The organism is Blastococcus sp. CT_GayMR16 (genome assembly GCF_004570875.1).
Taxonomy (GTDB): domain Bacteria; phylum Actinomycetota; class Actinomycetes; order Mycobacteriales; family Geodermatophilaceae; genus Blastococcus_B.
In genome coordinates this window covers 1-55,535 of the sequence record NZ_SPQK01000015.1, presented here as the reverse complement: position 1 = coordinate 55,535, position 55,535 = coordinate 1, and the positions used below count along the sequence as shown (strand labels likewise).

General features: G+C 72.8%; 54 protein-coding genes (1 of these 54 running past the window's edge). 31 read left to right on the top strand and 23 right to left on the bottom strand.

What is annotated here, in order from left to right; translation table 11 throughout:
- On the top strand, positions 1 to 553 hold the 3' portion of the coding sequence (locus tag E4P38_RS15785; RefSeq protein ID WP_135132903.1) for a DUF817 domain-containing protein. It extends 296 nt beyond the left edge of the window; 553 of the gene's 849 nt are visible here — the last part of the coding sequence; the start codon falls outside the window, past its left edge; it ends in the stop codon at positions 551 to 553.
- Between the two features lie 61 nt (positions 554 to 614).
- On the opposite strand, the gene E4P38_RS23885 is transcribed toward E4P38_RS15785, so the two are convergent.
- The 4 genes from E4P38_RS23885 to E4P38_RS15765 form a co-directional block, all read right to left on the bottom strand.
- Positions 615 to 2,705 carry a M14 family metallopeptidase gene (locus E4P38_RS23885; RefSeq protein WP_135132902.1) on the bottom strand — a complete coding sequence of 697 codons (2,091 nt, stop codon included), beginning with the start codon at positions 2,703 to 2,705 and terminating at the stop codon, positions 615 to 617.
- A 94-nt stretch (positions 2,706 to 2,799) separates the two neighbouring features.
- On the bottom strand, positions 2,800 to 4,146 hold the full coding sequence (locus E4P38_RS15775) for an adenylate/guanylate cyclase domain-containing protein (RefSeq protein WP_135132901.1): 1,347 nt from the start codon (positions 4,144 to 4,146) through the stop codon (positions 2,800 to 2,802).
- Between the two features lie 31 nt (positions 4,147 to 4,177).
- Entirely contained in the window at positions 4,178 to 5,008 is an 831-nt protein-coding gene (locus tag E4P38_RS15770) for an IclR family transcriptional regulator C-terminal domain-containing protein (protein ID WP_135132900.1), read from the bottom strand.
- A gap of 32 nt (positions 5,009 to 5,040) precedes the next feature.
- Positions 5,041 to 6,522, bottom strand: coding sequence for an amidohydrolase family protein (locus E4P38_RS15765; RefSeq protein ID WP_135132899.1), 1,482 nt, complete (start codon positions 6,520 to 6,522; stop codon positions 5,041 to 5,043).
- Between the two features lie 228 nt (positions 6,523 to 6,750).
- On the opposite strand from E4P38_RS15765, the gene E4P38_RS15760 reads away from it, so the two are divergent.
- From E4P38_RS15760 to E4P38_RS15745, 4 genes are read left to right on the top strand one after another with little or no spacing between them, the layout of a single operon-like run.
- Positions 6,751 to 7,947: a CoA transferase gene (locus tag E4P38_RS15760; protein ID WP_135132898.1), complete on the top strand. Its 1,197-nt coding sequence runs from the start codon at positions 6,751 to 6,753 to the stop codon at positions 7,945 to 7,947.
- Complete coding sequence (locus E4P38_RS15755) at positions 7,944 to 8,750, top strand: citryl-CoA lyase (protein ID WP_135132897.1); 807 nt, start codon at positions 7,944 to 7,946, stop codon at positions 8,748 to 8,750. The genes E4P38_RS15760 and E4P38_RS15755 overlap by 4 nt, the downstream gene beginning before the upstream one ends.
- An 11-nt stretch (positions 8,751 to 8,761) precedes the next feature.
- Positions 8,762 to 9,733, top strand: a complete 972-nt coding sequence (locus E4P38_RS15750) for a zinc-binding alcohol dehydrogenase family protein (protein ID WP_135132896.1) — start codon at positions 8,762 to 8,764, stop codon at positions 9,731 to 9,733.
- 57 nt (positions 9,734 to 9,790) lie between these two features.
- On the top strand, positions 9,791 to 10,654 hold the full coding sequence (locus tag E4P38_RS15745; protein WP_135132895.1) for a dioxygenase: 864 nt from the start codon (positions 9,791 to 9,793) through the stop codon (positions 10,652 to 10,654).
- Between the two features lie 16 nt (positions 10,655 to 10,670).
- Here the strand turns inward: E4P38_RS15745 and E4P38_RS15740 are convergent, their stop codons facing one another.
- On the bottom strand, positions 10,671 to 13,202 hold the full coding sequence (locus tag E4P38_RS15740) for an HAD-IC family P-type ATPase (RefSeq protein ID WP_135132894.1): 2,532 nt from the start codon (positions 13,200 to 13,202) through the stop codon (positions 10,671 to 10,673).
- Between the two features lie 173 nt (positions 13,203 to 13,375).
- Here E4P38_RS15740 and E4P38_RS22970 point away from each other — a divergent pair, with 173 nt between their 5' ends.
- Complete coding sequence (locus E4P38_RS22970) at positions 13,376 to 13,546, top strand: hypothetical protein (protein WP_167760590.1); 171 nt, start codon at positions 13,376 to 13,378, stop codon at positions 13,544 to 13,546.
- Between the two features lie 7 nt (positions 13,547 to 13,553).
- Here E4P38_RS22970 and E4P38_RS22965 read toward each other — a convergent pair whose 3' ends face one another.
- From E4P38_RS22965 to E4P38_RS23240, 5 genes are all read right to left on the bottom strand, one after another.
- Entirely contained in the window at positions 13,554 to 13,724 is a 171-nt protein-coding gene (locus E4P38_RS22965) for a hypothetical protein (RefSeq protein WP_167760589.1), read from the bottom strand.
- Positions 13,725 to 13,783: 59 nt separating this feature from the next.
- Entirely contained in the window at positions 13,784 to 14,296 is a 513-nt protein-coding gene (locus E4P38_RS15735; RefSeq protein WP_135132893.1) for a hemerythrin domain-containing protein, read from the bottom strand.
- A 29-nt stretch (positions 14,297 to 14,325) separates the two neighbouring features.
- On the bottom strand, positions 14,326 to 15,861 hold the full coding sequence (locus tag E4P38_RS15730; RefSeq protein WP_135132892.1) for an alpha/beta hydrolase: 1,536 nt from the start codon (positions 15,859 to 15,861) through the stop codon (positions 14,326 to 14,328).
- Positions 15,862 to 15,963: 102 nt separating this feature from the next.
- A complete protein-coding gene (locus tag E4P38_RS15725) occupies positions 15,964 to 16,296 on the bottom strand; it encodes an FCD domain-containing protein (protein ID WP_209309136.1) in 333 nt (110 codons plus the stop codon).
- On the bottom strand, positions 16,284 to 16,472 hold the full coding sequence (locus E4P38_RS23240) for a GntR family transcriptional regulator (RefSeq protein WP_209309135.1): 189 nt from the start codon (positions 16,470 to 16,472) through the stop codon (positions 16,284 to 16,286). The genes E4P38_RS15725 and E4P38_RS23240 overlap by 13 nt, the downstream gene beginning before the upstream one ends.
- A gap of 136 nt (positions 16,473 to 16,608) precedes the next feature.
- Here E4P38_RS23240 and mgrA point away from each other — a divergent pair, with 136 nt between their 5' ends.
- The gene (gene mgrA / locus E4P38_RS15720; protein WP_135132891.1) at positions 16,609 to 17,640 is read left to right on the top strand and encodes an L-glyceraldehyde 3-phosphate reductase; all 1,032 of its coding nucleotides are present in this window, start codon (positions 16,609 to 16,611) and stop codon (positions 17,638 to 17,640) included.
- A gap of 4 nt (positions 17,641 to 17,644) precedes the next feature.
- Here the strand turns inward: mgrA and E4P38_RS15715 are convergent, their stop codons facing one another.
- Positions 17,645 to 18,199, bottom strand: a complete 555-nt coding sequence (locus E4P38_RS15715; RefSeq protein WP_245161061.1) for a bifunctional adenosylcobinamide kinase/adenosylcobinamide-phosphate guanylyltransferase — start codon at positions 18,197 to 18,199, stop codon at positions 17,645 to 17,647.
- A gap of 71 nt (positions 18,200 to 18,270) precedes the next feature.
- Between E4P38_RS15715 and E4P38_RS15710 the strand changes: the two genes are divergently transcribed.
- From E4P38_RS15710 to E4P38_RS15700, 3 genes are all read left to right on the top strand, one after another.
- Positions 18,271 to 19,551 carry an alpha/beta fold hydrolase gene (locus E4P38_RS15710; RefSeq protein ID WP_135132890.1) on the top strand — a complete coding sequence of 427 codons (1,281 nt, stop codon included), beginning with the start codon at positions 18,271 to 18,273 and terminating at the stop codon, positions 19,549 to 19,551.
- A gap of 76 nt (positions 19,552 to 19,627) precedes the next feature.
- On the top strand, positions 19,628 to 20,512 hold the full coding sequence (locus E4P38_RS15705) for a lysophospholipid acyltransferase family protein (RefSeq protein ID WP_209309134.1): 885 nt from the start codon (positions 19,628 to 19,630) through the stop codon (positions 20,510 to 20,512).
- Complete coding sequence (locus E4P38_RS15700; protein WP_135132889.1) at positions 20,509 to 21,072, top strand: DUF4334 domain-containing protein; 564 nt, start codon at positions 20,509 to 20,511, stop codon at positions 21,070 to 21,072. The genes E4P38_RS15705 and E4P38_RS15700 overlap by 4 nt, the downstream gene beginning before the upstream one ends.
- Before the next feature lie 2 nt (positions 21,073 to 21,074).
- On the opposite strand, the gene E4P38_RS15695 is transcribed toward E4P38_RS15700, so the two are convergent.
- Genes E4P38_RS15695 through E4P38_RS15685 form a run of 3 tightly spaced genes read right to left on the bottom strand, consistent with a single transcriptional unit; the run spans position 21,075 to position 22,566 of the window.
- Positions 21,075 to 21,476 (bottom strand): arsenate reductase ArsC, encoded by a 402-nt coding sequence (locus tag E4P38_RS15695; RefSeq protein WP_135132888.1) that lies wholly within the window; start codon positions 21,474 to 21,476, stop codon positions 21,075 to 21,077.
- The gene (locus E4P38_RS15690) at positions 21,473 to 22,201 is read right to left on the bottom strand and encodes an aquaporin (RefSeq protein ID WP_209309133.1); all 729 of its coding nucleotides are present in this window, start codon (positions 22,199 to 22,201) and stop codon (positions 21,473 to 21,475) included. Before E4P38_RS15690 ends, E4P38_RS15695 begins: the two co-directional genes overlap by 4 nt.
- Positions 22,198 to 22,566 (bottom strand): metalloregulator ArsR/SmtB family transcription factor, encoded by a 369-nt coding sequence (locus E4P38_RS15685; RefSeq protein WP_135132887.1) that lies wholly within the window; start codon positions 22,564 to 22,566, stop codon positions 22,198 to 22,200. Before E4P38_RS15685 ends, E4P38_RS15690 begins: the two co-directional genes overlap by 4 nt.
- Before the next feature lie 105 nt (positions 22,567 to 22,671).
- Between E4P38_RS15685 and E4P38_RS15680 the strand changes: the two genes are divergently transcribed.
- From E4P38_RS15680 to E4P38_RS15670, 3 genes are all read left to right on the top strand, one after another.
- The gene (locus E4P38_RS15680; protein ID WP_135132886.1) at positions 22,672 to 23,154 is read left to right on the top strand and encodes an ArsI/CadI family heavy metal resistance metalloenzyme; all 483 of its coding nucleotides are present in this window, start codon (positions 22,672 to 22,674) and stop codon (positions 23,152 to 23,154) included.
- A 32-nt stretch (positions 23,155 to 23,186) separates the two neighbouring features.
- Positions 23,187 to 24,143 carry a hypothetical protein gene (locus E4P38_RS15675; RefSeq protein ID WP_135132885.1) on the top strand — a complete coding sequence of 319 codons (957 nt, stop codon included), beginning with the start codon at positions 23,187 to 23,189 and terminating at the stop codon, positions 24,141 to 24,143.
- 76 nt (positions 24,144 to 24,219) lie between these two features.
- Positions 24,220 to 24,570: a hypothetical protein gene (locus tag E4P38_RS15670; RefSeq protein ID WP_135132884.1), complete on the top strand. Its 351-nt coding sequence runs from the start codon at positions 24,220 to 24,222 to the stop codon at positions 24,568 to 24,570.
- Between the two features lie 18 nt (positions 24,571 to 24,588).
- On the opposite strand, the gene E4P38_RS15665 is transcribed toward E4P38_RS15670, so the two are convergent.
- Entirely contained in the window at positions 24,589 to 25,542 is a 954-nt protein-coding gene (locus E4P38_RS15665; protein WP_135132883.1) for a LysR family transcriptional regulator, read from the bottom strand.
- A gap of 117 nt (positions 25,543 to 25,659) precedes the next feature.
- Here E4P38_RS15665 and E4P38_RS15660 point away from each other — a divergent pair, with 117 nt between their 5' ends.
- The 7 genes from E4P38_RS15660 (at position 25,660) to E4P38_RS15630 (ending at position 32,725) form a co-directional block, all read left to right on the top strand.
- Entirely contained in the window at positions 25,660 to 26,547 is an 888-nt protein-coding gene (locus E4P38_RS15660) for a xanthine dehydrogenase family protein subunit M (RefSeq protein WP_135132882.1), read from the top strand.
- A 2-nt stretch (positions 26,548 to 26,549) separates the two neighbouring features.
- Entirely contained in the window at positions 26,550 to 27,050 is a 501-nt protein-coding gene (locus tag E4P38_RS15655) for a (2Fe-2S)-binding protein (protein ID WP_135132881.1), read from the top strand.
- The gene (locus E4P38_RS15650) at positions 27,047 to 29,449 is read left to right on the top strand and encodes an aerobic carbon-monoxide dehydrogenase large subunit (protein WP_135132880.1); all 2,403 of its coding nucleotides are present in this window, start codon (positions 27,047 to 27,049) and stop codon (positions 29,447 to 29,449) included. Before E4P38_RS15655 ends, E4P38_RS15650 begins: the two co-directional genes overlap by 4 nt.
- The gene (locus E4P38_RS15645) at positions 29,449 to 30,336 is read left to right on the top strand and encodes an XdhC family protein (protein WP_135132879.1); all 888 of its coding nucleotides are present in this window, start codon (positions 29,449 to 29,451) and stop codon (positions 30,334 to 30,336) included. The genes E4P38_RS15650 and E4P38_RS15645 overlap by 1 nt, the downstream gene beginning before the upstream one ends.
- Positions 30,320 to 31,255 (top strand): MoxR family ATPase, encoded by a 936-nt coding sequence (locus tag E4P38_RS15640; protein WP_135132878.1) that lies wholly within the window; start codon positions 30,320 to 30,322, stop codon positions 31,253 to 31,255. Before E4P38_RS15645 ends, E4P38_RS15640 begins: the two co-directional genes overlap by 17 nt.
- On the top strand, positions 31,248 to 32,435 hold the full coding sequence (locus E4P38_RS15635) for a VWA domain-containing protein (protein WP_209309132.1): 1,188 nt from the start codon (positions 31,248 to 31,250) through the stop codon (positions 32,433 to 32,435). The genes E4P38_RS15640 and E4P38_RS15635 overlap by 8 nt, the downstream gene beginning before the upstream one ends.
- A gap of 101 nt (positions 32,436 to 32,536) precedes the next feature.
- Positions 32,537 to 32,725 (top strand): hypothetical protein, encoded by a 189-nt coding sequence (locus E4P38_RS15630; RefSeq protein ID WP_135132876.1) that lies wholly within the window; start codon positions 32,537 to 32,539, stop codon positions 32,723 to 32,725.
- Here the strand turns inward: E4P38_RS15630 and E4P38_RS15625 are convergent.
- Positions 32,722 to 33,228 carry a DinB family protein gene (locus tag E4P38_RS15625; protein ID WP_135132875.1) on the bottom strand — a complete coding sequence of 169 codons (507 nt, stop codon included), beginning with the start codon at positions 33,226 to 33,228 and terminating at the stop codon, positions 32,722 to 32,724. The genes E4P38_RS15630 and E4P38_RS15625 overlap by 4 nt on opposite strands.
- A gap of 93 nt (positions 33,229 to 33,321) precedes the next feature.
- Here E4P38_RS15625 and E4P38_RS15620 point away from each other — a divergent pair, with 93 nt between their 5' ends.
- A complete protein-coding gene (locus E4P38_RS15620) occupies positions 33,322 to 34,290 on the top strand; it encodes a YafY family protein (protein WP_135132874.1) in 969 nt (322 codons plus the stop codon).
- Positions 34,291 to 34,299: 9 nt separating this feature from the next.
- On the opposite strand, the gene E4P38_RS15615 is transcribed toward E4P38_RS15620, so the two are convergent.
- The gene (locus E4P38_RS15615; protein WP_135132873.1) at positions 34,300 to 35,226 is read right to left on the bottom strand and encodes a sensor domain-containing diguanylate cyclase; all 927 of its coding nucleotides are present in this window, start codon (positions 35,224 to 35,226) and stop codon (positions 34,300 to 34,302) included.
- Positions 35,227 to 35,290: 64 nt separating this feature from the next.
- The gene (locus E4P38_RS15610) at positions 35,291 to 36,244 is read right to left on the bottom strand and encodes a trypsin-like peptidase domain-containing protein (RefSeq protein ID WP_135132872.1); all 954 of its coding nucleotides are present in this window, start codon (positions 36,242 to 36,244) and stop codon (positions 35,291 to 35,293) included.
- Between the two features lie 130 nt (positions 36,245 to 36,374).
- Here E4P38_RS15610 and E4P38_RS15605 point away from each other — a divergent pair, with 130 nt between their 5' ends.
- Positions 36,375 to 38,339, top strand: a complete 1,965-nt coding sequence (locus E4P38_RS15605; protein ID WP_135132871.1) for an alpha-amylase family protein — start codon at positions 36,375 to 36,377, stop codon at positions 38,337 to 38,339.
- A gap of 128 nt (positions 38,340 to 38,467) precedes the next feature.
- Positions 38,468 to 39,601, top strand: a complete 1,134-nt coding sequence (locus E4P38_RS15600) for a glutamate--cysteine ligase (protein ID WP_167760588.1) — start codon at positions 38,468 to 38,470, stop codon at positions 39,599 to 39,601.
- A gap of 13 nt (positions 39,602 to 39,614) precedes the next feature.
- Here E4P38_RS15600 and E4P38_RS15595 read toward each other — a convergent pair whose 3' ends face one another.
- The gene (locus E4P38_RS15595; protein ID WP_245161060.1) at positions 39,615 to 41,009 is read right to left on the bottom strand and encodes an NAD(P)/FAD-dependent oxidoreductase; all 1,395 of its coding nucleotides are present in this window, start codon (positions 41,007 to 41,009) and stop codon (positions 39,615 to 39,617) included.
- A gap of 141 nt (positions 41,010 to 41,150) precedes the next feature.
- On the bottom strand, positions 41,151 to 42,569 hold the full coding sequence (locus E4P38_RS15590; RefSeq protein WP_135132868.1) for an FGGY-family carbohydrate kinase: 1,419 nt from the start codon (positions 42,567 to 42,569) through the stop codon (positions 41,151 to 41,153).
- Positions 42,570 to 42,789: 220 nt separating this feature from the next.
- Here E4P38_RS15590 and E4P38_RS15585 point away from each other — a divergent pair, with 220 nt between their 5' ends.
- Positions 42,790 to 44,073, top strand: a complete 1,284-nt coding sequence (locus E4P38_RS15585) for an ROK family transcriptional regulator (protein WP_135132867.1) — start codon at positions 42,790 to 42,792, stop codon at positions 44,071 to 44,073.
- A gap of 71 nt (positions 44,074 to 44,144) precedes the next feature.
- Positions 44,145 to 45,305, top strand: a complete 1,161-nt coding sequence (gene xylA / locus E4P38_RS15580) for a xylose isomerase (RefSeq protein ID WP_135132866.1) — start codon at positions 44,145 to 44,147, stop codon at positions 45,303 to 45,305.
- 48 nt (positions 45,306 to 45,353) lie between these two features.
- Here xylA and E4P38_RS15575 read toward each other — a convergent pair whose 3' ends face one another.
- From E4P38_RS15575 to E4P38_RS15565, 3 genes are all read right to left on the bottom strand, one after another.
- Entirely contained in the window at positions 45,354 to 45,779 is a 426-nt protein-coding gene (locus tag E4P38_RS15575; RefSeq protein WP_135132865.1) for a hypothetical protein, read from the bottom strand.
- On the bottom strand, positions 45,779 to 46,258 hold the full coding sequence (locus tag E4P38_RS15570) for a cupredoxin domain-containing protein (protein WP_167760587.1): 480 nt from the start codon (positions 46,256 to 46,258) through the stop codon (positions 45,779 to 45,781). Before E4P38_RS15570 ends, E4P38_RS15575 begins: the two co-directional genes overlap by 1 nt.
- Before the next feature lie 85 nt (positions 46,259 to 46,343).
- A complete protein-coding gene (locus E4P38_RS15565; protein ID WP_135132863.1) occupies positions 46,344 to 46,886 on the bottom strand; it encodes a hypothetical protein in 543 nt (180 codons plus the stop codon).
- Positions 46,887 to 47,039: 153 nt separating this feature from the next.
- On the opposite strand from E4P38_RS15565, the gene E4P38_RS15560 reads away from it, so the two are divergent.
- The 6 genes from E4P38_RS15560 to E4P38_RS15535 all read left to right on the top strand — a co-directional run bounded on the left by E4P38_RS15560 (position 47,040) and on the right by E4P38_RS15535 (position 54,678).
- Positions 47,040 to 48,203: an ROK family transcriptional regulator gene (locus tag E4P38_RS15560; protein ID WP_135132862.1), complete on the top strand. Its 1,164-nt coding sequence runs from the start codon at positions 47,040 to 47,042 to the stop codon at positions 48,201 to 48,203.
- Positions 48,204 to 48,514: 311 nt separating this feature from the next.
- Positions 48,515 to 50,068 (top strand): sugar ABC transporter ATP-binding protein, encoded by a 1,554-nt coding sequence (locus E4P38_RS15555; protein WP_245161059.1) that lies wholly within the window; start codon positions 48,515 to 48,517, stop codon positions 50,066 to 50,068.
- Positions 50,065 to 51,228: an ABC transporter permease gene (locus tag E4P38_RS15550; protein WP_135132861.1), complete on the top strand. Its 1,164-nt coding sequence runs from the start codon at positions 50,065 to 50,067 to the stop codon at positions 51,226 to 51,228. The genes E4P38_RS15555 and E4P38_RS15550 overlap by 4 nt, the downstream gene beginning before the upstream one ends.
- A 133-nt stretch (positions 51,229 to 51,361) precedes the next feature.
- The gene (locus tag E4P38_RS15545; protein ID WP_135132860.1) at positions 51,362 to 52,417 is read left to right on the top strand and encodes a substrate-binding domain-containing protein; all 1,056 of its coding nucleotides are present in this window, start codon (positions 51,362 to 51,364) and stop codon (positions 52,415 to 52,417) included.
- A 68-nt stretch (positions 52,418 to 52,485) separates the two neighbouring features.
- Positions 52,486 to 53,661 carry a Gfo/Idh/MocA family oxidoreductase gene (locus E4P38_RS15540; RefSeq protein ID WP_135132859.1) on the top strand — a complete coding sequence of 392 codons (1,176 nt, stop codon included), beginning with the start codon at positions 52,486 to 52,488 and terminating at the stop codon, positions 53,659 to 53,661.
- A gap of 9 nt (positions 53,662 to 53,670) precedes the next feature.
- Positions 53,671 to 54,678, top strand: coding sequence for a sugar phosphate isomerase/epimerase family protein (locus E4P38_RS15535; RefSeq protein WP_135132858.1), 1,008 nt, complete (start codon positions 53,671 to 53,673; stop codon positions 54,676 to 54,678).
- The last annotated feature ends 857 nt before the right edge of the window (positions 54,679 to 55,535 follow it).

The following is a 55,535-nucleotide window of genomic DNA, read 5'->3' as shown; positions in this document are numbered from 1 at the left end:
GCCGCTCTACAGCGGCTTCATGTACGCCGCGGTGGGCAGCTACGTCTGCCAGGCGTGGCGTCGGTTCCACCTGCGGATCACCGGCTACCGGGCCCGCACGACAGCCTTCGTGGCCGGCCTCATCTATCTGAACTTCTTCACGTCGCACGTGACGTGGGATGTGCGGCTGCTGCTCGCGCTCGTCCTGCTCTTCGTGACCAGGCGCGCCTGGGTGCACTTCACCGTCGGCCGGCACCGGTACGCGATGCCGCTGGCCCTGTCGTTCGTCCTCATCGGCTTCTTCCTCTGGGCCGCGGAGAACGCCGCGACCTTCCTGCGCGCCTGGCAGTACCCCTCGCAGGAGTCGGTGTGGACCCTCGTCCACGCAGCCAAGCTCGGGTCGTGGTCGCTGCTCGTCGTGGTGAGCATCGTGCTGGTCGCGGCGGTCAAGGCCTACGAAGGAAAGCTCTACGGGAGCGCGGCGGAGAGAACCGTCCTGAGGGCGTACGAGGCGCCGCCCGAGCTGGTGTCGCACTCGCCGGAGCGATCCCAGCGGGTCCCCGCGGCGAGCTGATCTACCGAGCGGGCGGGACGACGGAGCTGTCGCCCCGCCCTCCCGCCCGGCCGTCCGCGACTCAGGGGCGTCCGCAGGCGGTGAGGTCGACCTGGAGCTGCTGCCCGCGGTCGACGACGACCGGCACGGTCTGGGCCACCGCGCCGTCGCGCTCGCAGGTCAGCGTCCAGTTCTCCACCAGCCCGGGCACCGTCGAGGTGTCGGCGTCGAACAGCTCGGCGGTCAGCGTCCAGCTCGGCGTCACCGAGGCAAAGTTGATCACCCGCAGCACGTAGGTGCCCAGCGCCGGGTCCTGCAGCAGCACCCGCTCCTTCTCGTTGACCGAGTTCCCCGAGCTGCCGACCTGCGTCAGCGAGCCGTCGGCGTTCGTGCGATAGACCTCGAGGTCCAGGTCGTCAGCAGTCGGCCAGTCCAGGTTGATCTCGAGCAGGTCGACGTCCTGGTCGACGGTGAACTCCTGGTCGGTGGACTGGAGCGGTGCCGTCGTCCCGGTCCACGACTCCTCCGCCACCGGGTCGCCGGACACCGTCTCGACCTGCCGGTCCATCACCACCGGGCGGGTGGAGGGGTTGACGTGCCAGGTGTACCGGCCGTCCGGTCCGACGGTCATCGCCGTGTCGAGGCTGTCCTGGATCGAGCCGTCCCAGGTCGGGGTGGCGAACGTCTTCCGCAGCCGCAGGGTCGCTCCGGCCGGGGCCTCGCCGGTGAGCACCGAGTGCGTCGCCGGGTCGACGGCGTTCTCGAGCGCGATCAGGAACGCCTCCCGGTTGCCCTTGCCGCTGTACTCCCCGGCACCCAGGTACTCGTCCACCACCTTCGGGAACGGCGGGTGGAACTCGTCCGGGCCGATCTCGAACGTGTACCCGAAACCGCCCGTCGCGTTGTACGACCAGTCCTCGACCGAGCCGGTGGTGTCGTAGAGTTCCCACGCGTGCTGGCTCGTGTAGCCGTTCTGCGCAGCCATCTCGTCACCGAGCGCTTTCAGCGCCGCCTCGTCGTGGGGGTCACCCAGCGGGATGCCCTCGCTGCCGGGCACCAGGTCCGGTGCCGCGCCGTTCGGGCGGAGCACCAGGTTGGAGAACGTGTGGTTGGTGATCAGCGTCGTCACCTGACGGCCGCTGATCAGCTCCCGGATGTTCTGCGTCTCGGGCTCGGAGAACGCCGCGGCGCCGCGGTACGTGGGGTCGGCGAAGACGTCCGAAGCCCCGGGACCGCCCCAGTAGCCGCCGTAGTTGCGGTTCAGGTCGACGCCGATCCCGTAACCGCCGGGGCTGGTGGCCGCGAGGGCGCAGGTTCCGTCGGGGGTGTCCTGCCCGTCGACGACGCGGCAGTTCTTGCGCATGTACGCGTTGCCGGGCGTGCCCAGGATGGTCGCTGTGCCGCCCCCGTCGGCCGCACGCAGATCGATCAACTCGCCGTCGGTGCGGGACTTGTCGAAACCGTCGACGTTCAGCACCGGCACCACGATCACCCGCGAGCGGTTCACGAGGTCGGTGATCCGGGGGTCGCTGCCGTAGTTCTCGACGAGGTCGATCGCGAACTCCATCGCGTGCTCCCCGGAGGGCCACTCGCGCGCGTGGTGCACGCCGAGCATGAGGAACACCGGCAGCCCCTGCTCGGGTCCGGTCACGTTCTGCCCGATCTCGATGCCGTTGATCTGCTTGCCGTCCAGCGACGGGTGCGGCAGGGAGAACGAGGTGACCAGGTCGGGGTGGGATGCGGCGAGCGCCGCCATGTCGGCGTCGTAGTCGTCCAGCGTGCGGTACGCGTCCCGCCCGGACGGCAGGGGCGAGGTGGCCGTCGTCGCCGCGTAGGCCGCGTTCACCTGATTGTTCTCGGCCTCGCGGACCAGCAGGTCGGGGATGCGGACGTCGTAGCTCAGCCCTGCGGTGGCGAGCGCAGCCACGTCGTCGAGGGTGTGCAGCACGACCTCGACGTAGTCCTGGCCGGCGTGCTCGGTGAGGTCGAGACCCAGGGTCTGCAGCAGCTCCCGGTCGGCGCTCGTGGGGGTGTCGACCGTGACCAGCTGTGGCCGGAAGCTCTCGGGGTCCGCCGCGGCGGGCGCGATGAGGCCGGTCGTGGTGAAGCCGACCAGTACGGCGGTGGCGAGCCCGCACAAGGCGGTACGCCCGCGAACGGAGCTGTGCATCATGGGCCTCTCCTGTCGGAGCAGGGGATGGTGCGTCTGCTCCGAGAACGAGCCCGCGGCCCAGAGGTCACGCCCCGGGGTGCCAGACAGCATCCGACTACGGCGCGGCGAGGTCAGCCGCGAACAGCTCCCACTCGTCGGGGACGCCCTTGAGCCGGTGGCTCCCGCGCGGACTGAATCGGAAGCCAGAGCCTGCGACGAGGTCCCTGACCGTGCGCGAACAGAGGATCTCTGCGGTGCCGGCGCGGGCCAGCACGCGGGCGGCGATGTGCACGGCGATCCCGCGGATGTGGTCGTCGACCAGTTCGACCTCGCCGGTGTGCAGCCCCACCCGGATCTGCAGCCCCTGCTCCGCGAGTTCCGCCCGCATGGCCGCCGCCGCCCGGATCGCCCGCGCCGGGCCGTCGAAGGTCGCCAGGAAGCCGTCGCCCGTCGTCTCCACCTCGCGCCCCCGGAACCGCGCCAGGTTCGACCGGACCACCGTGTTGTGCTCTTCCAGCAGACGACGCCAGCGCCGGTCGCCCAGCTCCGCCGCCCGCGCCGTGGAGCCGACGATGTCGGTGAACAGCACGGTGAGCACCACGCGGTCGGGCTCGGCCGCCGGCATGCTGCCGGTCAGGAACTCCTGCGTCAGCGCCACCACGGTGTCCTGATCACCGAAGAACGGGAAGTGGTCATCGCCCGGCAGTTCCCGGAAGGTCGCCGCGGCGAGTCGCTCGGCCATGTATCTGCTCGCCCGGACATCGGCCATGCGGTCACTGCTCCGGTGCAGCACCAGCGTGGGCGCCCGGACGGCGCCGAGCACGCCCCGGATGTCCACCGGGCCCATCGCCGTGATCTCGTCCAGCGACTCGGGATTGCTGGCGGCCGAGTGCCGGTAGGTCGTCCACCACCGGCGCGTGGCGGCGTCGGTCACATCCGTCGGAGCGAGGTCGTACAGGAGCTGCCCGGGGTTCAGCGCCCCCGCCTCGACGGCGTCGATGAGCTGAGCCCGCTCCTCAGGAGTCGCGCCCCAGGGGTAGTCGTCGTCGCGCAGGGTCGCCGGGTGCGCAGCGAAGGTCACCACCGCCGACGTCAGCTCCGGATGGGTGGCGGCGAACAGCAGGGCCAGCCGCCCACCCAGGTGGCAGCCGAAGAAGGCGGTGCGCTCGGAGCCGACGGCCGTCATGACGGCGCGGACGTCGTCCATCCAGTCCTCGAAGGCGTGGCCGGTCGGGCCGCGGTCGGACATCCCGTTGCCGGTCCGGTCGAAGAGGATCAGTCGCGAGAAGGACGCGAGCCGGTGCAGGAAATCGGCGAACGCGGGGTTCTCCCACATCAGCGCGAGATGGCTCGGCCACCCGAAGAGGAAGACCAGATCCAGCGGACCCTCGCCGAGGACCTGGTAGGCCAGCGTCGTCCCGTTCGCGTTGCGAGTGAAGGAGACGGGCGGACCGAACCGCATGCGCGGCACCCTAGGGCAGATCGCCTCCGTTTCAGGCGGTCGCGGACCCGTGCGTGGAACGCCGGGCGACCTCGACGTGCGGGCGGCTCTGCCACAGCGCCCACTCCGCGCCGATGTCGCCGGCCGTCCGCAGCAGTAGCGGCAGGTACTCCTGCAGCAGCCGTTCGGTCGCCGTCTCGGCGGCGTGCACGGTCACGTTCATCGCGGCCTGCACCACCCCGTGGCGGTCGCGGACCGGAACCGCGACGGAGCGCACGCCGGGCGCCAGCTCCTCGTCGGCCAGTGCCCAGCCGCGCGCCCGGATCTCGGTCAGCTCGTCCCGGAGCAGGTCGGGGGACCGGCCGATGTACGGCGGCAGTCCCGCCCGGCTCGGCTCGGCGAGCGTCGACTCGAGCTCGGTAGGGGAGAGGGCGGCCAGCAGCACCTTGCCCTGGGACGTCTGGGCGGCCGGGAAACGCGTGCCGATGTCGACCCGCAGCGCGATCAGCTTGGGCACGGAGACCCGGGCGACGTAGACGATGTCGGCGCCGTCCAGCTGCGCCATCGACGACGACTCGCCCGTGCTGGCGACCAGGGCCTCCAGGTGCGGCCGGGCGATGTCCCAGAGCCCGAGCGCCCCCACGTAGGCCATGCCGAGGGTGAGCACTTTCGGGGTCAGCACGAACGAGGTGCCGCAGGACCGGACGAAGCCCAGTTCCTCCAGCGTCAGGAGCAGCCGTCGGGCGGTCGGGCGGGCAAGCCCGGCCGCCGTGGCGACCTCGGACAGGGACATCTCGCGGTGGCCGGCGTCGAAGCAGGCGAGCACGTCGAGACCCCGCGCGAGCGCCTCGACGAAGTCCGGCCCGGTGCCGCGTCCCGCCATGTCCGTCTTCCTCTCTCTCGCCGTCCCTCCCGTCAGCGGCCGAGCACCCGTTCCTCGCCGCCGGCGCGCTTGGACTCGTCCACGTAGTCGGTGTACTGGTACGGGTTGTCGAGGATCGCTGCCTCGGCCGCAGGCATGTCGGGGAACATGCCCTGCTGCCACGTCTCCTCGCCGCACGCGCCCTTCAGGTAGTCGATCGTCGACTCGATCTCCCGGCGGACCGGCGCGAGGTCGATGCCGACCAGCTTTCCGTCGTGCTTCACGACCCGGCCGTTGACGAGCACCGTGTGCACGTCTCCGCGCTGGGCCTGGAAGGCGACGTGCCCGAAGGGGTTGAGCAGGGGGAACGACACGGGGGAGTTGTCGTTCTTGATCAGGACGACGTCGGCCTTCTTGCCCTCCTGCAGGCTGCCGAGGTCGTCGCGGCCGAGGGCGTGCGCGCCCCCGCGTGTGGTCCACTCGACCACCTTCTGGGCGCGCAGCCGCAGATGGGTGATGGTGTCGCCGGCCAGATGAGCGGTGAGGTGCTCGGACATCCGGTCGGCGTTGAGGGTCGCCCGCATCGCGGAGAACATGTCGCCGCTCCACCACACGCTGGTGTCCATCGACAGCGACACCGGGATGCCGTACTCCAGCACCTGCTCGGTCGGCGCGTGTCCCTGGCCGGCGCTGCACTCCGACTCGGTGGCCACCGAGATCGAGCCGCCCGTGGCGGCGATGCGCTGGTAGCTGTCCCGGGTCAAGGTGGAGGCGTGCACGTAGACCGTCTCCGGGTTCATGAACCCGTGCTCGTGCATCAGGCGGATGCCGTCGTCGTTGGTGGCGCCCCAGACACCGGCGTGCGTCGTCACCGGGATCCCGAGGTCCCGGGCCACCTCGAACGCCGCCTTCTCGGGAAAGGTCGGGTCGCCGGTGACGTCGAAGGCCATCTGCACGCCCATCATGTCGTCGGACGCGTCGCGCAGGCGCTCGAGCAGCGATCGGACGGCGGGATCGGCGCTCCACTCCCACGGGCCGGCCTGGATGTTGCCGTAGGCCATCACGAACCGGCCGGGCACCGAGCGCAACGCGTCGAGCGCCGCTTCCCCGTGGTCGATGGTGTGCAGGTTGTGCGACCAGTCGACCGTCGTCGTCACACCGGCGTCGAGCGACTCGATGGCCGCGAGCCGGTTGCCCGCCGCGATGTCCTCGGGACGGAACTTCTTGCCGTGCTCGAGGTAGTACCAGACGAAGTACTGGGTGAGCGTCCAGTCGGCGCCGTAGCCGCGCATCGCGGTCTGCCACATGTGCCGGTGGGTGTCGATCATCCCGGGCATGACGATGCCGCCGCGGGCGTCGATCTCCTGCGTGCCCTCCGGCACGTCCAGGCCGGCCCCGACGCCGGCGATGCGGTCGCCCACCACCAGGACGTCGGCGTCGGTCAGGACCGTGCCGGCGTCGTCCATGGTCAGCACCGTGCCGCCGCGCAGCACCACGGGTCGGCCGGGCTCGGGAGCGGGCTCGGAGTGGGTCATCGTCTCCTCCTCGGACGTGCGCGACTCCCGCCGGACGACTGTCCGCACAGCGGTCAACAGGTGCGTGCGCGGCCACCCTCGTGCTGTCCGTCTGCGCTGTCAAGGGCGCACGCGCGCACCATCTGTCACGTGGAAGCGCAGGTTGACACCGCGCTACGGTGCTGAAGAGACTGCCGATCGGCGAGGCGGACGGATGTCCGTCCCCGACCACAAGGAGCGGTGCGAGCGATGAGTTCAGGACCGGACAGGCCCGGCGGAGGCGTGACCCGCGGGCCGCTGGCCGGCATCCTGGTCGCGGACTTCTCCCGAATCCTCGCCGGGCCGTACAGCACGATGCTGCTCGCCGACCTCGGCGCCGAGGTGGTCAAGGTCGAGGGGCCCGGGGGCGACGACACCCGCACGTGGCAACCGCCGGTCCGGGAGGGGGTCGCGACCTACTACCTCGGCGTCAACCGGAACAAGCGATCGGTCGCCCTCGACCTCAAGGACACCGCGGACGCCGACCTCGCCCGCGAGCTGGCCCGCCGCGCCGACGTCGTCGTCGAGAACTTCAAGCCCGGTGGGCTGGCCCGCTTCGGCCTGGACTACGACAGCGTGGCCGCGGTCAACCCCGGCGTCGTCTACGCCTCGATCAGCGGCTTCGGCAGCGGGCCCGGGGGTGCCGCCCTGCCCGGCTACGACCTGATCGTGCAGGCCATCTCGGGGTTCATGAGCCTGACCGGCGATGCCGACGGCGAGCCCTACCGGGCAGGGGTCGCACTGTTCGACGTGATGGCGGGGCTGCACGCCACGATCGGCGTGCTCGCCGCCCTCAACCACCGGCACGAGACGGGTACGGGGCAGCACGTCGAGGTCAATCTGCTGAGCTCGGCCCTGTCGGGACTGGTCAACCAGACCAGCGCGTTCGTCGCCGGCGGGGTCGTTCCCTTCCGGATGGGCAACAGCCATCCGAGCCTCTTCCCCTACGAGCCGCTGCCGTGCGCCGACGGCGAGCTGATCATCACGGCCGGCAACGACGGCCAGTTCCGCCGGCTCTGCGAGGTGCTGGGCGTCCCCGACCTGGCCGCGGACCCCCGCTTCCTGCGCAACGAGAACCGCACCGCCAACCGGGACGAGCTCCGCCCGCTCCTCGTCGAGCGGCTGCGCACCCGGTCGAAGATGGACTGGTTCCGCGACATCATCGGCGCGGGGGTGCCGTGCGGGCCGATCAACACGATCGACCAGGGCGTGGCCTTCGCCGAGGAGATCGGCCTGGACCCGGTCGTGACCGTCGGGGAGGGCGCGGCCGCCGTCCCCTCGGTGCGCAACCCGATCACCTTCTCGGCCACCGAGGCCGCGTACCGGCTGCCGCCGCCGACCCTCGACGAGCACGGCGCCGAGATCAGGACATGGCTGACCGACGGCCGGGAGGAGCGCACCGCATGAGCGCCGACGGCACGCCACTGTCCTTCCCCACCTCCCTCGGCACGTCGAGCTCCGACGAGATCCGGCTGCTGGGCCAGGACCTCACTGCCGACCTCATGGGCAAGGTCGGATTCGGCGAACTCGCCTTCTGGCTGGTCGCCCTCCGCCGTCCCACCCCGTCGGAGACCCGGGTCTTCGAGGCCGTGCTCGTCGCCCTCGCCGACCACGGGTTCACCCCCACGGCCATCGCGGCGCGCCTCACCTACCTCTCGGCGCCGGACTCGCTGCAGGGCGCGCTCGCGGCCGGACTGCTCGGCGGCGGGTCGCGCTTCCTCGGCGTCACCGAGGACTGCGGGATGTTCCTGCACGCGGTGCTCGCCGGTGTCGACGGTCCCCATCCGACGGACGACCAGGGGTGGGACGCGCTCGCCCTGGAGGCCGTCCGATCGGCCCGGGCAGCCGGTCGCCTCGTTCCGGGTCTCGGACACCCCGTGCACAAGGACGGCGACCCGCGGACGCCGGTCCTGATCGGCATCGCCGAGGAGGAGGGCCTGCGCGGACCGCACCTGCGGCTGTTCGAGGCGGTCGGGCGCATGCACGAGCAGGTGCTCGGCCGCCGGCTCCCGCTCAACGGTGCCGGGGTGTGCGGTGCGGCGCTGGCCGACCTCGGTCTGCCGGTGGAGCTGCTGCGCGGGTTCGCGCTGCTCGCCCGCGCCGCCGGGCTCCTGGGCCAGATCGCCGAGGAACGCCGCCGGCCGATCGGCATGGCTGCCTACCTGGCCGTCGACCGCAACGCCGTCTACGTCGACCCAGAGACGGACTGAGGGAGGCCCGCGTGCGCGCAGCGGTCCTGCACACCCCGGGGGAGGCGCCCGCCTACGGGTCGCACCCGGATCCCGTGCCGGCGCCCGGGTTCACGCTCGTGGCGGTGACCGCGGCCCCGATCGTGCCGCTGGACCTGCTCTGCGCCTCGGGGAGTTCCTACTTCGGGCGACCGGCCACCCCGTACGTGCCCGGCGTGCAGGGGGTCGGGGTCGTCGAGCGGTCCGACGTCCTGTCCCCTGGGACGCGGGTCTGGTTCGCCAGCTCCGCGGGGATGGCCCCCGGCGACGGCGGCCTCGCCGAACGGTGCCTCGTCCCGGACGCGGACGTCGTCCCGATCGCGGCCGACGTCCCGGATCCGGCGCTCGCCGCCCTGGGGCTCTCCGCCGTCGCTGCGTGGATGGCCTTGACCTGGCGCGGGCGGCTGCAGCCCGGGGAGCGGGTGCTCGTCCTCGGCGGCGGGGGAGCGGTCGGGCAGTCGGCGGTGGGGGCGGCGAAGCTGCTGGGCGCCGGCCGAGTCGTCGCCGGGTGCCGGTCGGAGGAGGGGCAGGAGCGAGCGCGACGAGCGGGTGCAGACGCTGTGGTGCCGCTGGCGGGCGACGCGGAGGCGCTGGCGACCCGCTTCGCCGACGCGAGCGGCGGAGCGGTCGACGTCGTGATCGACCCGGTGTTCGGCACGGCGGCGACCGCGGCCTCCCGGGTGCTGGCCGACGGGGGCCGTCTGGTCAACCTCGGCGGCGCGTCCGGCGACGTCGCGGAGTTCTCCTCCGCCCTCCTGCGCAGCCGCTCGGCCGAGGTCCTCGGCTACACCAACAATGCACTCACCGGTGAGCAGCGGCGGTCCGCCGTGACCGCCGTGGCGGAGAACGCCGCCGCCGGGCGACTGGGCGTGGCGCACGAACCGGTGCTGCTGGCCGAGGTCGCGCACGCCTGGCGACGGCAGGCATCCGGGGACGCGGGTGTCCGGCTGGTGCTGACGCCCTGAGCTCTTGCAGTACGCGGACGGCGACCGCCGCACGCACGGACCGGTAGGAGGACCTCCATGCATCTCGTCACCGAGGACAACATCACCGACCTCGCCGTCGCGCGCTGGGCCACCGCCAGGGATGCGCGCACGGCCGAGGTGATGACCGCGCTGGTCCGGCACCTGCACGACTTCGCCCGCGAGGTGCGGCTGACCGAGGCCGAGTGGATGGCCGGGATCCGGTGGCTGACGCGGACCGGGCAGATCAGCGACGAGAAGCGCGAGGAGTTCATCCTCACCTCCGACGTCCTCGGCCTGTCGATGCTGGTGGTCCAGATGAACCACCGGCTCGACCCGGCCGCGACTCCGGCGACGGTGCTCGGCCCGTTCCACATCGAGGGCTCGCCGGAACTCGACTTCGGCGCGGACATGTCCGACGGGCTGCCCGGTACGCCGTTCTACCTGCACGGCACGGTCCGCGATCTCGAGGGCAACCCGGTCGCGGGCGCCGTGCTCGACGTCTGGCAGGCCGACACCGAGGGCGCCTACGAGTCGCAGGTCCCCGACATCGACGAGGCGCGCCTGCGGGCCAAGTACGCGACCCGGGAGGACGGCAGCTACTGCGTGCGCACCATCGCGCCGCTGGGCTACACGATCCCGATGGACGGCCCGGTCGGCGACCTCATCTCGCAGACCGAGATCAGCCATTTCCGCCCGGCGCACATCCACTTCCTCATCAACGTGCCGGGCTTCGAGCCCCTCATCACCCACCTGTTCCAGGAGGGTGCGGACTACCTCGACAGCGACGTGGTCTTCGGGACGAAGCAGGAGCTCGTCGTGGCGTTCGAGCCGCGCCGGCCCGGGGCCACGCCGGACGGCGGGACGTCCGAGGTGCCGTGGTCGGAGGCCCACTACGACTTCGTGCTCCAGCGCCAGGGATGACCCGGCGCGAACGCCGCTACGGCAGGTTCGCCAGCCCGAGGGCGCGGTCCAGCAGCCGCGACCGGTAGGCCGCGCTCAGCACGGCGAACCACACCACGAGCGCGGGCAGCACGGTGCGGAACACCGGGTCCGCGGCCGTGGTGAGCCCGAAGTAGTCGGTGACCGCGGGGATGAACAGGCCGGCGGAGAAGACCGCCACGAGCACGGCGACGAGCACCGTGGGGCGTCGGTCGCCGTCCGGTCGCGTCCACGACGCGAAGAACCGGGTCGGCGGTTTCAGGAACAGGATGAGCAGGAACGCCGCGTAGGAGACGAAGGTCGACAGCGCGGTCTGGGCCCCGATCGTGGCGGCTGCCTCGGCGAAGCCGACGTCGCCGGAGGAGATCCCGGTGTAGCGCTCGAAGTCGCTCACCACGAAGTCGGGGACGACGGAGGAGCTGAAGCCGTCCAGCAGAGTCGTGTAGTGGTAGGCGTACACCGCCACCCCACCCGCGGCCGTGATCACCGCGGCCGGGACGACGAACTTCCCGAGGTTGGCCAGCAGGTGCGGGTCGGGCGCCGTCGGGCGGGCCCATGTCGTCAGGAACAGCGTCGGGACGCCGACGGTGAGCAGGGTCAGGCCGACGTTCGCCGGTGAGTACGGAAAGCCCAGGCCGAGCATGGTCACGGCCAGGATCACCAGGCCCTGCGTGCCGACGCGGGCGAGGAAGACCTGCATCGACGTGCCGATCCCGTTGATGATCCGGCGTCCCTCGTGCTGGGCGGGCAGCAGCGCGCCCAGGGAGTCGCCGGTCAGGACGATGTCGGCGACGTCCCGCGTGACGGCGCTGCCGCTCTTCATCGCCACGCCGACCTGCGCCCGCTTGAGCGCGCGGGCGTCGTTGACGCCGTCGCCGATCATGGCGACGTAGCGGCCCTGCCGGCGCAGGGAGTCGACCAGTTGCTCCTTCTGCTCGGGGGCGATCCGGCCGAACACCGTCGTCCGGGCGACCACCGCGTCCAGCTCGGGCTCGGACAGGCGGGTGAGATCCGGGCCGGCCACCGGCTCGCCGCCGTCGATCCCTGCCTGGGCGACGAGGGCGGCGACGGTCCGGGGATCGTCGCCCGAGATGACCTTCAGCGCGATGCCGTCGGCGGTCAGCCGGGCGAAGGTCGCGGGGACGTCGGGGCGCAGCTCGTCGGCGAGGGCGAGGACGGCGACCGGGTCGAGCGCGGGCAGCCGCGCGCGGCCGGCGGGATCGCGCAGCGGGGCGTGGGGATCGACGGCGCGCGCGACGACGAGCACCCGGAGGCCTTGGGAGGCCCGCTCGGTCACGGTCCCCGTCAGAGGTGATCCCGAGAGGGAGGGCGCGAGCGCGTCGGGCGCCCCGAGGACGTACACGCCGTCGTCCGTGCGCAGCGCGCTCCAACGCAGCGACGACGAGAACGGGATCTCGTCCCTGACCTGCCACGCCTCGCCCGGGAGGGCGGCGGCGAGCGCCGACGTGGTCAGGTTGGCGGCGGCCGCGCTCCGGGCCAGGGAGCCGACCAGGTGCTCGGCGGCTCCGGCGTCCAGGGCCCCGACCGACTGCAGCTCGGCCAGCGACAGGCGGCCGGTGGTGAGCGTGCCGGTCTTGTCGGTGCAGAGGACGTCGACGTTGCTGACCGACTCCACGGCGTTGACGCGCTGCACGAGGGCGCCGTCCCCTGCGCTCTTCGCGGCGCCCATCGTGTAGGCCACGGTGACGAGGAAGAACAGACCGTAGGGCACGAGGCCGGACAACACGGCGGTGGTCTGCACGACCCGGACCAGCGTGAATCCCTCCAGGGCGGCCTGCAGGAGGATCGTCGCGCTCATCAGCGCCACGAGCACCATCACCAGGCGGACGACGAACTCGATGCGGCGCTGCAGGGGCGTGACGTCGGTCGTGGCCCGGCGGGCGTCGGCGGTCAGCCGGCTGGCATAGCTGGCCGCGCCGACGTCCCGGGCGAGCTGGTGCCCCTCCCCGCCGACGCTGAAGCTGCCGGAGAGCAGATCGTCGCCGGGCAACTTCCGCAACGGCTCGGACTCGCCGGTCAGCAGCGACTCGTCGACCTCGACCAGGCCGCCGTCCAGGAGCGGGCCGTCGACCACGACCTGGTCGCCGGGACGCAGGTGCAGCACGTCGCCGCGGACGACCTCCTCGGGCGTCACCGCGATGTCGCCGCCGTCGCGCACCACGGTGACCTGGCCCCGGCTGAGCAGCTGCAGGCGGTCCAGCTTCCGCTTGGCCCGGATCTCCTGGACGGCGCTGATGGCGGCGTTGACCAGGCCGAGGCCGACGCTGGTGAAGGCGTCGTTGTAGCGGCCCAGCGCGAGCAGCGCCGCGCCGATCACGAACAGGATGATGTTGAAGAAGGAGAAGACGTTGGTGCGCAGGATCCGCGCATAGCTCCGGGACGACGCGCTGCCGGCGACGTTGGCCTCACCGCGCTTCCGGCGGGCGTCCGCCTCCCGCTGGGACAAGCCGGCCGGCGCGGTGGTGGGCACCGTGCTCCGGGTCGGGCCGGTCTCCTCCTGCACGTCCATCCGCGCTCGCCCTCTGTGCGTCGGTCCCAGGACGTCAGGACCTCCCGCGACCTCTGGAGTCTGCCCGGCGGGAAGGAGAGACGCTCGACGGTGGCCTGATCTCACAGCAGTCGCACAGCCGCGCCGAGGAGCCCCCACTGGACGGGACGGCGCGTGCCCGCCAGGCTGCGCGCGTGAGCGAGAACCCGTATGCGATCCCGGTCGAGGACCTCGTGGCGAGCGCCAGGGTCGACGTCGTCGACCAGGTCGAGGAGCAGGCGCAGCCGCGGCCGGTCGCTCTCGACAGGTCGAACCCGGTCACTCCCTACGCCGACGGCATGAGCGGCGACGCGGACGGCGACTGACCGCCGCTCACCAGCCGCGGGGGAGGGCCTTGTTGTTCCGCTTGTTCCAGCCGATCGCCGCAGTGGCCACGAAGAAGATCAGTCCCACGACGGCGAGCCAGAACAGGCCCTTGATGACGGCGCCCAGGACGGTGATCACGAGCCAGACGGCGAGCAGTAGTCCGAGGAAGCGGAGCACGGGGTCCTCCCGACGTCGACGGTGGTTCCTCGCTCCAGCGTAGGCCCTGGTCGGCGCGCTCAGCTGTGCTCGGCGACGTAGGTCTCCGGGTCCTCGTCCTCCGGCGTGATCCCCCGGGAGGCGTGCTGGTTCTCGTAGACGATGAACTCGACGGCGATCTCGTGCCGGGTCTGCAGGTCCGCGTGCTGCCGGAAGTCGACGAGGTCCTCGCGCTCCTCCTCGGCCATGTGGTCGCTGTTGGCCTCGTCGCAGTCGCGGACCGCCGTCCACCAGGACTCGGAGCCGACCTCGTGCTTCGCCGCCTCGGCGATGGCGTCCCGGATCTCGTTGTGGTCCTTGATCGCGTCCTCGGTCTCGCTCTCCGCGCTCTCGGCGTCACCCCCGCCGGTGCCGACCTTCAGCAGCCGCGGGTAGAAGAACAGCTCCTCGGCCTTCGCGTGCACCTCCAGCAGGACGGTCAGCCGCTCCCACACCGCGGCGAGCCCGGCCGGGTGGTCGGCGAGCTCGTCGAGCAGCGCGAACGTCCGCCGCTGCTCATGGTGCTGGGTGAGGATCAGCTCGGTGATGTCCACCCGCGGCGGCTACCCCTCGCCACGGTCGGCTAGTCACAGCCGACGCCGGCGATGTCGTCGTCCACCTGGCGGCCGGACGCCGTCGCGATGTCGTAGCCGGAGCAGAAGTAGAAGGACAGGCGCTCGGCGCGGTCCAGAGCCACCGACTGCCAGGTCCCGGTCGAGTCCGGCTCGAGGTAGTCGAACGACGTCGCCAGCAGCGCGCCGTCGGCCGCCGGGTCGTGCTGCAGGTACTTCCCGAGCCAGGCCTGCGTGTAGTGGCTGGCCACGGCCTGCCCGTACCGCGACGCCGGCAGCACGTAGGCGATGTCGGTGTACTCCAGGTGCGTGGACGCCCGGGGGACGATCACCATCGAGTCGACGCCGGCCGCCGTCCAGCCGTCGTAGCCGGTGGCGAGCTCACGCCGCGGGTCCGGTGCCTGGTCCGGCGAGCCGACCCCCGAGGGGTCGAAGAGTCCGGAGTTGGCGAAGTAGGGCGCGACGGTGAAGCCGTACTCCGACTGCACGCCGAGCGCCGGCACCGTCGGGACGAGCGGCCCCTGCGCCTCGAAGGGCTCCGAACCGCGGATGGACGCCTCCGTCGAGAGCTTGTCGAGGGCGACGACCGCCTGCACCCGCTCGTCGACGCCCTGCACGTAGGAGACCGCGAGCGCGCCGAGGGAGTGGCCCACCAGCGCGAGCCGCGTCGTCCGGCCGGGGGTCGCCGTCGCGGTGTCGGGTGAGCGGTCGAACTGCTCCCACAGCGGGTTGAACGCGTCGACGTCGGCACTCCCCGCGCCGGGGTTGCCGTACGGCGCGGACGGCGTCGACAGGAAGAAGTCGATCGCGTCCTCGGTGCCGTAGACGAAGTTGGCCGTCTGCTGGGACGGGACGCCGGGGCACGCGGTCTCCTCGCCGGCGAGCGGCGCGGCGGCGAGGTCGCAGTAGGGGAGGTCCTCGACGTCCCCCTGGTGCGGGAACGTCTCGGTCCTGCCCTGCCCCTGGACGTCGTAGGTCAGGACGACGTAGCCGCGCTCGGCGAGGTCCTGCGCCAGCCACCAGTACATGCGCTCGCTGCCCTGCACCGAGCCGGTCGTGATCACCACGCCGGGGAATGGGCCCTCGAGGACCTCGCCGGTGTACGGGTCACGGGCGCCGGGGAGCGGCGCGAAGACGTCGCCCTGCACCAGCGCGCCGTAGCGGTCGGGAAAGGAGACCGGGGTCATCTGCCCTCGACTACCGGCCCAGTCCGCGCGGTAGGGGTTGCCGCTGTTCCAGCCCGGCACGGCCATCGCGGGGGTGAGGGCCGGGCGGTTCGGCCGGGCCGCCTGCGCGAGCAGGTCGGCGGCGAAGACCGGGCCGATGTGCCCGGCGCTGGCCACCCCGTACTGCGGCGACAGCTGCCCGTCCGGTGCCGTCTGCCGGCCGTAGGCGTCCGCGATGTTCTGCGCGTCCCGGGCCAGGTACTCCGGCGATCCGGGGGTGGGATCCCCCGGGGCGGCAGCGGCGCCGGACCCCCCGGCGACGACCACGGCGCAGGTGAGGCCCGCTGCGACGGCGGCACGGACGAGGCGGGGACGGCGCATGCTGGCTCCTTGCTCGGCGGCGGGCAGGGCGGGTCTGCCTTCTCAACGAGCCGGCGTGGAAGGGGTTACCCCCGTTCACATCTACCTTCGGGACGGGGCCGCTCAGGCGTCGGTCTGGCTCAGGCCGATGATCACGCTGCGCAGGTGAGCGCGGACCGCCTCCTCGGCGGCGGCCGGATCGCGGCGGCACACCGCCCCGATGATGGCCAGGTCCCCGCGGAGCGATACCTGAGGGCGGCCGGCGCGCAGTGCGACCCGCTGTTGGTGCCGGGCGCTCTGGCCCTCCAGGCGGTCCAGGAGTTCGGTGGCGACCGGCTGCTGGGACAGCTCGAGGATGGTCCGGTGCAGGTCCCGGCTCCGCGAGGAGTACGTGAGGGGCTCGCCGTCGGCCACCGCCGCCTGCAGCTTCCCCCCGAGGTCGTTCAGGGGATCCACTCGGTCGACAGTTCGATGAGTGCAGCCCGGACGGCGGCCCGGGTGACGCCGTAGGACTCGGCGAGCTCCGCCTCCACCAGGCGCTGGCCGGGGGAGAGATCTCCCTGCATGAGGGCCTTCCGCAGGGCATCGACCCCGACCTGCGTCCCGGCCGCCCCCTCGAGCGCAGTCGTCACGTGCCGGTTCTGGCACGGCTCCTGACCGACTTCGGCGCAGATATCGTTGACGATTCCGCGGGCAGCGGGGCGATGCCATCGACTGTGGGGGCTGGCCCCCGTGCGGTGGAGGTTGCCGACCAGGAACGATGCACGTATGAACTACCGCGCAGCCGACTCCCGCTACGACTCGATGACCTACCGGAGGACCGGGAACAGCGGCCTGGACCTGCCGGCGATCAGCCTGGGGCTGTGGCAGAACTTCGGGGACGACGTGCCCTTCGACCGGCAGCGGGCGATCCTGCGCCGTGCTTTCGACCGGGGCGTCACCCACTTCGATCTGGCGAACAACTACGGCCCGCCCTACGGCTCCGCGGAGACCAACTTCGGCCGGCACTTCGCTGACGACTTCGCCCCCTACCGCGACGAGCTCGTCCTCTCCACGAAGGCCGGCTACGACATGTGGCCGGGCCCGTACGGCCAGGGCGGCGGCTCGCGCAAGTACCTGCTGTCGAGCCTCGACCAGTCGCTCACGCGGATGCGGCTGGACCACGTCGACATCTTCTACTCCCACCGGCCCGACCCGACCACGCCGCTCGAGGAGACGATGGGCGCGCTGGACACCGCCGTCCGGTCGGGCAAGGCGCTCTACGCCGGCATCTCCTCCTACTCACCCCAGGAGACGAGACGGGCGGCAGCCATCCTCGCCGACCTCGGGACGCCGCTGCTGATCCACCAGCCCTCGTACTCGATGCTGAACCGCTGGATCGAGACCGAGGGCCTGCTCGACGTCCTCGAGGACGTCGGCGCCGGCTGCATCGCGTTCTCACCGCTCGCCCAGGGGATGCTCACGAGCAAGTACCTCGACGGCATCCCCGAGGGCTCCCGGGCGACCCGGGGCGGGTCGCTGTCGACCGACCTGCTCACCGACGAGGCGCTCGGGCACATCCGCGCGCTGAACGAGATCGCGCAGCAGCGGGGGCAGTCGCTGGCGCAGATGGCGCTGGCCTGGGCGCTGCGGGACCGGCGGGTGACCACCGTGCTCGTCGGCGCCAGCAGCGTCGACCAGCTCGACCAGAACCTCGACGCCCTCGACGGCCTCGCCTTCGCCGACGACGAGCTCGCCGCGATCGACCGGCACGCGGTCGACAGCGGGATCGACCTCTGGGCGGGCCCCCGGACGGCCTGAGCTCTCAGCGCAGGCGCTGCGGCAACCCGGCGGTGATCAGCCAGACCCGGGACGAGGCTTCCGCCACGCGGGCGTTGAGCACGCCGAGCTCGTCCCGGAACCGCCGGCCGGACGGCGTGGCCGGCACGACCCCCGAGCCGACCTCGTTGCTCACCGCGACCACACGGCGGCGCGTTCCCGCCCAGGCGGACACGAGTGCGTCCACGGCCTCGGCGAGCCGGGTGTCGGCGTCGGGCGCCTCGGACCAGATCCCGCAGTCGTCCATGACCCGCGCCAGCCAGGTCGTCAGGCAGTCGAGGAGCACCGGGGGCCCCGGCCGGGCGAGGACAGCCGGGACGTCGACGGTCTCGATGGTGGCCCAGGACGCCGGCCTGCGGCTCCGGTGCAGCGTCACGCGGTCGGTCCACTCGCGGTCGCTCCCGTCGGGCACCAGCCCGCAGGCCACGTAGTCGACCGCGCGTTCGCGGGCGAGGAGCTGCTCGGCGAAGGAGGACTTGCCCGAGCGCGCGCCGCCCAGCACGAGGGCCTGCCGGGGCCGGCGCAGGTCTCCGATCGCCACCCGGCCAGCATGGCTGTCCGCGGTGCGGCAGTCTGGAGGCGGGTCCGGAACGGCAACGTGGGGGGAAGTTCATGCGCTCGGACGAGGTCACCGGTATCTCCCAGCTCGCCCGCACGACTCTGCGGGGCGGCACCTCACGCGTCCACGAGCTGCACCAGGGCATCGCCGACCGCGCCTTCCGCGCTGTCGGGCCGGCCGCCCGGCCCGTCCAGGTCGTGCACGACGCGATCTCCGAGCTGGGCTACTCGGGTTTGCGGGTGGCGCTCGGCGTGGGCGCGCGAGCCGTCGGGGAAGTGGCCTCCCTGCGGGCCAGCGGCCGCGACCTCGACACCGACCGCGCCGGCCGGGTCGCGCTGGCGATCCTCAACGGGGCGCACGGCGACCTGCTCGTGCGCGAGGCCCCCGCCCTCGCGCTGGACATGACCGTGCGGGTGGGCGGCCGGGCGGTGCCGGCGGAGACGCGTGCGCTCGAGGAGGCGTTCCCCGGGGCGACCGGCCGGCTCGCCGTCTTCCTGCACGGCCTGACCGAGAGCGAGGACTCCTGGGGGTACGGCGCCGAGAAGCACCACGGCGACCGGGCGGTCACCTACGGCAGCCAGCTGCAGCGCGACCTCGGGCTGACCCCGGTCTACCTGCGCTACAACACCGGCCTGCACATCTCCGAGAACGGCCGCTCCCTCGACGCGCTGCTGACCGCGCTCGTCGGCGCGTGGCCCGTCCCGGTCCAGGACGTCGTCCTCGTCGGGCACTCCATGGGCGGCCTGGTCGCCCGGAGCGCCCTGCACCAGGCCGGCGGCGGGACGGCGGAGGCGCGCGGCTGGACCCACCTCGTCCGCGACACCGTCACCCTCGGCTCCCCGCACCTCGGGGCGCCGCTCGAGCGTGGCGTCCACCGGCTCACCGCACAGCTGGCCCGGCTGCCGGAGACCCGGCCGCTGGCCCGGCTGCTGACCCTGCGGAGCGTCGGGATCAAGGACCTCCGCCGCGGCACCCTCGTCGACGCCGACTGGACCGACCGCGATCTGGACGCGCTCACCCCCGGCGCGCACACCCATGTGCCGCTGCACGACGGCGCGCGGCACTTCGTCGTCCTGGCCACGTTGAGCCGCAATCCGGAGGGCCGGGTAGCGGATCTGCTGGGCGACCTGCTCGTGCCGCCGCGCAGCGCGAGCGGCGACAGCGGGGACGACGACCGGCTGGCCTTCCCGCCCGACCACGTGCACCGGGTCGGCGGGATGCACCACTTCGACCTGCTCAACCACCCGCGGATCTACGAGCGGATCCGGCAGTGGCTCGAGCAGCGGCCGGAGGGGCCGCGGCCGGGCGCGCCCGAGGTGCCGACGGAGCCCTGAGCAGGCATCCTGTCGCGGACCGCGTGACCACCAGGGCGCTCGGCCGTTGTTCCTTCGACGACGAGGGAGACAGAACGTGGGCAATTCTGCTGACGCCACGCAGGACCAGAACATCCTCCAGCGGCTGATCGGCTGGCGGGTCGGGGCGGCCATGGAGCCGCACCCGCCGAACGACACGCTGATGAAGGTGCAGCAGCCGTTCTACGACCTGCTCAACAAGTTCTACTTCCGGCTCGAGGTCGACGGGTGGGAGCGGGTTCCCGACGAGACCTCGCTGGTCATCGGCGTCCACTCCGGTGGGGCGCTGACGATGGACGCGTGGACGCTGGTGAACGCCTGGCACGTGCACTTCGAGGGCAAGCGGCACCTGCACGGCACCGCGCACGACGTCCTGTTGGCCACCCCCGGCCTCGGCGACTACTTCCGGGCCGTCGGCGTCATCGCCGCCAACCGGAAGAGCGTGGGCGCGGCGCTGGCGCAGGGCGAGGACGTCGTCGTGTGGCCGGGCGGCGAGGTGGACTCGATGCGCAGCTGGACCAAACGGGACGTCGCCACGCTCGGTGGGCGCACCGGGTTCGTGAAGCAGGCCATCCGGTCCGGCGTCCCGATCCTGCCCGTGGCCACGGTGGGCGGGCACGACACCGTGTTCGTGCTGAACGAGGGCAAGTGGCTGGCCAACGCCCTGGACAAGGTCCTCGGCCTGAAGGAGACCCTGCGCGGGTCGAACCTGCCGATCATCGCGGGCTTCCCCTTCCCGATCGCGGTCGAGATCCTGCCGGCCCACGTGCCGCTGCCGGCGAAGATCCGGACCGAGCTGCTGGACCCGATCGAGGTCGACTCCGATCCTGACCGCGTGAACGACAAGGCCTACGTGCAGAAGATCTACGACCAGGTGGAAGCGGAGATCCAGGCCGGCATGGACCGGCTGGCGGCCAAGCGGAAGCTGCCGGTCCTGGGATGACGACCACCGACGACGTGCGAGCGGCGGACTGGCTCGATACCCACCGCGACGGTGCCCGGCCGGAGGAGGCGCTGGCGTACTTCGACTCGCTCCCCGTCGTCGAGCCGAAGGAGATGCTCGGCCGGTGGCGGGGCAGCGGGCTCCCGACCGGTTCGCCGCTCGACGGGCTGCTGGAGGCCTACGGCTGGTACGGCAAGGAGTTCCTGGACGACGAGTCGGTGCACCCGCTGCTGTTCACCGACCGGTCGGGGCGGCCCCGGCCGGTCGACCCGTCGCCGCTCCCGATCGGCCTGCTCCGCGACTACGCCGGGTTCCTGCAGATCTGGCCGCTGCGCGTGGCGTTCACCCGCATCCGGCCGCTGCTCTACACCGGCAAGCCGAAGGCCCGCCTCCGCGAGGTGACCCACCGCGGGGTCGTCACGGCGGCCCTGGTCTACGACGCGCTGCCGATCATCGACGTCTTCCGGCGGGTCAGCGACGACGTCCGGCTCGGGGCCATGGACATGCGCGGCCTGCCGTCGCCCTTCCTGTTCGTGCTGCGCCGGGACGACTCGGGCTGAGCTCAGACCCCCAGCTCGGCGAGCAGGCCGCGGATGCGCTTCTCGATCTCGTCGCGGATCGGGCGGACTGACGCCACGCCCTTCCCGGCCGGGTCCTCGAGGTCCCAGTCGAGGTAGCGCTTGCCCGGGAAGATCGGGCAGGCGTCGCCGCAGCCCATCGTGATGACCACGTCGGACGCCTCGACCGCGTCGGTCGTGAGCACCTTCGGCCGCTGGTCGGAGATGTCGACGCCGACCTCGGCCATCGCGGCGACCGCCGCGGGGTTGACCTGGTCGCCGGGGACCGAGCCGGCCGACCGGACCTCGACCGCGTCGCCGGCCAGGTGCCGCAGCCAGCCGGCGGCCATCTGCGAGCGGCCGGCGTTGTGCACGCACACGAACAGGACGCTGGGCTTCTGGGTCATGGGGTCTCCCTCGTTTCGTGCGGGACGACGACGGCATCGGCGACGGCGCCGACCGTGGGGTAGAGCACGGCCACGACGGCGACCCCGGCCGCGCCGCCGACGAGCTGCATCAGCAGGAACATCGGGACCGACGCCGGGGCGATGCCCGCGAAGGTGTCGGACAGGGTGCGGGCGAGGTCGATCATCGGGTTGGCGAAGCTCGTCGACGACGACCACCAGTAGGCCGCGGCGATGTACGCGCCGACGGCGAACGGGGCCGCCGCGGCCCGACCCGCACGGACCAGCGCGAAGATCAGCACGACCAGGCCGAACGTCGCGACCGCTTCCGACAGCCACAGTCCGCCGGCCGAGCGGTCCGTCGTGGCGACCGACACCGCGGGCAGGTCGAACATCAGGTTGGCCACGACAGCGCCGACCACCCCGCCGACCAGCTGCGCCGGGAGGTAGACCGCGACCTGCCGGTTGGTCACCCCGCCGAAGAACCGGTCGGCCAGGGTGACCACCGGGTTGAAGTGCCCGCCGGACACGGGCCCGAAGGCGAGGATCAGCGCGACCAGGCCTGCTCCGGTGACGAGTGCGTTCTCCAGCAGCTGGAGGCCGACGTCGTTCGGTGAGAGCCGCTGGGCGGCGATGCCCGAGCCGATGACCACCGTGACCAGGCCGGCGGAGCCGAGGAACTCCGCCAGCGCCTGCCGGGCCGTGCGGGTCAGGCGCAGACCGCTCACGCCGGGACGAGGGCGGCGGTGTCGAACAGGTTGGCCACCGCGCCCAGGGCGCCCGGTCGGACCGCGTAGTAGACCCACACGCCGCGCTTGTCGCGGTCGAGCAGGCCGGCCGAGTGCAGCACCTTGAGGTGGTGGCTGATCGTGGCCTGGGTGAGGTCGAAGGCGTCGTTGAGGTCGCAGACGCAGGCCTCCCCGCCCTGGCTCGCGGCGATGAGACTGACCAGCCGCAGGCGGACCGGGTCGGCCAGCGCCTTCAGCAGCGGCGCCACCTGCTCGGCCTGCGCGGCCGACATGGGGGTGCCGGTCAGCGGGGTGCAGCAGGCCAGCCCGGGCTCGCTCATCGTCGTCTCCTCGACCGTGGACATCGTCGTCCATCATAACGATGCTCATCGTATTGACAAGCATCAATGTCCAGTGGTGATATGTCGGCAGACATCGACGAGCGTCGATGTGCTCTCCGAGGAGGAATCATGTCCCGTGTCCAGCTGGCCCTCCGCGTCGCCGATCTCGACGCCGCAGTCGCCTTCTACTCCCGCCTCTTCGACGCGGTCCCGGCCAAGCGCCGGCCGGGCTACGCGAACTTCGCCATCACCGAGCCGCCCCTGAAGCTGGTCCTGCTCGAGGGCGAGGCCGGCGAGCCCACCCGCATGGACCACCTCGGGGTCGAGGTCGCCTCCACCGACGAGGTCACGGCGGCGACCGGCCGGCTGGCCGAGGCCGGCCTCACCACGCGGGTGGAGGACAACACCACCTGCTGCTACGCCGTCCAGGACAAGGTGTGGGTCACCGGTCCCGGCGGGGAGCCGTGGGAGGTCTACACCGTGACCGGCGATGCGCGCGCCGACCTCGAGGGGCGCACGGAGGTCGAGCTGTCGGCCGTGTCCGGCGACGGCACGTGCTGCGCGTCCGAGGGGTCCGACACCGACGCCCGTCTCGCCACCTCCTGCTGCTGACGGAGCCTCGCCACGCATGGCAGGGTCGCGGCGTGGAACTCGACGAGGTGGCCGACGAGCTCTACGCCGTCCCGCCGGAGGACTTCATCGACCTGCGGAAGACGCGCCAGGACGAGGCGAAGGCCGAGGGCGACAAGACGCTGGCCAAGGACATCGGTGCGCTGCCCAAGCCGTCGGCCGCGGCCTGGGCCAGCAACCTCCTGGCCCGCGAGCAGCGGGCGGAGATCGAGGGCCTGGTCGAGCTCGGGAACCTGCTCCGCGAGGCGCAGGAGAACCTCGCCGGGGACCAGATGAAGGCTCTCGACGTTCAGCGGCGGCAGCTGATCGCCGCGCTGACCCGGCAGGCGCGCGCGCTGGCCCACGAACGGGGCCATCCGATCAGCACCTCGGTCGCGACCCAGGTCGAGGAGACCCTGCGGGCGGCCATGGCGGACCCGGAGGCGGGGGAGGCGCTGCTGACCGGCCGGCTCACGTCGCCGATGTCCTACACCGGCATGGGGACGACGGTCTCGCGGCCGGACCTGCGCCTGGTCCGCCCCCCGTCGGTCGAGCGCACTCCGCCACCGCGTACAGCCAAGCCCGCGGCTGACCGCTCGCTTTCCTCGGCCGACGAGCGCAAGCGGGCCCGGGAGCAGGAGCGGGAGGAGGCCCGCCGCGCGGCCGAGGACCGGCGCCGGCGGGAGCTGGCCGATGCCCGCAGGGCCGCCGAGGAGGCCACGGCACAGGCCGAGGAGGCGCAGGCGGCGGCCGACGACGAGCGTCAGCGGATCGAGGAGCTCGAGGCGAGACGTAGGTCCCTGGAGGCGCGGGTCGCCGAGCTCGCCGACCAGCTCTCCTCCGCCGAGGGCGAGGCCGCCGAGGTGGCGGGGCAGCTGAAGCGGGCCGACCGCCGGCGCAAGAGCGCCGAGCACGAGGCCGCCGAAGCGGTGGTCGCCCGGGAGCGGGCCCGCGCCCGGGTCGAGGAGCTCGCCGGCGACGAGGAGGGCTGAGGCCCGGCCCCTCTTGCCCGGTCGCCGAGCGGGGTCGACACTCCGGGCACCCTGCCCGACGACGTGGAGGACCGCCGTGAGCGCACCCCAGGAACCCGGTACGGAAGGCACCTCCGCAGACCACTCGCGCAGCGGCGAGGACATCGCCGAGGCGATCGAGGTCGCCGAGCGGGGCAGCTCGGTGCAGGAGGTGCACGACCGCGGCACGGAGAACAAGACGGGGGAGGCGCCGGTCGAGCAGAGCGCGGGAGACCCGGAGATGACCGAGGGGCAGGTCGTCCTCGGTGAGGGCGAGCCCGGGCGGCACCGCTCCGTCGGGCTCGACCCGGAGGCGGGCAGCTCGGGCGCGGCGCAGTCGGCGCCCGGGGCCCGGGTCTCCGACCGCGTGGCCGCGGGGGAGCCGCCGCCGCCGGATCCGTCCAGCTAGCCCCTGCGGCGGGGCCGTTCAGCTCCACAGCTCCACCCGCACGGTCGGCCGGGCCCGGTCCTGACGGCCCGGGCGGGACAGCAGCGCGCTGGTGGCGTCCGGTGTCGTGAGGAAGCGCTGCAGAGCCCGGGCCGCGCTGGTCGCCCGTCCCTCCCCCGGGATCGTGGCCCACCAGAGGCCGGTGACCGGCGTCCCCTCGACGGGCAGCCGGACGAGCGTGCCGTTCCGGAGGTCGACGGCGACGGCGTGACCCAGGGCGAGCAGCAGCCCCGAGCCCGACCGGACGACGGCCAGGGCGGCGGCCTCGCTCTCGTGCTCCTCGACGTCGGGCAGGAGTCCGGCGCGGTCGGCCCAGCGTTCTTCCTCGCTGCCCGCCTCGATGCCTCCCGGGCCGGTCAGCCACGGAGAGCGGGCGAGGTCGGCGGCCCCGAGCCGGGCCCGGCCGCTCAGCGGGTGACCGGGCGCGGCGACGACGATCCGCTCGTACCGCAGGAACGGCACCGACTCGGTCAGGGAGCCCGGTGCCGGTGCCGGGCGGACGCCCAGCACGATGTCGGCGACGTCCTCGGCCAGCGCCGTCGCCGCGCAGTCGGTCGACCCCACGGTGAGGTCGACCGCGGTCCGGTTCACCCGCCGGGTGAACGCCGCCACCACCGCGCCGGCGACGTGCTCGGCGCACGCCGCCGTCGCCAGCACCCGCAGGTGGCCTGCTGTCGACGCCTGGCCCACCTCACGGCGGGTCCGGTCGGCGAGCCGGACGAGTTCGCGGGCACGGGTGGCCAGTGCGCGGCCACCGGGGGTGAGCGAGATGCCCGTGCCGGTCCGCCGGAAGAGCGGGTCGTCGAGATCGGCGCGCAGGGCCGCGACCGCCGCCGACACCGCCGGCTCGCTGACGCCCAGAGCGTTCGCCGCCGCCCGCAGCGAGCCGAGTTCGGCCACCAGCGCGAAGGTCCGGAGCTGGGCGAACGTCATGATCGGCCACCCTCATAAGCGATCGGTTATGACGATGTTGACAGTGACCTGGGTCACGGACAAGCTCCGCAACCACCAGGGCTCCAACGACGGGGTCCTCGGGAAGGGGGTTCCCCCGTGCAGGTTCCGGCCCCGTTCGACTACGTGCGCGCGACCAGCGTCGACAACGTCCTCGAACTCCTCGAACGACACGGCCCCGAGTCCCGGGTCATCGCCGGCGGGCACAGCCTGCTGCCGATGATGAAGCTGCGGCTGGCCCGGCCCGAGTGGCTGATCGACATCAACGACCTCACCGAGCTGCGGCACATCACCGTGGACGGCGACTGGCTGCGGGTCGGGGCGCTGACCCGGCACGCCGACCTGCTGGCCTCCGAGGTCGTCGGGCGGCTGTTCCCGATGGTCCACGACGCGGAGAAGGTGATCGCCGACCCGGTGGTGCGCAACCGCGGCACGATCGGCGGGTCGCTCGGGCAGGCCGACCCGGCGGAGGACCTCACCACGGTGTGCGACGTCCTCCGCGCCCAGGTGTTCATCACCGCGCGCGGGGGTGAGCGGACCGTCGACATCCACCAGTTCCACCGCGGTCCCTACGAGACCGCCTGCGAGCAGCACGAACTGCTGACCGAGATCCGCTTCCCCATCGGCGTCCGGCAGGGCAGTGCCTACGAGAAGGTCGAGCGGCGGGTCGGCGACTGGGCGGTCGGCGCCGCCGGCGCCGCACTCTGGATGGCCGAGGACGGCACCATCGCCGACGCCACGATCGGCCTCACCGCCCTCGGGCTCGAGGGACTGGCCGTCGACGCCGCCGCCGTACTGGTCGGCCAGCGCCCCAGCGAGGACCTCTTCGCCGAGGCCGCCGACCTGGCCCGCGCCGCCAGCTCACCGATCGAGGACCAGCGGGGCCCGGTGGACTACAAGCGCCACCTCGCGTCCGAGCTCACGGTGCGTGCGTTGACCAAGGCGCTCGACCGCGCCGCCCACTCGACCGCCGTCCAGGGAGGCTGACCATGCAGGTCACGATGACCGTCAACGGGACCGAGGTCACCCGCGACGTCGAACCGCGGCGGCTCCTCGTGCACTACCTGCGCGAGGACCTGGGCCTGACCGGCACGCACTGGGGCTGCGACACCAGCAACTGCGGAGTCTGCGTGGTGCTGGTCGACGGGGAGCCGGTCAAGTCCTGCACCCAGCTCGCTGCCATGACCGCCGGGCACGAGGTGCGGACGGTCGAGGGCCTGGCCGAGGGCGCGACGCTGGACCCGGTGCAGCAGGGCTTCATGGAGGAGCACGGGCTCCAGTGCGGCTTCTGCACCCCCGGGATGATGCTGACCGCCCGCGCCCTGCTCGACCGCGAACCCGATCCGGACGAGGACGTCATCCGGGAGGCCATCTCCGGCCAGATCTGCCGCTGCACCGGCTACGCCACGATCGTCCGCTCGATCCGGTGGGCCGCGGAACACCCGGCGACCACCTCCGATGACGCCGCCGCACAGGAGGTGCCGGCATGACCGCCGTCGAGGACCGCCCCGCGCGCGAGGCCAACCCCGCCGCCGGTGCGGCGGACCGGCCGATCGGCTTCGGCCGGATCCAGCGCAAGGAGGACCCGCGGTTCGTCCGGGGGAAGGGCAACTACCTCGACGACATCGTGCTGCCGGGGATGCTGCACGGCGCGATCCTGCGCTCGCCGCTGGCGCACGCCCGCCTCGTGTCGATCGACACCACCGAGGCGCTCGCCCATCCGAAGGTGCGCGCGGTCATCACCGGCAAGGACCTCGAGGGGCTCAACCTCGCCTGGGCACCGACCCTGTCGGCCGACGTCCAGGCCGTGCTGGCCACCGACAAGGTGCGGTTCCAGGGGCAGGAGGTCGCGTTCGTCGTCGCCGAGGACCGCTACTCCGCCCGCGACGCCCTCGAGCTGATCGACGTCGAGTACGAGGACCTGCCCGTCGTCATCGACGCGCGCCGGGCGCTGGACCCCGGTACCGCCGTCATCCGCGACGACATCGAGGGCCGCACCGACAACCACATCTTCGACTGGGAGGCCGGTGACGCCGCCGCGACCGACGCGGTGTTCGCCGCCGCCGACGTCGTCGTCAGCGAGGAGGTGATCTATCCCCGCGTGCACCCGGCACCCATGGAGACCTGCGGCGCGGTCGCCGACTACGAGCCGATCGACGGGAAGCTCACCCTCTACGAGACCACCCAGGCGCCGCACGCGCACCGCACGCTCTTCGCGATGGTCGCCGGCATCCCCGAGCACAAGATCCGCGTCGTCTCGCCCGACATCGGCGGCGGCTTCGGCAACAAGGTCGGGATCTACCCCGGCTACATCCTCGCGGTCGTCGGCTCGATCGTGACCGGACACCCGGTCAAGTGGGTGGAGGACCGGTCGGAGAACCTGATGTCGACCTCGTTCGCCCGCGACTACATCATGAAGGGCGAGGTCGCGGCCACGAAGGACGGCCGCATCCTCGCCGTCCGGACGGACGTGCTCGCCGACCACGGCGCGTTCAACGCCACCGCACAGCCGACGAAGTACCCGGCCGGCTTCTTCTCCATCTTCACGGGCAGCTACGACCTGCAGGCCGCGCACTGCAAGGTCACCGGCGTCTACACGAACAAGGCCCCGGGTGGGGTCGCCTACGCCTGCTCGTTCCGGGTGACCGAGGCGGTGTACCTCGTCGAGCGGATGGTCGACGTCCTCGCGCGCAAGCTGGAGATGGACCCGGCCGAGCTGCGGCTGAAGAACTTCATCCGCCCCGAGCAGTTCCCCTACGCCAACAAGACCGGCTGGGAGTACGACTCCGGCGACTACGAGCCCACCATGCGGCTGGCCATGGAGATCGCCGGCTACGACGACCTGCGCCGCGAGCAGGTCCAGAAGCGGGCCCGGGGCGAGCTCATGGGCATCGGGCTGGCCTTCTTCACCGAGACCGTGGGCGCCGGCCCGCGCAAGCACATGGACATCGTCGGTCTCGGCATGGCCGACGGCGCCGAGGTGCGCGTGCACCCGACCGGCAAGGCCGTCGTACGGCTGTCGGTGCAGAGCCAGGGGCAGGGCCACGAGACGACGTTCGCGCAGATCCTGGCCGAGGAACTGGGCATCCCGCCCGAGGACATCGACGTCGTCCACGGCGACACCGACAACACACCGTTCGGGCTGGGCACCTACGGCAGCCGGTCCACGCCGGTCAGCGGTGGCGCGGTCGCCCTGGCCGCCCGGAAGGTGAAGGACAAGGCCCGCGCGATCGCCGCCGCGATGCTCGAGACGCGTCCCGAGGACCTCGAGTGGGAGAAGGGCCGCTGGTTCGTGACGGGCGACCCGAGCGTCGGGAAGACGATCCAGGAGATCGCGCTCGGCGCGCACGGCACGGTCGCGCTGCCGGAGGGGATCGACGGCAATCTCGACGCGGAGGTCACCTACGACCCGCCGAACCTGACGTTCCCCTACGGCGCCTACATCTGCGTCGTCGACATCGACAAGGGCACCGGCAAGGTGAAGGTCCGCCGGTTCGTCGCCGTCGACGACTGCGGCACCCGGATCAACCCGATGATCATCGAGGGGCAGATCCACGGCGGCCTGACCGACGGCGTCGGCATGGCGCTGATGGAGTTCATCGGCTTCGACGAGCAGGGCAACTGCCTCGGCGGGTCGTTCATGGACTACCTGATCCCCACCTCCATGGAGGTGCCGGACTGGGAGACCGGGCACACGGTCACCCCCTCGCCGCACCACCCGATTGGCGCGAAGGGGATCGGGGAGTCCGCCACCGTCGGGTCGCCGCCGGCCGTGGTGAACGCCGTCGTCGACGCCCTGGCGCCCTTCGGTGTGACCCACATGGACATGCCCTGCACGCCGGCGCGGGTGTGGGAGGCCATGCAGGGCCGGGCCACCCCCCCGATCTAATGTCCGTCACCGACACCGCGGCGGCGCTGACCCGCAGCCGGGAGCCCTTCGTGCAGGCGACCGTCGTCCGGGCGCAGAAGCCCACCAGCGCGCACGCCGGTGACACCGCGCTGGTCCGCGCGGACGGGTCCATCGACGGCTTCGTCGGCGGCACCTGCGCGGAGGCGTCGGTGCGCGAGTACGGGCTGATGACGCTGTCGACCAACGAGCCGCTGCTGCTGCGGATCGTCCCCGGCGACGTGGCGGGCGAGAGCGAGGAGGGGACGGTCACCGTCGCCAACCCCTGCCTGTCCGGTGGTGCGGTGGAGATCTTCCTCGAGCCGCGGGTGCCCGCGCCGCGGATGCTCGTCGTGGGGGACAGCCCGGTCGCCGAGGCCCTCGTCGACCTCGGCATCCCGCTGGGCTTCGCCGTCGAACTGGTCGTCGGTGAGGTGGCCGAGCCCGCCGCCGACGACGCCGCGCTCGTCGTCGCCTCGCACGGGCGCGGGGAGGAGCCGGCGCTGACCGCCGCGCTCCGGCTCGGGGTGCCTTACGTCGGCTTGATCGCCAGCCGGATCCGCGGGGCCGCCGTGCTGGCCGCGCTGGACGTCACCGACGAGCAGCGCAGCCGCGTGCACAGCCCGGCCGGGCTGGACATCGGCGCGCGGACCGCGGCGGAGATCGCCCTGTCGGTGCTGACCGAGCTGGTCGCCGAGCGCCGGGCCGCGGAGCGGCACGCTCCCGCCCCGGTACCGGCGAGCGCGACCGACCCCGTGTGCGGCATGACGGTCGCGGCGGTCGACAGCTCACCGCACGTCACCATCGACGGGACGACGACGTGGTTCTGCTGCGCCGGCTGCCGGACCGCCTTCGTCGAGGACCCGGCCCGGTATGCCCCTGCCCCCTGAGGTGGTCACCGCGGCGGCCCGCGCGGGCGCCGGCGAGGAGGTGCAGGCCCGCATCCCGGACGTCGCCACGCTGGCCGGCGCACTGGACGGGGTCGACTACCTCGCCGACCCCGGGCTGGCCACGGCGTTGTTCCTCGGCGTGCGGCTTCCCCAGCCGTTGCTGCTGGAGGGCGAGCCGGGCGTCGGCAAGACCGAGGCGGCCAAGGCGCTGGCCCGGGTGCTGGACACCCCGCTCTACCGGCTGCAGTGCTTCGAGGGCATCGACGCCGGCGAGGCCCTGTACGAGTGGAACCACCCCCGCCAGCTGCTCGGCATCCGGCTGGCCGAGGCGCGCGGCGCCCCGCTGGCCGAGGACGACCTGTTCGGGCCGGAGTACCTGCTGCGGCGGCCGCTGCTCCAGGCGATCGAGCACCCCGGCCCGCGACCCGCCGTCCTGCTGCTCGACGAGATCGACCGCGCGGACGCGGAGTTCGAGGCGTTCACCTTCGAGGTGCTGGCCGAGGCCGCGGTGACGGTGCCGGAGCTGGGCACCATCCGGGCGGCCCACCCGCCGGTCGTCGTCCTCACCTCGAACCGGACCCGCGACCTGCACGACGCGCTCACCCGGCGCTGCCTCTACCACTGGATCGACTATCCGGATCCGGAGCGGGTGGCCGAGATCGTCCGCCGTCGGGTGCCCGGCAGCGCGGAGCCGCTGGCCGTGGCGGCCGCGTCGGCGGTCACCCGGCTGCGGTCGCTGGACATGGTCAAGCCGCCGGGGATCGCCGAGGTGATCGACTGGGTGGCGGCGCTGAGCCTGCTCGGGCTGACCCGGCTGGATCCTCCCGCCGTGGAGGCCACCTGGGGGTCGGTGCTCAAGAACCGCGACGACCAGGAGCTGGCCCGCACCCGCGGTGCGGCCTGGCTGGCCGGTGCCTGAGCTCCCGTCGATCGGCCCGGGCCCCCTCGCGGTCGCCCTGACGACGGCGCTGCACCGGTCCGGTCTCCCGGTGACGCCGGAACGGGCGGCCGGACTGGCGCGGGCGCTCCGGCTGGTGCCGCCGCTCGACCGCGTCGCGCTGTACTGGACCTGCCGGGTCGCCCTGGTCACCGACCGGGCCCAGCTGCCGGTGTTCGACGCGGTCTTCTCGGCGATCTTCGACGGGCGCCTGGACCCGGCCGACAGCCGGGGCGACCCCAACGCGCCGCCGCCGATCGGCGCCGAACCGCGTACCCGGCCCGCACCGCCGGACGACCGGCCCAGCACGCCGGGGGAGTCGGGCGGCGCGGCCGGGTCCGCCGCCGGCGAGGGGGAGGACACCGAGCGCGAGGCGCTGCTGGCCGTCGCGTCGACCGAGGAGCGGCTGCGGCAGACGTCGTTCGCCGATCTGACCGACGAGGAGCTCACCGGCGTGCGCGAGCTGGTCCGGCGGCTGGTGCTCAGCACACCCGAGCGGCGCAGCAGGCGGGTGCGACCCCGTCGGCGCGGGGAGCGGCTGGACCTGCGGCGGACCGTGCGCGCGGCGCAGCGCACCGGTGGGGACCCGGTCCGCCTGGTGCGCGCGCACCGCCGCACCCAGCCCCGCCGGCTGGTGCTGCTCTGCGACGTCTCCGGCTCGATGGAGCCCTACACGCGGATCTACCTGACGCTGCTGCAGGGCGCGGTCGCCGGGGCGCGTGCGGAGGCGTTCGTGTTCTCCACCCGGCTGACCCGGCTCACCCGGGAGCTCTCGGTGCGCGACCCGGACCAGGCGCTCGCCCGCGCCGGGGCGACGACGTCGGACTGGGCCGGCGGCACCCGGCTGGCCGAGGGCATCGGCCGGTTCGTGGCCGGTCACGGGAGGCGGGGGCTGGCCCGCGGCGCGGTCGTCGTCGTCCTCTCCGACGGCTGGGCGACCGACGACCCCGAGGAGGTCGCCGAGGCCATGCGGCGGCTGCGCCGGCTGGCGCACCGGGTGGTCTGGGTCAACCCCCGGAAGGCCGCACCCGGCTACGCACCCCTGGTCGGCGGGATGGCGGCCGCGCTGCCCTTCTGCGACGCGTTCGTCAGCGGGCACAGCCTGGCGGCACTGGAACAGGTGGTGTCCGCGGTGGCCGAGGAGCGCCCGGGCACCGGGTGACGGCTGGGACGACGGCGCGGACGACGGGAACTCCCGCGTCCCCGTTCCGTCACATCTGCGCCCTACCGTTCGACCCCTCGACGGGTCAACCGGAGGTCGCCATGGGTCCCAGCATCGTCACCATCGATCAGCTCGATCTCGAGATCTCCCTCGCGCACATCGCCGTCGGTGGCGCGCGGGCGGCCTTCACGCGCTGTCCCAGCGCCGAGAACCAGCAGCGCGTGGACGACGCGGTGGACGACGTCGACCGCCTGCTCGACCAGCGCCTGGCCGCCCTGCCGCAGCCCTAGCCCATCGTCTTCTGGCCGTCGAGGGTCTCCCGCAGGATGTCGGCGTGCCCGGCGTGCTGCGACGTCTCGGCGATGATGTGCAGGAAGACCCGGCGCGCAGAGCGAACCGCGCCGGGCGGGAACCAGGGCGCCACGGGCAGCGGGTGGGAGACGTCCAGATCGGGCAGCGAGGCCACGAGCTCGTCGGTGTGGGCGGCGACCGCCGCGTAGTCCTCCAGCACGCTCGCGAGCGTCTGGCCGGGCTCGAGCCGCCACTCGCGCGCCCACGCCTCGGGGTCGTTGCCCATCGCCTCGGGGCCGCCCTCGATGAACCGGGTCCATGCCGCCTCCGTGCTGGCGACGTGCTTGATCAGCCCGGCCAGGGTCAGCTCGCTGGCGGTGGGGCGGCTGGTGGCCTGCTCGTCGCTGAGCCCCTGGACGGTGAACCGCAGGAAGTACCGGTGCGCGGCCAGCGTCTCCAGCAGGTCGGTGCGCTCGGCCGTGAGGGTGGTGGTGCCGGTCATGGTGTCCGCCTTCGGTCGCTGTGGATCCGTCACCTCGAACGCTAGGGGCCATTGGTGCCACTTCCTGGCACCAATGGGCGACAATCTGTCCTCATGGCCGACACCGGGAACCGCACCCTGCGCCTCCTCTCGCTGATGCAGAGCCGCCGGAACTGGGCGGGGGCCGACCTGGCCCGCCGGCTCGGCGTCTCGGTGCGCACCCTCCGGCGGGACGTCGAACGGCTGCGCGACCTGGGTTATCCGGTGGAGGCGCAGCCCGGGATCGACGGCGGCTACCGCCTGGCTCCCGGCGCCTCGCTGCCGCCACTCGTCCTGGACGACGACGAGGCGGTGGCCCTGGTGGTGGGCCTGCAGGCCGCCGCGCAGACCGCGGTCGCCGGCATGGCGGAGGCGTCGGTGCGGGCGCTGACCAAGGTCGTGCAGGTGCTGCCGGTGCGGCTGCGGAAGCGCGCCGACGCCCTGCGTGCCGTCACGGTGTCCGCATCCTGGCGCAGCGAGGCGAGCGTGGATCCGCACGCGCTCACCGCCGTCGCGCAGGCTTGCCGGGACACCGAACGCCTGGAGTTCGGCTATACCGCCGCCACGGGGGAACGGACCGAGCGGCTCGTCGAGCCGTTCCGTCTGGTGGCCCTCGGCCGGCGCTGGTACCTGGTCGCCTACGACGTCTCGCGGGGCGACTGGCGCAGCTTCCGGCTCGACCGCCTGGCCGAGCCCAGGAGCACCGGCGCACGGTTCGCGCCCCGCCCCCTGCCGGCCGACGATCCTGCCGCCTTCGTCCGGGCGGGCATCGGTACCCGGGTGCCCACGCACGACGTGGAGGTCGTGGTGCAGGCGCCGGCCGACGACGTGCGGCGGCGGATCGGCCAATGGGCGACGGTCGACGAGCTGGCGGCCGGCCGGTGCCGTGTCCGGATGGAGCCCGACGACCTCAGCTGGCCCGCGCTGGCGCTCGGCATGGTGGGCGCGGAGTTCACCGTGGTCTCGCCACCTGAGCTCCGGGACCTGCTCGAGGAGTGGAGCGGGCGGTTCACGCGTGCCGGGAGCGACGCTCAGGTCGGCTGAGCGCCGGGCTCAGGCCGTCCGGGTCCGCTTCTGCAGGTAGAGGGAGGCGTCGGCGCGGGCCAGCACGGTGCTGAGGGTGTCGTCCTTGCGGACCGTCGCCAAACCGACCGACCAGGCGAACTCGTGAGTCTCCTCGAGCTGCCGCAGGATCTCCCAGGCGCCGTCCTCGTCGGTGGCCGGCAGGCACAGCACGAACTCGTCGCCGCCGTAGCGGCCGAGGAGGTCGGCGCGACGCAGCCGGCCCGACCAGCAGGCGGCCAGCTCGCAGAGCAGGGCGTCCCCCGCGCTGTGCCCTCCGCGGTCGTTGACGACCTTGAAGTGGTCGAGGTCGAGGATCGCGAAGCTCAGCGGATCGCCGGTGCGGACCGCCCTCGCCAGGTTCCGGGCGGCTTCGGCCTCCCAGGCGCGGCGGTTGGCCACTCCGGTGAGCGGATCGGTGGTGGCGGCGGTGCGCAGGTTCCGCGCCAGCCGCCCCTGGGCCTCGGTGAGCGCGATGGTGACGACCACGAGGGTCACCCAGGGCACGGGAAAGCCGCCGGGTTCGGCGGCGATCGCACCGGCGGTGGCGAGCGTGACCAGGGCCAGCACGTGCAGCCGGGCGGCGCCCAGCGGGAAGAAGGTCGCGGCGTAGAGGCCGATCCCGATCAGGGCCGGCCCCAGGCCGACGATGCCGACCGCCGTCATCGACCGCCAGGCGAGCAGGCCGGCCAGCACGCTGCCGAAGCCGATCGCCGCGTGGATGGCCCCCCAGCGGGTCCGCACGCCGAGCACCCAGAAGGCGGCTCCGCAGCTCAGGGTGAGGACCCCGGTCGCGAGGAACAGGCCGACCGGGCTGTCGGGGTGCAGCGGCCAGATGGCGGCGGTCAGGCAGAGCCCGCCGCTGACCGTGTACAGCACGGCCAGGAGCACCACGGGTGTGCGGCGGTCGGCGTGCATGGGGTCATCCTGCCGCTGCCGGGCCCACTCGGCGCAGACCGCGCCCGGGTGTCATCCCGTCGGGTCAGTCCCCGGTCAGCTCGGCCGGGGAGGTGATCACGTCGACCATGGCACCGCGCCGGTACACGGTCATGGGCAGCGGCCGCCCGATGGCCTCGGCGAACAGCAGGCGCTGGAGGCTCTGCGCGTCGGCGACGGCCCGGCGGTCGGCCTCCAGCACCAGGTCACCGGCCTTCAGCCCGGCCCGGTCGGCGGGTGCACCGGGGACGACGTCGATGATGCGCAGGCCCCGCCGTCGGCCGGTGCGCTCGGCCAGGGCCGCCGGCAGGGGCGCCGGGGTGCTGACCAGGCCGAGGTAGGCCCGGCGCACGCGGCCGTCCTCGACCAGGGCGGCGATGATCCGGCGGCTGGTGTCGTTCATCGGGACGGCGAGGCCCAGGCCCCAGCCCGCGACCGCGGTGTTGATGCCGACCACCCGGGACGCCGAGTCGGCCAGCGCGCCGCCGGAGTTGCCGGGGTTGAGCGCCGCGTCGGTCTGGATGACGTCCTCGACCACCCGCGCCGTCCGGCCGTCCCGCGTCGGCAGGGAGCGGCCCAGTCCGCTGACCACCCCGGCGGTGACCGAGCCGGCGAGGCCGAGCGGGTTCCCGACGGCGACGACGAGCTGGCCGACGCGCAGTGTGCCGGCGTCCCCGAGGACGGCGGGCGGGGGAGTGGCGGTGCGGGCCCGCACCACGGCGAGGTCGGAGAGCGGGTCGGCGCCGACGACGTCGACGTCGGACTCCGACCCGTCGCTGAACACCGCCCGGCCGTGCGCGGCCCGGCCGACGACGTGGGCGTTGGTGAGCAGCAGCCCGTCGCCGGAGACGACGACGGCCGAGCCCGCTCCGCCGCGGCCGTCGGAGCCGGTGACCTGCAGTGCGGCGACGTGCGGGGTCACGTCGGCGGCCACCGCCGTGACGATGCGGGAGTAGGCGTCGAGCGCCTGCTCGACGTCGGGTTCCGGCACGGCGCTCATCGCGCCACCTCTCGATGATTACTCGATTACGTGCACCAGTGAACGCCGCCCGGCGCGCTCCGCACAGGCATTCCGTCGTGCTCTGAGCGAACAGTCCTGGCGATACTGACCGGGTGACGGACCGGGCCCCATGGTGACCGACCTGCGGGCGGCGGCCGGCCGGGTGTGGGCTGCCCTCCGGCCCCGACTGGCCGCCGACGCGGTCGCCGCCCTCGGGGTCGACGAGGCGGACGCCTTCCTGGCCCGGGCGGAGCTCGCGCTGCCCGACGTCCACGAGCCGCTGACCGACCTCTACGGGGCCGGGGCCGACGTCCTCTTCGAGCAGGCCCTGCGCCTCGCGTTGGGTGCCGCCGCCGAGCGCCCCGCCGAGCTGCGGCGCCTGGACCGCCGGCGGGAGATCGACCCGGGCTGGTTCCAGCGCACCCGGATGCAGGGCTACGTCTGCTACGTCGACCGCTTCTGCGGCACCCTCGCCCAGCTGCCGAGCCGGCTGGACTACCTCGCCGAACTCGGCACGACCTATCTGCACCTCATGCCGCTGCTGGAGCCGCGCCCGGGCGAGAACGACGGCGGCTACGCCGTCCAGGACTACCGCGCTGTCGACCCCCGGCTGGGCACGATGGACGATCTGGAACGCGTCGCCGGCGCCCTGCACGAGCGGGGGATGAGCCTCTGCATCGACCTCGTGCTCAACCACACGGCGCGGGAGCACCGGTGGGCCCAGGGCTGGCTGGCCGGCGATCCGGCCTACGGCGGCTTCTACACCGCGTTCCCCGACCGGACGATGCCCGACGCCTACGACGCCACGATCCCGGAGGTCTTCCCCGACCGCGCCCCCGGGTCGTTCAGCTGGGTGCCGGAGGCGTGCGGGGGCGCCGGCGGCTGGGTCTGGACGACGTTCTGGCCCTACCAGTGGGACCTCGACTACACGAACCCCGCGGTGACCCTCACGATGCTCGGCGAGATCACCTGGCTGGCCAACCGCGGGGTCGACGTCTTCCGCATGGACGCCGTCCCTTTCATGTGGAAGCGCCTCGGCACCCCCTGCCAGAACCAGCCGGAGGGGCACCTGCTGCTGCAGCTGCTGCACGCGCTGACCAGGCTGGCCGCGCCGGGGGTGGTGTTCAAGGCGGAGGCGATCGTCGCGCCCGAGGATCTCGTGCCCTACCTGGGCGGGCACGAGCGCTACCGGCCCGAATGCGAGCTGGCCTACCACAACCAGCTCATGGTGCTGCTCTGGAGCGGCCTGGCCACCCAGGATGCCCGGCTGCCCGCCGCGGCCCTCCGCCGCATGCGGCCGATCCCGCCGACGACGTCGTGGGTGACCTACGTGCGCGGCCACGACGACATCGGCTGGGCGATGAGCGACACCGACGTGGCGGCGGTCGGGGGCGACGGGTTCGCGCACCGCCGCTTCCTCAACGACTTCTACTCGGGGCGGTTCCCGGGCTCGTTCGCGCGGGGTGCGCTGTTCCAGGAGAACGCGGCCACCGGTGACGCGCGGATCTCCGGCAGCGCGGCGTCCCTGTGCGGGATCGACGACGCACGGGAACGGGGGGACGACGCGGCGCTGGAGGCCGGGATCCGCCGGCTGGTGCTGCTCCACTCCGTCGTCTACTCCTTCGGCGGCATCCCGCTGCTCTACATGGGCGACGAGCTGGCCCTCGGCAACGACACCGGCTACCTCGACGACCCCGAGCTGGCCGCGGACAACCGCTGGATGCACCGCCCGCCGATGGACTGGGCGGCAGCAGCGCGGCGGACCGACCCCGCCACCCTGGAGGGCCGGGTGTTCGCCTGGATGCAGCGGCTCGGCGCGGCGCGGCGTGCGTTGCCGGCCCTGCGCGGCGGCGGCGAGTGCACGATCCTCGACGTCGGGAACGACGCGGTGCTGGCCTGGCGGCGGCGGCATCCCCGCAGCGGCGCCTTCGTGGGTCTGGCCAACTTCAGCCCCGCCGCGCAGACGGTGGACGCCGACACGGCCACCGGCTTCGGTTCGTTCGAGCCGGTGCTCAGCAGCGACGGGCCGCCCGAGCTGCGCGCGGACCGCGTGCTCCTGCCCGGCCTCGGGTTCGCCTGGTACGCCCAGAGCTGAGCGACCGGGGGGTGCGTCGGAAGGGCTCAGGCCTTACCGTCAGCTGGCGGCTGCTCGGCAGCCGACCCCGCGTCCCGGGGAGGCCGGCGGCGCCGAACACGGCGCCCCCTCGGTGCACAGGAGCGCGCGTGGAGAGTCCGGTCGAGCGTCCCGTGCCGGCCGGCAGCACGTTCGGTGTCGAGGAGGAGTTCCACCTCGTCGACCCGGAGACCTACCGGCTGACCCGCAGCCCAGCCCTCGCCGAAGCCGTGCTGCGTCACGAGTCCGGCCGGCACCTGCACGCCGAGATCACCACCACGCAGCTGGAATCGGCGACCGACGTCTGCCGGAGCCTGTCGGAGCTGCGCGCAGAGCTGGTCACCACGCGCGCCGAGGCGGCCGGGGCGGCCGCCCGGGCCGGAGTGCGGATCCTCGCCGCCTCGACCCATCCCTTCGACAGCTGGCACGACCAGGACATCACCCCGGCGCCGCGGTACGAGGCGATGGTCGACCGATGGGCCGGACTCGCGGTGCAGCAGGACATCGTCGGCTGCCACGTGCACGTCGGGGTGCCCGATCTGGAGACCGCCGTGGCGGTGCTGGACCGCTCGCGGCCCTACCTCCCCGTGCTGCTGGCCATGACCGGCAGCTCGCCCTTCCACGACGGCGTCGACACCGGCCACGCGAGCTACCGCACGATGTGGTGGTCGCGGTGGCCGACCACCGGGCCGCCGGAGTACCTGGGCAGCGCCGACCGCTTCCGGGAGGTGGTCGACGGCCTCGTCGCCTCCGGCGTGATCGCCGATTCCTCCCACCTGTACTGGGATCTGCGCCCGTCCTCGCACCTGCCGACGGTCGAGTTCCGGCTCGCCGACGTGTGCACCGAGGTCGACGACGTCGTCCTGCACGCGGCCCTGGTGCGGTCGCTGGTGCGGGTGCTCGCCGCCCGGGCCGAGCGGGGGGAACCGTGCCCGGAGCCGCGTCCGGAGCTCCTGCGCGCGGCACGTTGGCGGGCCGCCCGCCACGGCCTGGAGGGTCACCTGTTCGACGCGCTGACCTGCGAGCTCGTGCCCGCGCGGGTCGCCGTCCGCCGGCTCCTGGCCGAGATCGAGGACGACCTCCGCGACCACGACGAGTGGTCGATCGTGGTCGAGCTCGTGGAGCGGCTCTTCGTCCGGGGGACGTCGGCCACCCGGCAGCGGCGCACCTGGCAGGGCACCGGCGACTGGCGGCAGGTCGCCGCCCGCATCGTCCGCGAGGGGACGGCGCTGGAGAGCGGCTGACCCCCGCTGAGAACTAGGCGGACGCGCGTCCGGTGACGTCCACGTCGGCGGGCGTGGTCTTCGGGCCGCCGGTCTTGGACGCCTCGAAACCAGGACCCACGTGTTCCAGGGCCAGCCGGCCGTAGACCTGCTGCTGGGTCGCCACGCGCTGGGAACGACCGCGCCCGAGGAAGCTGACCAGCCAGTGCAGGACCGTGGTGATCCGGCTCTTGAAGCCCACGATGTAGAAAAGGTGCAGGGCCAGCCACATCAGCCAGGCGATGAAGCCCTCGAACTTCAGCCTGCCGAGATCGACGACGGCGTGGAAGCGGGAGATCGTCGCCATCGAGCCCTTGTCGTGGTACTCGAACGGACCCTTGGGCGCCTTGCCGGCGAGCCGGCGCTTGATCGCCTCGGCGGAGTACCGGGCGCCCTGGATCGCCACCTGGGCGACGCCGGGCAGCTTGTCCAGCGCGATCATGTCGCCGACGACGTGCACCTCGGGGTGGCCCGGCAGCGTGAGGTCGGACTGCACCGCGACCCGGCCGGCGCGGTCGACCTCGGCGCCGGACTGCTCGCCGAGGAGCCGGCCGAGCGGGCTGGCCTGCACGCCCGCGGCCCAGATCTTCGTGGCGGCGTTGATGCGGCGTACCTGGCCGTCGGCGTCCTTGATCTCGATGCCGTCGGCGTCGACATCGGTCACCATCGCGCCGAGCTGCACCTCGACACCGGTCTGGTTGAGCTGACGGCGGGCCCGGCCACCGAGCTTCTCGCCGAAGGAGGGCAGCACCGCCGGGGCGGCGTCCAGCAGGACGACCCGGGCGGTGGTGGGGTCGATGCGGCGGAAGTCGCGGCGCAGGGTCCGGTGGGCGAGCTCGGCGATCTGGCCGGCCATCTCCACCCCGGTCGGGCCGGCGCCGACGACCACGAAGGTGAGCAGCCGGTCGATCTCCTCCTGCGTCTCGGCCAGCTCGGCGAGCTCGAACGCGCCGAAGATGCGGCCGCGCAGCTCGAGGGCGTCGTCGATGCTCTTCATGCCGGGCGCGAACTCGGCGAACCGGTCGTTGCCGAAGTAGGACTGGCCGGCGCCGGCGGCGACGATCAGTTCGTCGTAGGGGTGCACGGTGCTGCGGCCCAGGACGTGCGAGGTGACCGTGCGGGCGGCGAGGTCGATGCCGGTGACCTCGCCGAGCACCACGCGGGTGTTCTCGTGCCGGCGCAGGATCTCGCGGGTGGCCGGGGCGATCTCGCCCTCGGACAGGATCCCGGTGGCGACCTGGTAGAGCAGCGGCTGGAAGAGGTGGTGGCTGGTCTTGCCGATCACCGTGACGTCGACCGGCGCCTTGCGCAGTGCCTGGGCGGCGAACAGTCCGCCGAAGCCGGACCCGATGATGACGACGCGCGGCCGCCCGGAGGAGGTGTCGCTCACGGCCGGAACAGGCGCTGATGATGTCGTCATGATGATTCATTCTCCCACTGCGGGCGGCCCCGACTCCTGTTGAACAGGAGCGATCCAGGACACAGTCTGCCTGGCAGGTCTGCCGCTCCGCGGCCCGTGCGGAGGACGCCGCTACTGGCCGTCGGTGCGGCCGCGCACCTCGGCGTACCGCTCGCGCACGCCGGCGGCCGGGGCCGATTCGAACGTCGACAGCCCCGGCTGCTCCCAGTCCGGCGGGCCGTCGGCGCCCGACAGGGCCCAGGCCGCCTGCCGCGCTGCGCCGTCGGCGACGTACTCGCCGGGCGGCGGCACCAGCACCGGCCGGCCGAAGATGCCCGGTGCCAGCTGCTGCACCGCGGGTGAGCGGGCGGCGCCGCCGATCAGGAGCACGCGTTCGACGGTCACCCCCTGGGCGACGACCGCCTCGATGCCGTCGGCCAGGCCGCACAGCAGGCCCTCGATCGCGGCGCGCGCCCAGTAGGCCGGGGTGGAGGTGCGCAGTGTGAGGCCGTGCACGGATCCGGTGGCCCGCGGGAGGTTCGGCGTCCGTTCGCCCTCGAGGTAGGGGACCAGGACCAGCCCGCCGGCACCGGACGTCGCCGACAGCGCCAGGTCCGACAGCGTCTGGTGGTCCACGCCGAGCAGGGCCGCCGCGGCGTCGAGGACCCTCGCTGCGTTCATGGTGGCGACCAGCGGGAGGTGGTTGCCGCTGGCGTCGGCGAAGCCGGCGACGGTGCCCGTCGGGTCCGACACGGCGGTCGTGGTCACGGCCGAGACGACGCCGGAGGTGCCGATCGAGACGATGACGTCGCCCGGGCGGGCTGCGAGCCCGAGGGCGGCCGCGGCGTTGTCGCCGGTGCCGGGCCCCAGGACGGCGGACCCGCCCCGCAGCTTCCCGACGGCCTCCGCCGGGCCGGCGACCCGGGGAACGGCCGGACGGCGGCCGCGCATCGCGAGCTCCAGGAGGTCCGGCCGGTACTCGCCGGTGCGGGCCGACCAGTAGGCGGTGCCGCTGGCGTCGCCACGGTCGGTGACCAGCCCGCCGAGGCTGCGGTCGGCGGAGAGCTGCCAGGTCAGCCAGTCGTGCGGGAGGCAGACGGCCGCCGTCCGGTCGGCGTTGGCCGGCTCCGCGTCGGCGAGCCAGCGCAGCTTGGTCGCGGTGAACGAGGCCACGGGCACGATGCCGACGGCGTCGGCCCAGGCCTGCCGGCCGACGGCCTCGTCGCCCTCGCCGAGTTCCCGGATCAGGTCCGCCGCCGCGCCCGCGGAGCGGACGTCGTTCCAGAGCAGGGCATCGCGGACGACGGCGCCGTCCTCGTCGAGGCAGACCATGCCGTGCTGCTGGCCGCCGACGGACAGGGCCGCCACGTCGTCGAGCCCACCGGCAGCCGCCGCCGCGGCGGTGAAGGCCTCGGCCCAGGCCTGCGGAGCGACCTCGGTGCCGCCGGGGTGGGCCGCCCGGCCGGACCGGACGAGCTGCCCGGTGGCGGCGTCCCGGACCACGACCTTGCAGGCCTGGGTCGAGGTGTCGACCCCGGCGACGAGGGTCATCGGAGGACGGCCGGGCGCGGGGAAGCCATGCGCGGCACCCTAGCGACGCCGGGCGGACGTTCGTCGGGTCGGTGAACTTATCCCCGGCACCGAACTTTTCCGAAAGACCTCGGCCGTGTTGCACTTCGGTAACGGCCCCGCGCAGCCTTGACCCGGGGAGGGCGCCGAAATAATTTGTTTGCCAGTCCGACAAATAACCGTCAGCGGTAGGGGGTGGGGCATGGCCGACGAGCGCCGTCGCTTCGACCGCTCGCCGGGACGCCGGCACACCCCGGCCGACCAGGCCACCGTCCGTCGCAGCAATCTCGGGCTGGTCCTGCGCCACCTGCGTGACTTCGGCCCACGGTCGCGCGCCCGCATCGCCCAGGACACCGGCCTGAACAAGGCCACCGTGTCCAGTCTCGTCGCCGAGCTGACCGATCGGCGGCTGGTCAGTGCCGGCGACGTCGACCGCGCCGGATCCGTGGGCCGGCCCGGGCTGATCGTGCACCTCGACGGCGCGACCGTCTGCGGCATCGGCGTCGAGCTCAACGTCGACTACGCGGCGACCCTCGTGCTGAACCTGCGCGGGGAGGTGTTGTTCGAGCACCTGATCGCGCTCGACGTCCCCGCCCTCGGCGCCGACCGGACGCTGGACGCGGTGGCCCGGCTCGTCGACGAGGCCGCGGACGCGGCGGCCGCGCACGGGGCCACCCCGGTCGGGCTGACCGTCGCCGTGCCCGGACTGGTGCGCAGTGTCGACGGCGTGGCCACCTACGCGCCCAACATCGGCTGGCACGAGGTCCCGGTCCTGGACGGGCTGCGGGCCCGGATCGACCTCGGCTGCCCCATCCGCGTGGAGAACGACGCGAACCTGTCGGCGATCGCGGAGTGGGCGATGGGTTCCGAGGCCCGCACCGCGGACCTGGTCTACCTGACCGGTGAGGTGGGCGTCGGCGGCGGCGTGATCGTGGCCGACCAGCTGCTCCGCGGTGCCGGCGGGCTGTCGGGCGAGGTCGGGCACACCTCTCTCGGCGATCCGGACCTGGTGTGCGGCTGCGGCCGCCGCGGCTGCTGGGAGACCGTCGTCGGCCTCATGGTGCTGCTGCGGGAGGCCGCCGACCCCGACGACCCGGTGCACGACCCGGCCCGTGACCTCGAGACCCGACTCGCGGAGGTCGCGCGACGGGCCGAGGCGGGCGACGCGCGCACCCTGGCCGCGCTGGACAAGGTCGGCACCGCGCTGGGCAACGGCGCCGCCGTCCTCATCAACGTCTTCAACCCGCAGGTGGTCATCCTCGGCGGCTACTTCGCCGTCCTCGGGCGCTTCCTCCTCGAGCCCATGACCGCCGAGCTCCGCACCCGCGTCTTCGGCCCCGACCTGGCCGGCGCACGCATCGTCCTGTCGACCCTCGGGTTCACCGCCGCCGTCCGCGGCGGTGCCCACGTCGCGCTGGAGTCGGTGTTCGACGACCCGACCCTGGTGCCGGCGTCCGACGAACTGCCCGGCACCGGCGCGTCCTGACGTCCCGACCCCCTCGCTTCCCGATCCCAGCGCAGCGCAGCCAACCGATCGACCCGGACGGAGAGCACCACATGACCGACTACACACCCACCAAGGACGACAAGTTCAGCTTCGGGCTGTGGACCGTGGGCTGGCAGGGGGTCGACGTCTTCGGCGGCGCCGTCCGCCCGCTGCTCGACCCGGTCGAGGCCGTCCACCGCCTGGCCGAGCTCGGCGCCGCGGCGGTCACCTTCCACGACGACGACCTGGTCCCCGACGACGCCACCCGGGACGCCACCCTCGAGCGGTTCACCAAGGCGCTGGCCGAGACCGGCATGGGCGTGGAGATGGCCACCACGAACCTCTTCGGGGCCCCCGTCTTCAAGGACGGCGGCCTGACGGCCAACGACCGCACGGTGCGCCGGTACGCGATCGCCAAGGTGCTGCGCAACATCGACCTCGCCGCCGAGCTGGGCGCGAAGACCTACGTGCTCTGGGGTGGCCGCGAGGGCGCGGAGTCCGGCGGCAGCAAGGACGTCGCCGCGGCGCTGGACCGGTACAAGGAGGGCCTGGACATCTTCTGCGGCTACGTCCGCGACAAGGGCTACGACATCCGGTTCGCCCTGGAGCCCAAGCCGAACGAGCCCCGCGGCGACATCCTGCTGCCGACGATCGGCCACGCGCTCGCCTTCATCAACGAGCTGGACGAGCCCGACCGCGTCGGACTCAACCCCGAGGTCGGGCACGAGGAGATGGCCGGGCTGAACTTCGCGCAGGGGATCTCGCAGGCCCTGTGGCACGGCAAGCTCTTCCACATCGACCTCAACGGCCAGCACGGCCCGCGCTTCGACCAGGACCTCCGGTTCGGCGCGGGCAACCTGCGCGGGGCGTTCTGGACCGTCGACGCCATGCAGGGCGCCGGCAGCGGCAAGGCCTACGACGGCTACGTGCACTTCGACTACAAGCCGCCGCGCAGCGAGGACATCGAGGGCGTCTGGGAGACGGCGCGGGCGTGCATGCGCAACTACCTGATCCTGCGCGAGAAGGCCCGGGCGTTCCGGGCCGACCCCGAGGTCGCCGAGGCGCTGGACGCCGCGCGGGTCAGCGAGCTCGCCGTCCCGACCCTGCGCGAGGGGGAGTCCCTCGACGACCTGCGCGCCGAGACCTTCGACCCGAAGGCGCTGGGGGAGCGCGGGCTGCAGTTCGAGCGGCTGGACCAGCTCGCGATGGAGCACCTGCTCGGCGTCCGCTGACGGCGACCGGAGCGGGCGGGCGGGGTCACGGCCCTCCGCCCGCTCCGGTCAGTCGCGCCGGCGGGCGGCCAGAGCCGCCAGCGCGCCGAGGACGACGGCCGCGGCGACCTCGACCCAGAACGACTCCCACCAGAGATCGGCCGCCGTGGACTCGCGGAAGCCGAAGAGCCCGCTGGGAAGGTTGGTCGCGAGCAGCAGCCCGCCCAGCGTGCCCAGTGCCGTGAGGGCGCCCAGTGCGGCCACCCACCTGAGCAGCGGCCGGGGGGTCACGAGCAGCAGGACCGCGAGGCCGAACCCGGCGATCGCGTTGAGCAGGAACGCCGGGCCGATCACGTCGATGGTGCGGTAGCCGTCCAGCCACAGGTCCAGGTGGATCCAGCCCATGGCCGCGAGCAGTGCCGCCCCGAGGATCCGCAGCGCCCAGAGCACACCGGTCGCCGGGCGCCGTCCGGTGGTGGTGATCGGGGTGGTCATCACGTCACCTGGACGGTGAGCTCCATGCCCATCGCCCGGTGGTTGCCGACGGAGCAGTAGAAGACGTATTCACCCGCCGCGAGGTCGACCGTCAGGGTGGCCGACGCGCCCGGGGCGATCATCTCGGTGCCGGCGATGTCGCTGCCGTCCTGCTCGACGACGAGGTCATGGCTGGCCCGGCCGTTGTTGACGACGGTGATCTCGTAATCGCCGGCCGTCAGCGCGTCCTGGTCGAGGCTGATGCTGAAGTCGGCCTCGGTCGCGGTGACCGTCTGGGGCGCCGCCGGGCCGGGCGCGGACGGGCTGGCCGGTGCCGACGCCGACGTGGTCGCCGCCGAGGTGGCCGGTGCCTCGCTGCTGGAGGTCGCGGACGAGCCGCTGTCGTCGTCCCCGCCGCAGGCGGTCAGTGCCCCGAGGCCGAGCGCGAGGACGGCGATCCCGCGTGCCAGGTGGGGAAGGATGCGGTTCCGAGCGGGCACGGGCACTCCTCATGGTCCGGCGGCCTACCTTCACCCGTCACCACGGTGCTGTGCCCCGATCGGTTCACCGCCGGCACCGATCGCCTCAGCCGCCGACGTTCCGGCGCCTCCCGCCCCTGCCCTTCGAGGCCTTCGACGCCTTCGAGGCCTTCATGGCCTTCTTGTTCGCCTTGGCCAGGGTCCGGCCCGCCGTGCGGATCCGCCGCGGCTCCCGGTCGATCGTGCCGCGGGTCAGCAGTCCGATCCCGATGCCGAGCAGCCAGCTGTCCTTCGCGATGGCCAGCCCCTGCTCGGTCGGCGCGAGGCTGCCGGGCTTCCGCATCCCCGGCGTCCGCAGGTACAGCCCGAGCAGGCCGCCGGAGAACGCGGTCAGCGCGGCGCCCGCGACGGCGGTCGGCACGAAGGGGGTCAGCAGGGCGGCGCCGATGACGATCTCCGACGTCGACAGCAGCGACGCGAACTGCTTCGGCTGGAGGTTCTTCAGGAACGGATAGGTGCCGGAGGCGAAGCCGTGCATGCCCGCCGCGGCCTGCTCGTCGGCGCCGCGTTTGCCGAGGCCGCTGTTGAGGATGAAGGCGCCGGCGGAGATCCGGGGGGCGATCTCGGACAGGGTGATGGGCAGACCCATGGGGTACCTCGCTCGGAGTGGATGGGGGCTCGTCCAGAGCTCAACCAGACTGTCGGTCGCCCGGGTCAGTGCCCACCCGCCCGGGGGCCAACCGTCGTCGCCCGACCAGGTGGACGGCCAGGGCCGGAAGCCCCCGCGTGTCACTATGGCGCCGTGGCGCACTCAACTGCCTCCGCCGGCGCACTGCTGCGCCATGTGCGGACGGGCCGTGCGCGGAGCCGGGCGGAGCTGGTCGCGCTCACCGGTGCGTCGCGCAACACCGTGAGCGCACGGGTCGACCAGCTCATCGCCGCCAACCTCCTCGAGGAGGGCGGACGGGGCTGGAGCACCGGGGGCCGGCCGCCCACGTTGCTGCAGTTCAACAGCCGGGCCGGGTGCGTGCTGGCGGTGGACCTGGGGGTGACCAGCGTCGACGTCGCGGTCACCGATCTCTCCGCGCAGATCATCACCACGGTCGGGCATCCGATCGACATCGGCGACGGGCCCGGCCCCGTCCTGGCCGAGGTCGACCGGCTGGCCCAGAAGGTGCTCGCCGAGGCGGGTCTCACCCCGGCCGACGTCCGCGCCGTGGGCGTCGGGGTGCCGGGGCCGGTCGAGTTCTCGACGGGGCGGCCGTCCCACCCGCCGATCATGCCGGGCTGGCACGACTACCCGATCCCCAGTGCGTTCGGCCGGTACGAGTGCCCCGTGTACGTCGACAACGACGTCAACGTGATGGCGCTGGGGGAGATCGGGATCGGCGGGTCGATCCAGGACGTGATGGTCGTGAAGGTCGGCACCGGCATCGGCTGCGGCGTCATCGTCGACGGACGCGTGTACCGGGGCGCCCAGGGCAGCGCCGGCGACATCGGGCACATCTACGTCGCCCAGCCCGACGGGCGCACGGTGGTCTGCCGCTGCGGCAACGAGAACTGCCTCGAGGCGATCGCCGGTGGTGGCGCGCTGCTCCGTGACGCCGTGGCGGCGGGGCTGCCGGTCAGCACCACGCGCGAGGTCGTCCAGCTGGCGGCGCAGGGCGACGGACCGGCGCTGGAGCTGGTCCGCAACGCCGGCCGGACCATCGGCACGGTCCTCGCCGCCCTGGTGAACTTCTTCAACCCGCACCGCATCGTCATGACCGGTGGCGTCGCCGCAGCCGGCGCCCCGCTGCTCGCGGGCATCCGGGAGGCGGTCTACGGCCGCTCCATGCCCCTGGCCGCCCGGGCACTGGAGATCACCGTCAGCGATGCGCCGGACATGTCCGGCCGGGTCGGCGCCGCCCTGATGGCGATCGACGAGTTCCTCGACGAGGACTCGGTCGAGGGCTTCGGGAGGTAACGCGGCGTCTGTCCTGCCGAGTGGGGCCCGAAGGGTCCCGCGTAGGCAGGACGGACCGGCTCCGCGCACCAGGGGGACGGCACGTGGCCGCGGTGCGGTCCGGAGGACCGCCATGTGATTGCGGTTCGGTAACCCCGCGCTGCGACCTTGACCACAGTCGCGCCGGGGACTTATGTTGTCGCCGCTACAGACTAATGGTCAACGATGAGCAAAAGTCCGGGTGATGGCGTGACCGAACCAGCGTGCCTCCGCGGTGCTGCCGATGACGTGGCGGCGACCGGCCGAGCGGGCCGTACCGCCGGGGACCCCTCGTGACCGCGCCCCTGCTCGAGATGCAGGGCATCGTCAAGCAGTTCCCCGGCGTCCGTGCCCTCGACGGCGTCGACCTCGACGTGCGTCCGGGGGAGGTGCACTGCCTGCTCGGCCAGAACGGCGCCGGGAAGTCGACGCTGATCAAGGTCCTCGCCGGCGCGCACCAGCCCGACGAGGGCCACATCACCTGGCAGGGCGAGCGGATCTCCCTCGGCGACCCGCAGGCGGCGATGACCCTCGGAATCGCGACGATCTACCAGGAGCTGGACCTTGTCGCCGGCCTGACCGTGGCCGAGAACATCTTCTTGGGCCGGGAGCACTCCCGCTTCGGGCTCACCCGGCCCGCCGCCGCCAACCGCGCCGCGGCCGAGCTGCTCGGCCGGTTGGGGCACCCGGAGATCCGCTCCACGGCCGAAGTCGGCGGCCTGTCGGCCGCGTCGCAGCAGATGGTCAGCATCGCCCGCGCCCTGTCGCAGGACGCGAAGCTGATCATCATGGACGAGCCCTCGGCCGTCCTGGACAACGAGGAGGTCGAGCGCCTCTTCGGTGTCATCCGCGACCTCACCGCCCACGACGTCGCCGTCGTCTACATCTCCCACCGACTCGAGGAGATCCGCCAGATCGGCGACCGGATCACCGTGCTCAAGGACGGCCGGACGGTCTCGACCGGGCTGCCGGCGCGGGACACCCCGACGCGCGAGGTCATCACGCTGATGACCGGCCGGACCATCGAGTACGTCTTCCCGCCCCGCCGCACGAGGCCGCACACCGACGAGGCGCCGCTGCTCGACGTCCAGGGGCTGGCCCTGCGCGGGCGGTTCAGCAACGTGTCCTTCGCCGTCCGGCCGGGTGAGGTCGTCGGCCTGGCCGGGCTGGTCGGCTCCGGCCGCTCGGAGATCCTGGAGACGATCTACGGCGCCCGGAAGGCGACCGCGGGGACCGTCCACCTGGCCGGCCGCCGACTACGGTCCGGCGACGTCGGGGCCGTGGTCGCCGCCGGGATCGGCCTCGCACCCGAGGAGCGCAAGAGCCAGGCGCTGCTGCTCGACGACTCCGTCTACCGCAACATCACGATCTCCAGCCTGGGCCGGTTCGCCCGCGGCGGCTTCCTGTCCGGCGGTGCCGAGAAGGCGGCGGCCCGCGCGCAGACCGAGTCGCTGGACGTGCGGCCCGCTGACGTGACGCGGATCGTGCGCACCCTGTCGGGCGGCAACCAGCAGAAGGTCGTGCTGGCCCGCTGGCTGCTACGCGACTGCAAGGTGCTGCTGCTGGACGAGCCAACCCGTGGTGTCGACGTCGGCGCCCGGTCGGAGATCTACGCGCTGATCCGCGACCTCGCCGACCGCGGCGTGGCCGTGGTGGTGGTCTCGAGCGAGATCCCGGAGGTGCTCGGCCTGGCCGACCGGGTGCTCGTGGTGGCCGACGGCGCGGTCGTCGCCGAGGCCGGGGCCGACGAACTCGACGAGCACCGGGTCCTGGACCTGGTCATGGAGGGAACGGCCGCCCACGCGGCCGGACCGGTGGGAACCCAGTCCGAAGGGGACGTGGCATGAGCGAGGGCGCGACGACGACGAGGGACACCGTTCCCGCACCCACGAGCGGTGGCAACGGCGGCAAGGTCGGCCTGATGGCCGGGCCGGTGGGCCGCAACCTCGGCCTGGTGATCGCGCTGGCGATCCTCTGCATCGTCGGGGTGATCACCGCGGGCGACCGCTTCGCCGACATCGACAACGTGCTGACGATCCTGCGGCTGGCCTCGGTCATCGGCGTGGTCAGCATCGGCATGACGTTCGTGATCATCGGCGGCGGGATCGACCTCTCGGTCGGCGCCCTGGTGGCGCTGTCGTCGGTCTGGGCGACCACGCTGGCGACCCAGCAGATCGCCGAGGACACCCACTGGATCGTCATGGTGGTCACCGCGCTGCTGGTGGGCGCGGGCGCCGGCCTGATCAACGGGGTGGTCATCGCCTACGGCAAGCTCGTCGCGTTCATCGCCACCCTGGCGATGCTCGCCGCGGCCCGCGGACTCGCGGAGATCATCTCCAACCGGCGGACCCAGATCGTCCAGGACCGGGAGTTCCTCGACTTCTTCGCCGGTGACGTGCTCGGCATCCCCACGCTGGTGATCATCTTCGCCCTCGTCGCGGTCGCCGGCTGGGTGCTGCTCAACCGGACGACGTTCGGCCGGCGCACCTTCGCCGTCGGCGGCAACGCCGAGGCCGCGCGACTGGCCGGTATCCGGGTGCAGCGGCACACCGTGAAGCTCTACGTCCTCTCCGGCGTGGCCTGTGGCATCGCCGCGGTGATGCTCATGGCCCGGACGACGACCGGCAGCTCGACCCACGGCACGCTCTACGAACTGGACGCCATCGCCGCCGTCGTCATCGGCGGGACGTTGCTCCTCGGTGGTCGCGGCACGATCGTCGGCACCGTCGTCGGCGTGCTGATCTTCACCACGCTGAACAACGTCTTCACGCTGAACAACCTGTCCAGCTCCGCGCAGGCGGTCGCCAAGGGCGTGATCATCGTCCTCGCCGTCCTGCTGCAGATGCGGCTGGCCACCGGCGAGGGCCGCGTACGGAACACGAAATCACTCGTCGGCGGCTCAGGCTCCGCACCAGGCGGCCCGGGTGGGCCGTCCGGTGGCGGCAGCGCCACCCCCGGCGCCCCGGCGGGCGCCCGTCCCGGCGGCTCCGGCGACCTCCCGACCTGACCCGCGTGCGGTGGCCGTTCCGCCGCACGCGGGTCAGCACCACCCGGTGGGCCTCCCGGCTCCCCGGCTGTCCCACCACCGCACCACCTGCACTCCTGGCGACGGAGCCAGGCGTTACTCCGAAGGAGAGAACATGTCTGCAACGAGGCAGCGCGGATACCGTCGCCTGACGTCGACCGCGATCGCACTGATCGGCGCCGGTGCGCTGATCGCCGGCTGTACCAGCAACGAGCCGGAGAGCTCCGGCAGCGACGGTGGCGGGAACAACGCCGCCAGCGACAACGACGAGTCCGGCGACACCGTCGTCATCGGCTTCTCGGCGCCGGCCGCCGACCACGGGTGGATCGCCGGCATCACCGAGGCCGCCCGCAACGAGGCCGAGAACTACGACGACGTGGAGCTCCGGGTCGCCGAGGGCACCAACGACGTCAGCACGCAGATCAGCCAGGTCGAGACCTTCATCAACGACGGGGTCGACGCCATCGTGCTGCTGCCCTTCGACGGTGCGGCCCTGACCCCGGTCGCCGTCCAGGCGATGGAGGCCGGCATCCCGGTCATCAACGTCGACCGCGAGTTCGACGACCCGGCCGCCTCACGTGCCACGATCCTGGGCGACAACTACGGCATGGGCGTCTCGGCCGGCGCGTACATCTGCTCGCGCCTCGAGGGCCAGAGCGACGCCGTCGTCGCCGAGATCGCCGGCATCGACTCGCTGCCCCTCACCCAGGACCGGAGCCAGGGCTTCGCCGACGCGCTGTCCGAGTGCGGCCTCGACGTGAGCAACCGCGTCGCGGCCGACTTCACCGTCGAGGGCGGTGAGGAGGCGGCGTCCAACCTGCTCCAGGCCGCGCCGCAGATCGACGCACTGTGGAACCACGACGACGACCAGGGCGTCGGCGTCCTGGCCGCCATCGAGGGGGCCGGCCGCGACGAGTTCTTCATGGTCGGTGGCGCGGGATCGGCCAACGCCATGCGCGCGATCGAGTCGGGTGACTCGGTCCTCGAGGCGACGGTCATCTACCCGCACACGCAGGCGGCCGACGGCATCAAGCTCGCCCGGCTCGTCGCCCAGGGGAAGAACATCTCCGACCTGAGCTCGCAGGGTGTTCCGCGGCGGATCGTGCTCGACGCCCCGGTCGTCACGTCCGACAACGTCGACCAGTTCATCGACAACGCGTTCGAGTCCTGACCGACACGGAGTCGCCGGGTGGCGCACCATTCGCCACCCGGCGGCTCCGCTCCACACCGGGAGCTCACATGACATCCCCCGACCGGCCCCCCCTCGGGATCGGCCTCATCGGCTACGCGTTCATGGGCGCCGCGCACTCCCAGGCCTGGCGCACCGCCCCCCACTTCTTCGACCTCCCGCTGCAACCCGCGCTGACCGTGCTCGCCGGCCGCAACGCGGCGGCGGTCGCCGACGCCGCCGGTCGCCTGGGCTGGTCGTCCACCGAGACCGACTGGCGCCGGGTCATCGAGCGCGACGACGTCGACCTGGTCGACGTCTGCACACCCGGGGACACCCACGCCGAGATCGCGATCGCCGCGCTCGAGGCCGGCAAGCACGTGCTGTGCGAGAAGCCGCTGGCCAACACCGTCGCCGAGGCCGAGGCGATGGCCGAGGCCGCAGCCCGTGCCGCGGCCAAGGGCGTGCGGTCGATGGTCGGCTTCACCTACCGCCGGGTGCCGGCCATCGCCCTGGCCCGGCAGCTCGTCGCCGAGGGACGCCTCGGCGACATCCGGCACGTGCGCGCCCAGTACCTGCAGGACTGGATCGCCGACCCGGCCGCACCCATGTCGTGGCGGCTGGAGAAGGACAAGGCGGGGTCCGGTGCGCTCGGCGACATCGGCGCGCACATCGTAGATCTGACCCAGTTCATCACCGGCCAGACCCTGACCGGGGTCAGCGGATTGCTGGAGACCTTCGTCAGCAAGCGGCCGCTGCCCGCCTCCACCGGCAAGCTCGGCGGGGTCGGCGGCACGGAGATGGGCGAGGTCACCGTGGACGACGCCGCGATCTTCCTGGGCCGGTTCACCGGCGGGGCGGTGGCCAGCTTCGAGGCGACCCGCTTCGCGCTCGGGCGGAAGAACGCGATCCGGATCGAGATCAACGGCTCGGCCGGGAGCCTGGCGTTCGACTTCGAGGACATGAACGTCCTGCAGTTCTTCGACGGCACCGAGTCCGCCGAGGTCGCCGGGTTCCGTCGCATCATCGTCACCGAGCCCGAGCACCCCTACGTCGCCGCCTGGTGGCCGCCGGGCCACGGGCTGGGCTACGAGCACGGCTTCACCCACCAGGTGGTCGACCTGGTGAACGCCATCGCCGCGGGGGAGGACCCGCTGCCGTCGTTCGCCGACGGCCTGCAGGTGCAACGGGTGCTCGACGCGGTCGAGCGCAGCGCCGCGAACAACTCCGCCTTCACCGAGATCTGAGGAGCATCGATGCCCCGTCCCGTCACCCTGTTCACCGGCCAGTGGGCCGACCTGCCGTTCGAGGAGATGTGCCGGCTGGCCTCCGGCTGGGGGTACGACGGCCTGGAGATCGCCTGCTGGGGCGACCACCTCGACGTCGAGCGCGCCGCGACCGACGACGACTACGTGCAGGAGCGGCTCGAGCTGCTCAAGCGGCACAACCTGTCGGTCTTCGCGATCAGCAACCACCTCAACGGCCAGGCCGTCTGCGACGACCCGATCGACGAGCGGCACCGCGGCATCGTGCACCCACGGGTCTGGGGTGACGGCGACCCCGAGGGCGTGCGGCAGCGCGCGGCCGAGGAGATGAAGCTGACCGCGCGGGCGGCGGCCAAGCTGGGCGTCGACGTCGTCGTCGGGTTCACCGGCAGCAAGATCTGGAAGACCGTGGCGATGTTCCCGCCCGTGCCCGAGTCGATGATCGAGGACGGTTACGCCGACTTCGCGAACCGCTGGAACCCGATCCTCGACGTGTTCGACGAGGTCGGCGTCCGGTTCGCGCACGAGGTGCACCCGTCGGAGATCGCCTACGACTACTGGACGACGGTGCGCACGATGGAGGCCATCGGGCACCGGGAGGCGTTCGGCCTGAACTGGGATCCCAGCCACTTCGTGTGGCAGGACCTGGACCCGGTCTCGTTCATCTGGGACTTCAAGGACCGGATCTACCACGTCGACTGCAAGGACGCGAAGAAGCAGGTGGGCAACGGCCGCAACGGCCGGATGGGCTCGCACCTGCCGTGGGCCGACCCGCGGCGCGGCTGGGACTTCGTCTCCACCGGCCACGGTGACGTGCCGTGGGAGGCCTGCTTCCGGATGCTGAACACCATCGGCTACGACGGGCCGATCTCGGTGGAGTGGGAGGACGCCGGCATGGACCGCCTGGTCGGCGCGCCCGAGGCGCTCGCGTTCGTTCGCAGGCTGGCGTTCGACCCGCCCGCAGCATCGTTCGACGCCGCCTTCGCCAGCGGCAACTGACCCCCGGGAATGGGACTCCGGGAGTGTTCGCCAACCGCACGCCCCAGTCCTCGGGTCCCTGGGATTTGCGTTGAGCCAGCGGCTCTTAGGCGTCGCTCCGGCCCCAGTGGTTTTCCCGTACGCGATCATCGGGCCCAAGAAACTTGATGGTCGCTTGGATGCCGTGCAGCTTCGAGTGCTCCTCGAACTGCACACGGAGACGCCGGTGCCATGTCCGCTCTTGGCCGCCTGCGATAACAGGAGTGTCGACCTTCAAGGAGCGCGTGACCGGACCGACGCTGGTTTCGTGCCGTACTCGCTGCACATCTAGGGGGAAGGTCAGCAGCACGTCGACATCCCGAACGGGAAGCCTTCCTGGGTTGTAGGCCGTGATCTCGTACGTGGCGTCGGAAGTGCCGTCCGGCTGGCCTTGGGCGGGGGCGCGTCCAGGGTTCGCCATGCGACCGCGACGCCGCGGATCTCTACTTCGCGCTCTCGGTCGTGCTGACGCCGAAGGAGCAGCACCTGGTAGCCGGCAAATACCAAACCAACGGTCGTAAGTGCGCCCGTGAACCACGTGGCTAGATCTCCGGCGGACATGCGCGGCACTGTGCCCTGAACCCAATTGACTCGGAAGAGCTGCTCTTCCGACACTGCGCAGTTTTCTTCGTCAGCAATTGCCCGCCGAGCTCGACTGTCGGCTTGTCGTCGTCTCAAGGCCGCTGAGATGACGACAAATCGACACTCGCGAAGTCAGCGACCGCCGCGGCGCGAGCGGGCGCTGAAGGAGGCGGCCGAGGAACCGCCCGCGCGGGCCGCGAGCTCGGCGCGGGTGCGCGCCGGACCGGACGCGCGGCCGGAGCCGCCGGACTTGGCGG

What these genes read in the sequence shown, in the direction of transcription:
- E4P38_RS23885 (WP_135132902.1), bottom strand. Translation starts at nt 2,705, where the DNA reads ATGATGCACAGCTCCGTTCGCGGGCGTACCGCCTTGTGCGGGCTCGCC.
- E4P38_RS15540 (WP_135132859.1), top strand. Translation starts at nt 52,486, where the DNA reads ATGACATCCCCCGACCGGCCCCCCCTCGGGATCGGCCTCATCGGCTAC.
- E4P38_RS15545 (WP_135132860.1), top strand. Translation starts at nt 51,362, where the DNA reads ATGTCTGCAACGAGGCAGCGCGGATACCGTCGCCTGACGTCGACCGCG.
- E4P38_RS15565 (WP_135132863.1), bottom strand. Translation starts at nt 46,886, where the DNA reads ATGGGTCTGCCCATCACCCTGTCCGAGATCGCCCCCCGGATCTCCGCC.
- E4P38_RS15585 (WP_135132867.1), top strand. Translation starts at nt 42,790, where the DNA reads ATGGCCGACGAGCGCCGTCGCTTCGACCGCTCGCCGGGACGCCGGCAC.
- E4P38_RS15665 (WP_135132883.1), bottom strand. Translation starts at nt 25,542, where the DNA reads ATGACGTTCGCCCAGCTCCGGACCTTCGCGCTGGTGGCCGAACTCGGC.
- E4P38_RS15755 (WP_135132897.1), top strand. Translation starts at nt 7,944, where the DNA reads ATGAGCGCCGACGGCACGCCACTGTCCTTCCCCACCTCCCTCGGCACG.
- E4P38_RS15605 (WP_135132871.1), top strand. Translation starts at nt 36,375, where the DNA reads ATGGTGACCGACCTGCGGGCGGCGGCCGGCCGGGTGTGGGCTGCCCTC.
- E4P38_RS15765 (WP_135132899.1), bottom strand. Translation starts at nt 6,522, where the DNA reads ATGACCCACTCCGAGCCCGCTCCCGAGCCCGGCCGACCCGTGGTGCTG.
- E4P38_RS15710 (WP_135132890.1), top strand. Translation starts at nt 18,271, where the DNA reads ATGCGCTCGGACGAGGTCACCGGTATCTCCCAGCTCGCCCGCACGACT.
- E4P38_RS15775 (WP_135132901.1), bottom strand. Translation starts at nt 4,146, where the DNA reads ATGCGGTTCGGTCCGCCCGTCTCCTTCACTCGCAACGCGAACGGGACG.
- E4P38_RS15550 (WP_135132861.1), top strand. Translation starts at nt 50,065, where the DNA reads ATGAGCGAGGGCGCGACGACGACGAGGGACACCGTTCCCGCACCCACG.
- E4P38_RS15650 (WP_135132880.1), top strand. Translation starts at nt 27,047, where the DNA reads ATGACCGCCGTCGAGGACCGCCCCGCGCGCGAGGCCAACCCCGCCGCC.
- E4P38_RS15630 (WP_135132876.1), top strand. Translation starts at nt 32,537, where the DNA reads ATGGGTCCCAGCATCGTCACCATCGATCAGCTCGATCTCGAGATCTCC.
- E4P38_RS15575 (WP_135132865.1), bottom strand. Translation starts at nt 45,779, where the DNA reads ATGACCACCCCGATCACCACCACCGGACGGCGCCCGGCGACCGGTGTG.
- E4P38_RS15695 (WP_135132888.1), bottom strand. Translation starts at nt 21,476, where the DNA reads ATGACCCAGAAGCCCAGCGTCCTGTTCGTGTGCGTGCACAACGCCGGC.
- E4P38_RS15655 (WP_135132881.1), top strand. Translation starts at nt 26,550, where the DNA reads ATGCAGGTCACGATGACCGTCAACGGGACCGAGGTCACCCGCGACGTC.
- E4P38_RS15620 (WP_135132874.1), top strand. Translation starts at nt 33,322, where the DNA reads ATGGCCGACACCGGGAACCGCACCCTGCGCCTCCTCTCGCTGATGCAG.
- E4P38_RS15645 (WP_135132879.1), top strand. Translation starts at nt 29,449, where the DNA reads ATGTCCGTCACCGACACCGCGGCGGCGCTGACCCGCAGCCGGGAGCCC.
- E4P38_RS15745 (WP_135132895.1), top strand. Translation starts at nt 9,791, where the DNA reads ATGCATCTCGTCACCGAGGACAACATCACCGACCTCGCCGTCGCGCGC.
- mgrA (WP_135132891.1), top strand. Translation starts at nt 16,609, where the DNA reads ATGAACTACCGCGCAGCCGACTCCCGCTACGACTCGATGACCTACCGG.
- xylA (WP_135132866.1), top strand. Translation starts at nt 44,145, where the DNA reads ATGACCGACTACACACCCACCAAGGACGACAAGTTCAGCTTCGGGCTG.
- E4P38_RS15625 (WP_135132875.1), bottom strand. Translation starts at nt 33,228, where the DNA reads ATGACCGGCACCACCACCCTCACGGCCGAGCGCACCGACCTGCTGGAG.
- E4P38_RS15590 (WP_135132868.1), bottom strand. Translation starts at nt 42,569, where the DNA reads ATGACCCTCGTCGCCGGGGTCGACACCTCGACCCAGGCCTGCAAGGTC.
- E4P38_RS15680 (WP_135132886.1), top strand. Translation starts at nt 22,672, where the DNA reads ATGTCCCGTGTCCAGCTGGCCCTCCGCGTCGCCGATCTCGACGCCGCA.
- E4P38_RS15610 (WP_135132872.1), bottom strand. Translation starts at nt 36,244, where the DNA reads ATGAGCGCCGTGCCGGAACCCGACGTCGAGCAGGCGCTCGACGCCTAC.
- E4P38_RS15770 (WP_135132900.1), bottom strand. Translation starts at nt 5,008, where the DNA reads ATGGCGGGACGCGGCACCGGGCCGGACTTCGTCGAGGCGCTCGCGCGG.
- E4P38_RS15760 (WP_135132898.1), top strand. Translation starts at nt 6,751, where the DNA reads ATGAGTTCAGGACCGGACAGGCCCGGCGGAGGCGTGACCCGCGGGCCG.
- E4P38_RS15700 (WP_135132889.1), top strand. Translation starts at nt 20,509, where the DNA reads ATGACGACCACCGACGACGTGCGAGCGGCGGACTGGCTCGATACCCAC.
- E4P38_RS15740 (WP_135132894.1), bottom strand. Translation starts at nt 13,202, where the DNA reads ATGGACGTGCAGGAGGAGACCGGCCCGACCCGGAGCACGGTGCCCACC.
- E4P38_RS15685 (WP_135132887.1), bottom strand. Translation starts at nt 22,566, where the DNA reads ATGTCCACGGTCGAGGAGACGACGATGAGCGAGCCCGGGCTGGCCTGC.
- E4P38_RS15640 (WP_135132878.1), top strand. Translation starts at nt 30,320, where the DNA reads ATGCCCCTGCCCCCTGAGGTGGTCACCGCGGCGGCCCGCGCGGGCGCC.
- E4P38_RS15535 (WP_135132858.1), top strand. Translation starts at nt 53,671, where the DNA reads ATGCCCCGTCCCGTCACCCTGTTCACCGGCCAGTGGGCCGACCTGCCG.
- E4P38_RS15615 (WP_135132873.1), bottom strand. Translation starts at nt 35,226, where the DNA reads ATGCACGCCGACCGCCGCACACCCGTGGTGCTCCTGGCCGTGCTGTAC.
- E4P38_RS15730 (WP_135132892.1), bottom strand. Translation starts at nt 15,861, where the DNA reads ATGCGCCGTCCCCGCCTCGTCCGTGCCGCCGTCGCAGCGGGCCTCACC.